The organism is Streptomyces sp. BK208, from assembly GCF_004364245.1.
Taxonomy (GTDB): domain Bacteria; phylum Actinomycetota; class Actinomycetes; order Streptomycetales; family Streptomycetaceae; genus Streptomyces.
In genome coordinates this window covers 658,599-716,040 of sequence record NZ_SOAV01000002.1, presented here as the reverse complement: position 1 = coordinate 716,040, position 57,442 = coordinate 658,599, and the positions used below count along the sequence as shown (strand labels likewise).

48 protein-coding genes (1 of these 48 running past the window's edge) are annotated in these 57,442 nt (G+C 72.8%); 23 read left to right on the top strand and 25 right to left on the bottom strand.

Annotated elements, in window-relative coordinates:
* Positions 1–417 carry the 3' portion of an ATP-binding protein gene (locus EV562_RS07735; protein WP_133885898.1) on the top strand. The gene continues 6 nt to the left of window position 1, outside the view, so only the last 417 of its 423 coding nucleotides appear in the window; its start codon lies beyond the left edge, outside the window; the stop codon is at positions 415–417.
* A gap of 411 nt (positions 418–828) precedes the next feature.
* On the opposite strand, the gene EV562_RS35025 is transcribed toward EV562_RS07735, so the two are convergent.
* Entirely contained in the window at positions 829–1,599 is a 771-nt protein-coding gene (locus EV562_RS35025) for a hypothetical protein (RefSeq protein ID WP_166661585.1), read from the bottom strand.
* A 214-nt stretch (positions 1,600–1,813) separates the two neighbouring features.
* Here EV562_RS35025 and EV562_RS07720 point away from each other — a divergent pair, with 214 nt between their 5' ends.
* From EV562_RS07720 to EV562_RS07685, 8 genes are all read left to right on the top strand, one after another.
* A complete protein-coding gene (locus EV562_RS07720; protein ID WP_133885895.1) occupies positions 1,814–2,980 on the top strand; it encodes a mandelate racemase/muconate lactonizing enzyme family protein in 1,167 nt (388 codons plus the stop codon).
* Entirely contained in the window at positions 2,977–3,993 is a 1,017-nt protein-coding gene (locus tag EV562_RS07715; RefSeq protein WP_133885894.1) for an alcohol dehydrogenase catalytic domain-containing protein, read from the top strand. Before EV562_RS07720 ends, EV562_RS07715 begins: the two co-directional genes overlap by 4 nt.
* A 141-nt stretch (positions 3,994–4,134) precedes the next feature.
* Positions 4,135–5,106 carry a hypothetical protein gene (locus EV562_RS07710; protein ID WP_133885893.1) on the top strand — a complete coding sequence of 324 codons (972 nt, stop codon included), beginning with the start codon at positions 4,135–4,137 and terminating at the stop codon, positions 5,104–5,106.
* Between the two features lie 95 nt (positions 5,107–5,201).
* Positions 5,202–6,311, top strand: coding sequence for a multiple monosaccharide ABC transporter substrate-binding protein (gene chvE, locus EV562_RS07705; RefSeq protein WP_133885892.1), 1,110 nt, complete (start codon positions 5,202–5,204; stop codon positions 6,309–6,311).
* Between the two features lie 32 nt (positions 6,312–6,343).
* On the top strand, positions 6,344–7,903 hold the full coding sequence (mmsA, locus tag EV562_RS07700) for a multiple monosaccharide ABC transporter ATP-binding protein (protein WP_133885891.1): 1,560 nt from the start codon (positions 6,344–6,346) through the stop codon (positions 7,901–7,903).
* Positions 7,900–9,144, top strand: a complete 1,245-nt coding sequence (gene mmsB / locus EV562_RS07695) for a multiple monosaccharide ABC transporter permease (RefSeq protein ID WP_133885890.1) — start codon at positions 7,900–7,902, stop codon at positions 9,142–9,144. Before mmsA ends, mmsB begins: the two co-directional genes overlap by 4 nt.
* Before the next feature lie 65 nt (positions 9,145–9,209).
* On the top strand, positions 9,210–10,358 hold the full coding sequence (locus tag EV562_RS07690) for an aldose epimerase family protein (protein ID WP_166661638.1): 1,149 nt from the start codon (positions 9,210–9,212) through the stop codon (positions 10,356–10,358).
* Positions 10,359–10,471: 113 nt separating this feature from the next.
* Entirely contained in the window at positions 10,472–12,196 is a 1,725-nt protein-coding gene (locus tag EV562_RS07685; protein ID WP_133885889.1) for a histidinol-phosphate transaminase, read from the top strand.
* A 15-nt stretch (positions 12,197–12,211) separates the two neighbouring features.
* Here the strand turns inward: EV562_RS07685 and EV562_RS07680 are convergent, their stop codons facing one another.
* From EV562_RS07680 to EV562_RS07615, 14 genes are all read right to left on the bottom strand, one after another.
* Entirely contained in the window at positions 12,212–13,501 is a 1,290-nt protein-coding gene (locus EV562_RS07680) for a lytic transglycosylase domain-containing protein (protein WP_133885888.1), read from the bottom strand.
* Positions 13,502–13,570: 69 nt separating this feature from the next.
* Complete coding sequence (locus tag EV562_RS07675; RefSeq protein ID WP_133885887.1) at positions 13,571–14,356, bottom strand: hypothetical protein; 786 nt, start codon at positions 14,354–14,356, stop codon at positions 13,571–13,573.
* 47 nt (positions 14,357–14,403) lie between these two features.
* Positions 14,404–14,952 (bottom strand): nuclear transport factor 2 family protein, encoded by a 549-nt coding sequence (locus EV562_RS07670; protein WP_133885886.1) that lies wholly within the window; start codon positions 14,950–14,952, stop codon positions 14,404–14,406.
* Between the two features lie 26 nt (positions 14,953–14,978).
* Positions 14,979–15,836, bottom strand: a complete 858-nt coding sequence (locus tag EV562_RS35455; RefSeq protein ID WP_133885885.1) for a hypothetical protein — start codon at positions 15,834–15,836, stop codon at positions 14,979–14,981.
* Entirely contained in the window at positions 15,833–16,348 is a 516-nt protein-coding gene (locus EV562_RS07660; protein WP_133885884.1) for a hypothetical protein, read from the bottom strand. Before EV562_RS07660 ends, EV562_RS35455 begins: the two co-directional genes overlap by 4 nt.
* Positions 16,345–17,649 (bottom strand): MlaD family protein, encoded by a 1,305-nt coding sequence (locus tag EV562_RS07655; RefSeq protein WP_133885883.1) that lies wholly within the window; start codon positions 17,647–17,649, stop codon positions 16,345–16,347. Before EV562_RS07655 ends, EV562_RS07660 begins: the two co-directional genes overlap by 4 nt.
* Positions 17,646–18,869, bottom strand: a complete 1,224-nt coding sequence (locus EV562_RS07650) for an MCE family protein (RefSeq protein ID WP_133885882.1) — start codon at positions 18,867–18,869, stop codon at positions 17,646–17,648. Before EV562_RS07650 ends, EV562_RS07655 begins: the two co-directional genes overlap by 4 nt.
* Positions 18,866–19,924 (bottom strand): MCE family protein, encoded by a 1,059-nt coding sequence (locus EV562_RS07645; protein WP_243859985.1) that lies wholly within the window; start codon positions 19,922–19,924, stop codon positions 18,866–18,868. The genes EV562_RS07650 and EV562_RS07645 overlap by 4 nt, the downstream gene beginning before the upstream one ends.
* Positions 19,921–20,964, bottom strand: coding sequence for an MCE family protein (locus EV562_RS07640; protein WP_133885881.1), 1,044 nt, complete (start codon positions 20,962–20,964; stop codon positions 19,921–19,923). Before EV562_RS07640 ends, EV562_RS07645 begins: the two co-directional genes overlap by 4 nt.
* Complete coding sequence (locus EV562_RS07635; RefSeq protein WP_133885880.1) at positions 20,961–22,025, bottom strand: MCE family protein; 1,065 nt, start codon at positions 22,023–22,025, stop codon at positions 20,961–20,963. Before EV562_RS07635 ends, EV562_RS07640 begins: the two co-directional genes overlap by 4 nt.
* The gene (locus EV562_RS07630) at positions 22,022–23,305 is read right to left on the bottom strand and encodes an MCE family protein (RefSeq protein WP_133885879.1); all 1,284 of its coding nucleotides are present in this window, start codon (positions 23,303–23,305) and stop codon (positions 22,022–22,024) included. Before EV562_RS07630 ends, EV562_RS07635 begins: the two co-directional genes overlap by 4 nt.
* A gap of 1 nt (position 23,306) precedes the next feature.
* Positions 23,307–24,113 (bottom strand): ABC transporter permease, encoded by an 807-nt coding sequence (locus EV562_RS07625; RefSeq protein ID WP_133885878.1) that lies wholly within the window; start codon positions 24,111–24,113, stop codon positions 23,307–23,309.
* Positions 24,114–24,119: 6 nt separating this feature from the next.
* Positions 24,120–24,884, bottom strand: a complete 765-nt coding sequence (locus EV562_RS07620; RefSeq protein ID WP_059299236.1) for an ABC transporter permease — start codon at positions 24,882–24,884, stop codon at positions 24,120–24,122.
* Entirely contained in the window at positions 24,881–25,888 is a 1,008-nt protein-coding gene (locus EV562_RS07615; protein ID WP_133885877.1) for an ATP-binding cassette domain-containing protein, read from the bottom strand. Before EV562_RS07615 ends, EV562_RS07620 begins: the two co-directional genes overlap by 4 nt.
* Positions 25,889–26,541: 653 nt before the next feature.
* On the opposite strand from EV562_RS07615, the gene EV562_RS07610 reads away from it, so the two are divergent.
* The 4 genes from EV562_RS07610 to EV562_RS07595 all read left to right on the top strand — a co-directional run bounded on the left by EV562_RS07610 (position 26,542) and on the right by EV562_RS07595 (position 31,340).
* Positions 26,542–27,174, top strand: a complete 633-nt coding sequence (locus EV562_RS07610) for a hypothetical protein (RefSeq protein ID WP_133885876.1) — start codon at positions 26,542–26,544, stop codon at positions 27,172–27,174.
* Between the two features lie 117 nt (positions 27,175–27,291).
* Entirely contained in the window at positions 27,292–28,965 is a 1,674-nt protein-coding gene (locus EV562_RS07605; protein ID WP_133885875.1) for a DUF6801 domain-containing protein, read from the top strand.
* A 38-nt stretch (positions 28,966–29,003) separates the two neighbouring features.
* The gene (locus EV562_RS07600; protein WP_133885874.1) at positions 29,004–29,945 is read left to right on the top strand and encodes a hypothetical protein; all 942 of its coding nucleotides are present in this window, start codon (positions 29,004–29,006) and stop codon (positions 29,943–29,945) included.
* Positions 29,946–30,128: 183 nt separating this feature from the next.
* Complete coding sequence (locus EV562_RS07595; RefSeq protein WP_133885873.1) at positions 30,129–31,340, top strand: PucR family transcriptional regulator; 1,212 nt, start codon at positions 30,129–30,131, stop codon at positions 31,338–31,340.
* Between the two features lie 21 nt (positions 31,341–31,361).
* Here the strand turns inward: EV562_RS07595 and EV562_RS07590 are convergent, their stop codons facing one another.
* Complete coding sequence (locus tag EV562_RS07590) at positions 31,362–32,336, bottom strand: arabinan endo-1,5-alpha-L-arabinosidase (RefSeq protein WP_133885872.1); 975 nt, start codon at positions 32,334–32,336, stop codon at positions 31,362–31,364.
* A gap of 213 nt (positions 32,337–32,549) precedes the next feature.
* Positions 32,550–33,008 (bottom strand): Rrf2 family transcriptional regulator, encoded by a 459-nt coding sequence (locus EV562_RS07585; RefSeq protein WP_133885871.1) that lies wholly within the window; start codon positions 33,006–33,008, stop codon positions 32,550–32,552.
* Positions 33,009–33,105: 97 nt separating this feature from the next.
* Between EV562_RS07585 and EV562_RS07580 the strand changes: the two genes are divergently transcribed.
* On the top strand, positions 33,106–35,904 hold the full coding sequence (locus EV562_RS07580; protein WP_133885870.1) for a beta-galactosidase: 2,799 nt from the start codon (positions 33,106–33,108) through the stop codon (positions 35,902–35,904).
* 12 nt (positions 35,905–35,916) lie between these two features.
* Here the strand turns inward: EV562_RS07580 and EV562_RS07575 are convergent, their stop codons facing one another.
* Genes EV562_RS07575 through EV562_RS07560 form a run of 4 tightly spaced genes read right to left on the bottom strand, consistent with a single transcriptional unit; the run spans position 35,917 to position 40,629 of the window.
* A complete protein-coding gene (locus EV562_RS07575) occupies positions 35,917–37,422 on the bottom strand; it encodes an alpha-N-arabinofuranosidase (protein ID WP_133885869.1) in 1,506 nt (501 codons plus the stop codon).
* A gap of 47 nt (positions 37,423–37,469) precedes the next feature.
* Positions 37,470–38,336: a carbohydrate ABC transporter permease gene (locus tag EV562_RS07570; RefSeq protein WP_133885868.1), complete on the bottom strand. Its 867-nt coding sequence runs from the start codon at positions 38,334–38,336 to the stop codon at positions 37,470–37,472.
* Positions 38,333–39,274 (bottom strand): sugar ABC transporter permease, encoded by a 942-nt coding sequence (locus EV562_RS07565; RefSeq protein ID WP_133885867.1) that lies wholly within the window; start codon positions 39,272–39,274, stop codon positions 38,333–38,335. Before EV562_RS07565 ends, EV562_RS07570 begins: the two co-directional genes overlap by 4 nt.
* Positions 39,271–40,629: an extracellular solute-binding protein gene (locus EV562_RS07560; protein WP_133885866.1), complete on the bottom strand. Its 1,359-nt coding sequence runs from the start codon at positions 40,627–40,629 to the stop codon at positions 39,271–39,273. The genes EV562_RS07565 and EV562_RS07560 overlap by 4 nt, the downstream gene beginning before the upstream one ends.
* 283 nt (positions 40,630–40,912) lie before the next feature.
* Between EV562_RS07560 and EV562_RS07555 the strand changes: the two genes are divergently transcribed.
* From EV562_RS07555 to EV562_RS07540, 4 genes are all read left to right on the top strand, one after another.
* Positions 40,913–41,455 (top strand): toxin, encoded by a 543-nt coding sequence (locus EV562_RS07555; protein WP_133885865.1) that lies wholly within the window; start codon positions 40,913–40,915, stop codon positions 41,453–41,455.
* Positions 41,452–42,636: an MAB_1171c family putative transporter gene (locus EV562_RS07550; RefSeq protein WP_133885864.1), complete on the top strand. Its 1,185-nt coding sequence runs from the start codon at positions 41,452–41,454 to the stop codon at positions 42,634–42,636. Before EV562_RS07555 ends, EV562_RS07550 begins: the two co-directional genes overlap by 4 nt.
* Before the next feature lie 112 nt (positions 42,637–42,748).
* The gene (locus EV562_RS07545) at positions 42,749–43,957 is read left to right on the top strand and encodes an MAB_1171c family putative transporter (protein ID WP_133885863.1); all 1,209 of its coding nucleotides are present in this window, start codon (positions 42,749–42,751) and stop codon (positions 43,955–43,957) included.
* Entirely contained in the window at positions 43,947–45,350 is a 1,404-nt protein-coding gene (locus EV562_RS07540) for an FAD-dependent monooxygenase (RefSeq protein ID WP_133885862.1), read from the top strand. The genes EV562_RS07545 and EV562_RS07540 overlap by 11 nt, the downstream gene beginning before the upstream one ends.
* A 72-nt stretch (positions 45,351–45,422) precedes the next feature.
* On the opposite strand, the gene EV562_RS07535 is transcribed toward EV562_RS07540, so the two are convergent.
* Together EV562_RS07535 and EV562_RS07530 are read right to left on the bottom strand one after the other, a co-directional pair.
* Positions 45,423–46,283, bottom strand: a complete 861-nt coding sequence (locus tag EV562_RS07535; protein ID WP_133885861.1) for an SMP-30/gluconolactonase/LRE family protein — start codon at positions 46,281–46,283, stop codon at positions 45,423–45,425.
* Positions 46,280–47,053, bottom strand: coding sequence for an IclR family transcriptional regulator (locus EV562_RS07530; protein ID WP_133885860.1), 774 nt, complete (start codon positions 47,051–47,053; stop codon positions 46,280–46,282). The genes EV562_RS07535 and EV562_RS07530 overlap by 4 nt, the downstream gene beginning before the upstream one ends.
* 266 nt (positions 47,054–47,319) lie before the next feature.
* On the opposite strand from EV562_RS07530, the gene EV562_RS07525 reads away from it, so the two are divergent.
* Entirely contained in the window at positions 47,320–47,910 is a 591-nt protein-coding gene (locus tag EV562_RS07525) for a hypothetical protein (protein ID WP_208298307.1), read from the top strand.
* Positions 47,911–47,943: 33 nt separating this feature from the next.
* Here the strand turns inward: EV562_RS07525 and EV562_RS07520 are convergent, their stop codons facing one another.
* On the bottom strand, positions 47,944–48,651 hold the full coding sequence (locus tag EV562_RS07520) for a FadR/GntR family transcriptional regulator (protein WP_133885858.1): 708 nt from the start codon (positions 48,649–48,651) through the stop codon (positions 47,944–47,946).
* Positions 48,652–48,893: 242 nt separating this feature from the next.
* Here EV562_RS07520 and EV562_RS07515 point away from each other — a divergent pair, with 242 nt between their 5' ends.
* From EV562_RS07515 to EV562_RS35855, 4 genes are all read left to right on the top strand, one after another.
* The gene (locus EV562_RS07515; protein ID WP_133885857.1) at positions 48,894–50,318 is read left to right on the top strand and encodes an SLC13 family permease; all 1,425 of its coding nucleotides are present in this window, start codon (positions 48,894–48,896) and stop codon (positions 50,316–50,318) included.
* Positions 50,319–50,425: 107 nt separating this feature from the next.
* The gene (locus EV562_RS07510; RefSeq protein WP_133885856.1) at positions 50,426–51,883 is read left to right on the top strand and encodes an acyl-CoA synthetase; all 1,458 of its coding nucleotides are present in this window, start codon (positions 50,426–50,428) and stop codon (positions 51,881–51,883) included.
* Entirely contained in the window at positions 51,876–53,270 is a 1,395-nt protein-coding gene (locus EV562_RS07505) for a carboxyl transferase domain-containing protein (protein ID WP_133885855.1), read from the top strand. The genes EV562_RS07510 and EV562_RS07505 overlap by 8 nt, the downstream gene beginning before the upstream one ends.
* 62 nt (positions 53,271–53,332) lie before the next feature.
* On the top strand, positions 53,333–53,461 hold the full coding sequence (locus EV562_RS35855; protein ID WP_279588475.1) for a hypothetical protein: 129 nt from the start codon (positions 53,333–53,335) through the stop codon (positions 53,459–53,461).
* 94 nt (positions 53,462–53,555) lie between these two features.
* On the opposite strand, the gene EV562_RS07500 is transcribed toward EV562_RS35855, so the two are convergent.
* The gene (locus tag EV562_RS07500; RefSeq protein ID WP_133885854.1) at positions 53,556–57,206 is read right to left on the bottom strand and encodes a S8 family serine peptidase; all 3,651 of its coding nucleotides are present in this window, start codon (positions 57,204–57,206) and stop codon (positions 53,556–53,558) included.
* Positions 57,207–57,442: the final 236 nt, after the last annotated feature.

Here is a 57,442-nt window from a genome sequence, read left to right as displayed (position 1 = left end):
TTGTCGCGACACCGCCGTTTCCCACGCTCGCGCGCCTCGGTGCGCGACGCCCGCACCTTCGTTCGTCAGGTCCTGACCGGCTGGGGTCACACCGATCGACTTGACGACATAACGCTCTGTGTCTCGGAGTTGGCCACCAACGCACTCCTCCACGGAGCGCCGCCCGGCAGGGAGTACTGCGTGAGTCTTTCTCTCGACGGCTCGGTGATCCGCCTCGCGGTCCGGGACAGCGGCGACCGACAGCTCGATACCGACGTCCCAGAGGCCGACCGGGAGGCGTGCTCCGGACGCGGTCTACGACTTGCCCGGGAGGTCGCCGACGACATGGGGGTCACCGAGGAAGTCGTCGGCAAGAGCGTCTGGGTGGCTTTCAAGAGCGTTTCGCCGAGCGAGGGGCCTGGGGAAGTCGCCTACTGACGCACGGACCGCCTCGCTCGTATTGGCGTAGTCATGGCGCCGTCGGCCGCAGGCGAGCCAATGCCTCGTCCAAAACGTCGGGACACACCGTCGCCAATTCCTCCAACGCCTCGTCGTGGGTGTTGAGGGACGGCGCCCGGCGTACCCGTGTTCTCGCCTCGGGGAAGGTGACCCAAGGAGGCCGCCAACTACAGCGCAGCATGAGCCAGCAACCCGGCTCGGGCGCCGGGTTCGGTGACGGACCCCACCGTGGCGACCGTGGTCCGGGCGAGACCGGCGGCCTCCTCCGTGCGGCTCGGAACGGTTACCGCTCCGGCACCTCCCGTGGCGTAAGACCGTAGCCGTCCAGGAGTACCGGCAACCACTCCAAGGGGGATACGGGCCGCGCGGCAAACGGGGAACGCGCAGTTCTCACGTGCACCACCAAAGGAAGCGGTCGCAGGTTTCCGTCGGGGTCGGGTCCGGGGACTCCGGCGGGGTGGGGGTCGTCGCCGGGGGTGGGTCGTCGCTGGACTCCGGGGGTGACGGGTGCGGGTCCGCGGGGCCGGTGGGGTCCAGGGACGGAGGGCGGGAGGCCGACGGGGAGTCGGACTCGGTCGCCGGCTGCGACTTCGTGATCTCCGGGGAGGAGGACGGGGAGCCGGACGCCGACGTCGACGCCGACGCGTCGGGGGAGGGTGTGCCCGAGGACGTGGTCCTGCCCGAGGTGTCGTCGACCGGGACCGCCGACGCCTCGCCCACCTCGCGGGTCGCCTCACCGTCCGTCGTCTCGCCGCCCGCCGCGGCCGGCTTCTGAGGGGAGTGCGGGGCGTCCATGCCGAGTTCGGCGAGGCTCAGTCCCCCGGCGGCCAGGACGAAACCCGCGGCGACGAGCAGGGTCCGGCGGCGGCGCCTGCGATGTGCGGCGGCCTTGCGGTCGCGGCGGCTGGAGCGGGCGCCGGGTGGGGTGGCGTCGTCGGCGTCCTCGTCGAGGGTCCCGTCCGGTGCGTCGTCGAGCTTCCGCCCCGGGGCTTGCCGGGGGGTGCCGTCAGCCGACGGCGGCTCGGTCCCGTATTGCGGACCGGCGCTCTCACTTGCCGTCAGAGCTTCGTCCGACGCGCGGAGTTCGTGGGCAGGCGTACCGCACCCCGGGCAGGCGAGGGCGCCGTTGAGGTGCCGTCGGCACGGGTGGCAGAAGTCCATGACGCGAGGAGGTTAAGTTCCGGGGCGGGCGGGTTCCTAGAGGCCACTGTGAAAGTTGTGTGGGGAAGCGAGCGAGGGCGCATCTCCCCCGCCGTCCAAACTGCCGAAACCGTTATGTGTCCGACCCATTGACACTCCGAGTGCCCCGTCCTTACTGTCACGCCAGCATTTCGAACGAGTGACGAAATATCGAACAAAGTGAAGGGCAGCCGCCGTGCGCATCACCGGAATCAGCACTCACGTGGTCGGGACGCCGTGGCGCAACCTGACCTACGTCCAGGTGCACACCGACGAGGGCATCACCGGAGTCGGCGAGACCCGGATGCTGGGCCACACCGACGCCCTGATCGGCTATCTGAAGGAGGCCGAGGCCAACCACATTCTCGGTTCCGACCCGTTCGCTGTCGAGGACCTGTTCCGCCGCATGAAGTACGGCGACTACGGCCGCGCCGGCGAGATCGTGATGTCCGGCATCGCCGTCGTCGAGATGGCCTGTTGGGACATCAAGGGCAAGGCGCTCGGCGTCCCGGTCTGGCAGCTGCTGGGCGGCAGGGTCACCGACAAGGTGAAGGCGTACGCCAACGGGTGGTACACGACCGAGCGGACGCCGGAGGCGTACCACAAGGCCGCGCAGGGGGTCATGGAGCGCGGGTACCGGGCGCTGAAGATCGACCCGTTCGGCACCGGGCACTTCGAGCTGGACCAGCAGCAGACGAACTACGCCGTGTCGCTGATCGAGGCCGTGCGGGACGCCATCGGGCCGGACGCCGAGCTGATGCTGGAGATGCACGGCCGGTTCTCGCCCTCCACCGCCGTCCGGCTCGCCCGCGAACTCGCCCCCTTCAAGCCGGCCTGGCTGGAGGAGCCGGTCCCGCCGGAGAACCTCAAGGCGCTGCGGAAGGTCGCCGAGAAGGTCGACATCCCGGTCGCCACCGGCGAGCGCATCCACGACCGGATCGAGTTCCGCGAGCTGTTCGAGGACCAGTCGGTGGACGTCGTCCAGCCCGACGTCGGTCACATCGGCGGCATCTGGGAGACCAGGAAGCTGGCCGCGACCGCCGAGACGCACTACACGCTGGTCGCCCCGCACAACGTCGGCGGCTCCGTGCTCACCGCGGCCTCCCTCCAGGTCGGGTTCACCTCCCCGAACTTCAAGATTCTGGAGCACTTCAACGACTTCGCGGACGCGGAGATCAAGAAGGTCGTGAAGGGCGCCCCGCAGGTGGACCCGGAGGACGGGTGCTTCCACCTCTCCGACGCGCCCGGTCTCGGTGTCGAGCTGGACACCGACGCGGCGGCCGAGTTCCCGCAGCAGCAGGCCCGTTTCGACCTGTGGGCCGAGGGCTGGGAGAAGCGCGCCCCCAAGGGGACCGGGGCATGAGCGGCGCGGTCGCCGTCGAGGCGCCGGGGGTGCACCGGCTCGTGCCGCACGAGCCGCGTGAGCCGGGGCCCGGCGAGGCGCTGGTGCGGGTGCACGCCGCCGGGATCTGCGGCAGCGACCGCGAGGTCTACCAGGGCAACCGGCCCGAGGGGTACGTGCGTTACCCGGTCACCCCGGGTCACGAGTGGTCCGGGACGGTGGAGCGGGTCGGCACCGGGGTGCCGGACTCGCTCGCGGGCCGGAAGGTCGTGGGCGAGGGCTTCCGCAACTGCCAGGTGTGCGACCGCTGCCACGCGGGCGAGACGACGCTGTGCACCGCCGGGTACGAGGAGACCGGGTTCACCCGGCCGGGCGCCATGGCCCCGACGCTGACCCTGCCCGCCCGGCTGCTGCACGTCCTGCCCGACGACGCCGACCTCACCGCCGCGGCCCTGCTGGAGCCCGCGGCCTGTATCGCCGCCGCCGCGCTGAAGGCGAACGCCCGGCCCGGCGAGCGGGTCGCCGTCGTCGGCACGGGCACGCTCGGCATGTTCGCCGTGCAGTTCCTGCGCGCCGCGTCCCCCGCCGAGTTGCTGGTCGTCGGTACGCGCGGGGACCGGGAGGCGCTGTCGCGGCGGTTCGGCGCGACCGGCTTCCGCACCAAGGACCGGCCGCTGCCGGACGACTTCGACGTCGTGATCGAGACCGCCGGGTCCGCGGACGCGGCGCGTACGGCCGCCGGGCTGCTGCGCCGGGGCGGACGGCTGGTGCTGACCGGCATCCCGGCCCCGGGCGCCGACGGGCTCGACCCCACCGACCTGGTCGTACGGCAGCTGGAGGTGCACACCGTCTTCGGGGCGCCGCCGGACGCCTGGGCGCACACGGTGCGGGTCTTCGCGGCCGGTCTGCTCGACCCGCGGCCGCTGGTGACGCACGAACTGCCGCTCGCGGGGTTCTCCGAGGCCATCGAGCTGGTGGGCTCCGGCGACCCGAAGGTCGGCAAGGTGCTGCTGCGCCCGGACGCCGGCCCCTGAGCCGTACGCCGGCGCGGGGGCGACCTGACGGCCCCCGCACCGGCGTACACCCACCGGACCGGACGCCCCGCCCGCGTCCCGCAGCCGCCCGCACCCACCGCCGCGAACTTCGTCCGACATATCGAACACTAAGGAACGCCCGTGACCGACCCTTCCGCCAAGGCCGCCGCACGCAGGCCCGGCGAGCAGGCCCTCACCGCCCTGGGCCTGGCCGCGCCCGAGCCCGATCCCGCCGACGCCTCGCCGCACTCCTTCCCGGGCGGTGGCCGCTGGCGCACCGAGATCCCTTCCTGCGAGGGGCCGGAGGCACTGGCGGTGGTGCTCAAGGAGGCCTCGCGGCTCGACGTGCCGATCCACCGGATCAGCCAGGGCAGCGGCGTGTGGATGCTGACCGACGCCGAGATCACCGAGATGGTCGAGGCCACCGCCGAACGGGACATCGAGCTCTGCCTGTTCACCGGTCCGCGCGGCACCTGGGACATCGGTGGCTCCACCCGGACCGACTCGGGCGGTGCCGGCCTGCGTGCGCGCGGCCACGCCGCGGTCGCCGGATGTGTCGAAGACGCCGTGCGGGCATGCGAGTTGGGCGTCAAGTGCCTGCTCGTCGCCGACGAGGGCGTGCTGTGGACGCTGCACCGGGCCCGTGCCCGCGGCCTCCTGCCCGCCGACACCACGCTGAAGCTCTCGGCGCTCGTCGGCCCGGTCAACCCGGCCTCGTACGCGGTCTACGAGCGGCTCGGCGCCGACTCCATCAACGTGCCCAGCGACCTGACCACGGATCACCTGACCGAGATCAGGCGCGTTTCGGCCGCTCCGATGGACATGTACATCGAGGCTCCCGACGACCTCGGCGGCTACGTGCGGATGTACGAGGTCGCCGAACTGATCCGGCGCGGTGCTCCGCTGTACCTGAAGTTCGGCCTCTCCAAGGCGCCCGGGATCTATCCGTACGGGCACCACCTGCGGGAACTGACGCTGGCCACCGCCAAGGAGCGGGTGCGCCGCGGCCGGCTCGCCCTCGACCTGCTCGCCCGGCACGGCGCGGACGGGGACATGGCGCCGCTCGGCACCCGACTGCCGGGGGCGCTCAACCGGTTCGAGATCTCGTCATAACGTTCCGGAAACTTGCTTCTCAAAAGACGACACGACCGCGCACAATCCCACACACCTGTCTCGCCGGCCCAGCCCTCACATCAAGGATGATGACCATGCGCAACCGCAGAGCCGCACTCGCCGCGATAGCCTCCGCAGCCTCGCTCGCCCTCACGCTGACCGCCTGCGGCCAGAACAGCGAGGGCGGCAGCGAGGAGGACAAGGGAGGCAGCGACGGCGCCACGGTCGGCATCGCGATGCCGACCAAGTCCTCCGAGCGCTGGATCACCGACGGCGCCAACGTCGAGAAGGAACTGAAGGCCAAGGGCTTCAAGACCAAGCTCGTCTTCGGCGAGGACGACCCGGACCAGCAGGTCTCGCAGATCGAGAACATGATCACGCAGGGTGTGGACGCGCTGATCGTGGCCGCGATCGACAACAAGTCCCTGGGCAACGTCCTCCAGCAGGCCAAGGACGCCGACATCCCGGTGATCTCCTACGACCGGCTGATCCTCGGCACGGAGAACGTCGACTACTACGCCTCGTTCGACAACGAGAAGGTCGGCGAGCTGCAGGGCGGCTACATCGCCGACAAGCTCGGCCTGAAGGCGGGCAAGAAGGGCCCCTTCAACATCGAGCTGTTCGCCGGCTCCAACGACGACAACAACACCCGGTACTTCTTCCAGGGCGCGATGAACGTCCTGAAGCCGTACATGGACAAGGGCCAGCTGGTCGTACGGTCCAAGCAGACCGCCCTCAACCAGGTCACCACCCTGCGCTGGGACGGCGGCACCGCGCAGAAGCGCATGGACGACCTGCTCACCTCCAGCTACCGCAGCGCCCGGGTCGACGCGGTGCTCTCGCCCTACGACGGCATCTCCATCGGCATCCTGTCCGCCCTGAAGTCGGACGGCTACGGCTCCGGCAGCAAGGCCATGCCCGTCGTCACCGGCCAGGACGCCGAGATCGCCTCGGTGAAGTCGATCAAGGCGGGCCAGCAGACCCAGACCGTCTTCAAGGACCTGCGCGAACTCGCCAAGGTCGCCGCGAACATGGTCGACGCGGTCCTGAACGACAAGAAGCCCGAGGTCAACGACACCAAGTCGTACGACAACGGTTCCAAGGTCGTCCCCGCCTACCTGCTGCAGCCGGTCAGCGTCGACAAGGCGAACTACGAGAAGGTCCTCGTCGGCGGCGGCTACTACACCGCCGGCCAGCTCAACTGACCGGGTCCCACCAAGGATTGGAAGGCACGACCATGGCGGGACCCGTCCTGGAAATGCGCTCGATCGTCAAAACCTTTCCCGGTGTCAAGGCGCTGTCGGACGTCACGCTCACCGTTCGCCAGGGCGAGGTCCACGCCATCTGCGGGGAGAACGGCGCCGGCAAGTCGACCCTGATGAAGGTGCTCTCCGGCGTCCATCCCCACGGAAGTTACGAGGGGGACGTCCTCTTCGAGGGCGAGACCTGCCGGTTCAAGGACATCCGGGCGAGCGAACAGCACGGCATCGTGATCATCCACCAGGAGCTGGCGCTGGTGCCGTACCTGTCCATCGCGGAGAACATCTTCCTCGGCAACGAGCACGCCAAGCACGGACTGATCAACTGGAACGACACGCTCAGGCACGCCGCCGAGCTGCTGCGCCGGGTCGGTCTCGACGAGCACCCGGAGACCCGGGTCGCCGACATCGGCGTGGGCAAGCAGCAGCTGGTGGAGATCGCCAAGGCGCTTTCCAAGAAGGTGAAGCTGCTCATCCTCGACGAGCCGACGGCGGCGCTGAACGACGAGGACAGCGGCAAACTCCTCGACCTGATCCTCCAGTTGAAGGAACAGGGCATCACCTCGATCATCATCTCGCACAAGCTGAACGAGATCCGCCGGGTCGCCGACTCGGTCACGATCATCCGCGACGGGCGCTCCATCGAGACGCTCGACGTGAAGGCGGCGGAGACGACCGAGGACCGGATCATCAGCGGGATGGTCGGCCGCGACCTGGAGAACCGCTTCCCGGACCGCACCCCGCACCAGCCCGAGCTGGGCGCGGCCCCGGCCCTGGAGATCCGCAACTGGACCGTGCACCACCCCATCGACCAGCAGCGCAAGGTCGTCGACGACGTCTCCATCGAGGTGCGGCGCGGCGAGATCGTCGGCATCGCCGGACTGATGGGCGCCGGACGCACCGAGCTGGCGATGAGCGTCTTCGGCCGCACCTACGGCCGGCACGCCGGCGGCACCGTCCTCAGGGACGGCAGGGAGATCCGCACCAAGACCGTCCCGGAGGCGGTCGGGCACGGCATCGCGTACGTCACCGAGGACCGCAAGCACTACGGCCTCAACCTCATCGACACCATCAACCGGAACATCTCGCTGACCGCGCTGGACAAGGTCTCCAAGCGGGGCGTGGTCGACGAGCACGGTGAGCGTCAGGTCGCCGAGGACTACCGCAGGTCCATGAACATCAAGGCGCCGACCGTCTTCGAGCCGGTCGGCAAGCTGTCCGGCGGCAACCAGCAGAAGGTCGTCCTCAGCAAGTGGATCTTCGCGGGTCCCGAGGTGCTGATCCTGGACGAGCCCACGCGCGGCATCGACGTGGGCGCCAAGTACGAGATCTACACGGTCATCGACCGCCTGGCGGCCGAGGGCAAGGCGGTCGTCTTCATCTCCTCCGAGCTTCCGGAACTGCTCGGCATGTGCGACCGCATCTACACGATGGCCGCGGGACGGCTGACGGGTGAGTTCTCGCGGGCCGATGCCTCGCAGGAAGCGCTGATGCGGCAGATGACGAAGGACAAGAAGGACAAAGAGGTAAGCCGATGAGCACGGACGTGACCGCCAAGACCCCGGCACCGGCGCCGCCCGGCGATGGGGGTTCGGCCTCCGGCGGCGGCCTGTTGCAGCTGATGCTCGACGGCATGCGCCGCAACATGCGCCAGTACGGCATGCTGATGGCCCTCGGCCTGATCGTGGTGCTGTTCGCGGTGTGGTCGGACGGCGACCTGCTGCTGCCGCGCAACGTCTCCAACCTGGTGCTGCAGAACAGCTACATCCTGATCCTCGCGATCGGCATGATGCTCGTCATCATCGCGGGTCACATCGACCTGTCGGTGGGCTCACTGACCGCGTTCGTCGGCGCGACGGCCGCCGTCCTGATGGTCAACCACGACCTGCCCTGGCCACTGGCGGTGGTCCTGTGCCTGGCCATCGGCGCCGCCGCCGGCGCGGTGCAGGGCTTCTTCATCGCCTATCTCGGCATACCGTCGTTCATCGTGACCCTCGCGGGCATGCTGCTCTTCCGCGGTCTGACGGAGATCTTCCTCAAGGGCCAGACCCTCGGCCCGTTCCCCAAGGATTTGCAGAAGATCGCCAACGGCTTCCTGCCCGAGGTCGGCCCGAACACCAACTACCACAACCTCACCCTGCTGCTGGGCTTCGCCCTGATCGCCTTCGTGGTGTACCAGGAGGTCCGCGACCGCAAGCGGCAGCTCGAGTTCTCCCTCGACGTGCCGCCGGTCAAGCTGTTCGTGCTCAAGCTGGTGGCGCTGGTCGCCGCGGTCCTCGTGGTCACGCTGCTGCTGGCCAGCTACAAGGGCGCCCCGATCGTGCTGCTCATCCTGGGCGTCCTGGTCGTCGGCTTCGGCTATCTGATGCGCAACGCGATCATCGGCCGTCACATCTACGCCATCGGCGGCAACCTGCCCGCGGCCAAGCTGTCGGGCGTGAAGGACAAGAAGGTCACCTTCCTGGTCTTCCTGAACATGGGCATGCTCGCGGCCCTGGCGGGTCTGGTCTTCGCCGCCCGCTTCAACGCGGCCTCGCCCAAGGCGGGTCTCAACTTCGAGCTGGAGGCTATCGCCGCCTCGTTCATCGGCGGCGCGTCGATGAGCGGCGGCGTCGGCACGGTCCTCGGCGCGATCATCGGTGGCCTGGTCCTGGGCGTGCTGAACAACGGCATGAACCTCGTGGGCATCGGCACCGACTGGCAGCAGGTCATCAAGGGCGCGGTGCTGCTGGCGGCGGTCGGGTTCGACGTGTGGAACAAGCGCAGGGTCGGTTCGTAACGGATCTCGGGCCCCGCCACTCACGGCGGGGCCCGCTTCTCTTCACGGAAGTACAGGAGCCGCACATGGAACTGAGCAGACGAACGGTCATCGCGTCGGCGGCCGCGGCCGGTGTGGCCGCCACCGCGATCGGTGGCACGGCGCACGCCTCGGGAGGCGGGAAACCGGTGAAGGAACTCTTCGGCAGACTGGCCGACGGGACGAAGGTGTACCGCTGGTCGCTGGAGAACGGCGGCACGCGGATGAAGGTGCTGTCCTACGGCGGCGTCGTGCAGTCCCTGGAGATCCCGGACCGCCGGGGACGCTACGCGAACGTCTCCCTGGGCTTCGACAACCTCGACGACTACGTGGCTCGCAGCCCGCACTTCGGCGCCCTGATCGGCCGGTACGGCAACCGCATCGCCAAGGGCCGCTTCACCCTGGACGGCAAGGACTACCAGCTCTCCGTCAACGACGGGGAGAACTCCCTGCACGGCGGCGCCCTCGGCTTCGACTACCGCGTGTGGGACGTCGAGCCCTTCACCCGGGGCTCGGACACCGGCCTGGTGCTGCACTACACCAGCGTCGACGGCGAGATGGGCTACCCGGGCACACTGCGGGCCAAGGTGACGTACACCCTGACCCGGCACGGCGACTGGCGCATCGACTACGAGGCCACCACCGACAAGGCCACCGTCGTCAACCTCACCAGCCACGTCTACTGGAACCTGGCCGGCGAGGGCAGCGGCTCGATCGAGGACCACGAACTGTCCATCGCCGCCTCCCGCTTCACGCCCACCGACGCGGGCCTGATCCCGACCGGCGAGCTGGCCCGGGTCTCCGGCACGCCCTTCGACTTCCGCCGGGCCAAGCCGATCGGCCGGGACATCCGCGACGCCCACCCGCAACTGGTCACCGCCAAGGGCTTCGACCACAACTGGGTCCTCGACAAGGGGATCACCGACCGCCCCGAGCACATCGCCACCCTGCGCGAGAACGGCTCGGGCCGCACCCTGCGCATCGCCACCGACCAGCCCGGACTGCAGTTCTACTCGGGCAACTTCCTCGACGGCACCCTGACCGGCACCGGGGGCTCCCTCTACCGGCAGGGCGACGCGCTGTGCCTGGAGACCCAGCACTTCCCGGACGCGCCGAACCACCCCTCGTTCCCGTCGACCGTGCTGCGGCCCGGCGAGACGTACCGGACCTCGACGGTGCACTCGTTCGGCGCGTGACCCGCGGCGACCCACGGGCACATTTTCTTCACATGCGTTGAACGGTGTCCCGTCCGCCTCCGTATGCATGGGCGGCCCGCGCTCCCGCGGGCCGCCCACCTACGGAGGTCCACGTGTCCGGCAACGTCACCTCGTTGTTCCGCAGCACCGCGGCGCACAGCCCCTCGATGGCGGCGCTGACGCGGGAGAGCGGCGAGGCGGGCGCGGGGCCGGTGGACTTCTGCATCCCCTGCAACCCGTACTTCCCCACCCCGGCGATGTTCGAGGAGATGGCCGGCCGGCTGCGCGACATCGTCACGTACTACCCGAGCAGCGCCGACACCATCACCGCCGAGCTGTGCAGTCTGCTCCAGCTTCCGCCGCAGTGCGTGGCGATGGGCAACGGCTCCACCGAGCTGATCACCTGGATCGACCATCTGCTGGTCCGGGAGTCCCTCGCCGTCCCCGTCCCCACCTTCGGCCGCTGGACCGACCAGCCCATGGAGACCGGCAAACGGGTCGACATGTTCCCGCTCCAGGAAGCGAGCGGTTTCGCCCTCGACCTGGCGCGCTACGCCGAGTTCGTCCGCGCCCGGGGCACCCGGGCCGTGGTGGTCTGCAACCCCAACAACCCCGACGGCGGCTACCTCCACAAGCAGGCGCTCGTGCAGTTCATGGACGCGATGGCCGACCGGGACCTGGTGGTGGTCGACGAGTCCTTCCTGGAGTTCGCCGACGCGGAGAGCCAACCCAGCGTGATCCAGGAGGCGATGCTGCGCCCCAACGTCGTCGTCCTGCGCAGCCTCGGCAAGAACTTCGGGCTGCACGGCATCCGCTTCGGCTACCTCGTCGCCAACCCGGCGCTCGCGGGCCGGGTGCGCTCCATGCTGCCCAAGTGGAATCTCAACTCCTTCGCGGAGCACGTGGTGTTCATGCTGCGCGACCACGGCCCCGAGTACGCGCGGAGCCTGCACCAGGTGCGGCGCGACCGTCTGGAGATGGCGGCCCGGCTGTCCGCGCTGCCGGGCCTGACCGTCTATCCCTCCCAGGGCAACTTCCTCTTCGTCCGCCTCCCCGTGGGCGCGGAGGGTACCGCCGTGCGGGACCGCATGCTCACCGAGCACCGGGTGCTGGTCCGCGAGTGCGGCAACAAGATCGGATCGTCCAGCCGCTTCCTGCGTCTCGTGGTGCGCCCCCAGGTCGACGTACGTCGCCTGGTGTCCGGCCTGGAACAGGTGCTCTACGGGGCCGGGAGGGGAGCCGCCGTGCCCGGGCCGGCCACAGGGACCGGCTACAGCTCGGGCACGGCGGCGGTGGACCGCCTGATGTACGAGACCAACGGTTCCGGCATGCGCGCGATCACCGCACAGACCGCCGGTACCGGCGCCCCGGGGATCGCCGCCGCTCCGGCCCCCGCCACGGGCACCGGTACCGGCATGCCGCTGCCCGCCGCGGTGCCCGTCGCTCCGGCGGCGGCCGCCGTGCCCGGGCCGGCGCCGGTCGCCCAGCCGGTGCCGTACCCCGGACCGGTGCCGGTCCCCCACCCGGCACCGGTCCCTCAGCAGCCCATGCCCGCACCGGCCCCGCAGCCCGTGCCCGCACCGGCCCCGCAACCTGTGCCCGCACCGATGCCGCAGCCCTTGCCCGCACCGATGCCGGCGCCCGCCGCGGCCGCTGCCTATCCGCCGCCCGTCGGACCGGCACCGCCCTTCGGGCCGACCCAGACCTTCGGGCCGACCCCGCCCGGCGTTCCGGCCCGCGGTGGTCTCACGGCCGCCCAGGTCAGGGGCACCAACGGGCTGGAGTCGGTCCCGGCGACGGGCTGGCCGAACGCGGCCGGGATGGGCCGGGCGGGCTGAACCCCGCCGGGCTCCCTACCCGGCCGGAGTGCCGGTGGCGGCCGACGTGTCCGAGGGGCTCGGGCAGGGGGTGCCCGTCGGGGAGGCCGTGGGGTCGGGGGACGGGGACGGCGATTCCGTGGCCGCGGAGCAGTCGTCCGTGGCGGTGGGCGAAGGGCTCGGCCCGGTCGGGTCCGGCGAGGGGTCCGGGGACTGCGTGGGCGGCCGGGTGGGCCCCGGGAGGGTCGGCGGCACCGACGGGGAGGTCGGGGCCGTGGACGGTACGGGACGGGACGGAGCGGGGGACGGCGACGGGGACGGCCCCGGGCCGCCCGGCGTGCCGCTCGGGTCCGGACCGATGACGATGCCGTCGTCCCGGCCTCCCCCTCCCCCTTGGCCCGCACCCCCACCGCTGCCGCCGCCCTCCCCGTCGACGGGCTTGCTCGCCTGGGTGTCGCCGCCCGCGCCGGGGCTCTTCGGGACGACGCCCTTGCCGTCGGGGACGGTGTGGACGCCGCGGCTGTAGAACTCCAGCCAGTACCGGACCGTTTCCAGGTAGGTGCGGGAGTTGTTGTAGCTGAGCACCGCCCGGTCCAGGTCGGCCGCCCGGCCCAGGTCCCGGTCGCCCGCGCACAGGTAGTGCCCGGCCGCGAGGGCCGCGTCGAAGACGTTGTTCGGGTCGGCCCGGCCGTCCCGGTTGCCGTCCGCGCCCCAGCGGGCCCAGGTGGACGGCAGGAACTGCATCGGCCCCACCGCCCGGTCGTAGACCGCGTCACCGTCGTGGGCGCCGCCGTCCGTGTCCCGGATCAGGGCGAAGCCCCGGCCGTTCAGGGGCGGTCCGGTGATCCGGCCCAGGGTGGTGCCGCTGCGGTCGACCGCGCCGCCGCGTGCCTGGCCGGACTCCACCTTGCCGATCGCCGCGAGCAGTTCCCAGGGCAGCCGGCAGCCGGGGTCAGTCCGGCCCACGGCCGTCTCGGCGGCGCGGTAGGCGCGCAGCACGGTGGCCGGGATGCCCGACTGGGCACGGATGTCGGCGGCCCGCCCCGGCGCGGGGGCCGCCGGTGAGCCGCCCCGCGTCACCAGGGGCGGGAGTTCGGTGTGGTACGAGCCGTCGCCCGGCGGGACGAGCCCGGCGGACGGGCCGTCCGGCGTCGGCAGGCCCAGGTCGTCGGCCGCCGGTTCGGCGCGGGTGTCCAGCGCGTCGCGGGCCAGGCCGGGGGCCTGGGAGGCGGTGAGGGCCGCCATGGCCGCCACCGCGAGAGCGGTCGTGCGCAGTCCCTTGCGGGTCCGCCCGGGGCACAGGCGTCGGGCACGGCGTACGGACATGGTCGTCACTCCTGTCGGATCCGTGGGGGGGGTGCGGGGCGGGCGCGGGTGCGGTCGGCGGACCGGTGCTCAGCGGCCGAAGGTGTCGAGGGCCGAGATCCGCCAGCGTCCGTCGCGGTGCACGACGTCGACGGCGAGCATGGCCGCCGCGTACACCCCGTCGTCCTGGGCGGCGTCCTTGTCCTTCGCGGCCGCCTTTCCGGCGGTGGCGACGCTGCTCTGGTCGGCGTAGACGAGGACGCGGGCCCGTTCGCCGTCGATCCGTTCGACCGCGCTCTCGGTGACCGTCGTGGTGATCACCGCCTTCTGCTCGTCGGCCCGCGCGCGGACGTCGGCGAGCAGTTCCCGGTGCTGGTCGACGGCCTTGCCGGTCAGCAGGCTCTTCGCCGCCGCGTCGAGGGCGCCGGGGTCGGCGTGGTCGTAGGAGAAGAGCCGGTCGACGGCCTTGGCCACCTGGCCCTTGATCTCGCTGGTGCGGGCGAGGTCGGTCAGCGCGGTGTTGCTCCGCGCGGGCTCGGACCTGAGCCCCTCGGCCTTCGCGTGGGCCCAGCCGGCGAAGCCGCCGAGGAGCACCGTCAGCACGCACAGCAGCGCGAGGGCCGGGGGCCGGCGGCGCGACCGGGCCCGGGGTTCCTCCGGTCCGTTCCCGGTGGTGGACGCGCCGTCGGTGGCGTCCTTCGCGGGTTCCAGTACGGCCGTGGCGCCGCGCGTGCCGGTCCGGGCGGGCTCGCGCTCGGTCGCCCGGGTGCGCTCCGGACGGCCGGCCGAGGCAGCGGGGGCGGCGGACGCGGCGGGCCGGGTCTCGCGGGCCTGGCGGCGTCGCTGCCGGTTGATGTGGTGACGGGTGGTCGACATGGTGCGTGTCCTCCTCGCTGCGGCCGGCTCGCTCGGTACGGGACCGGTCAGCCGGTCGATGTGCCGCCCACCGGGGCCTGGCCCAGGGCGCTCAGTTTCCAGCGGCCGTCGGTCCGGGTGAGTTCGCCGAGCATGCGGCTGTCCTTGTCGCTCCGGGCCCCGTCGGCCGCCTCGACGGTGACGCGCAGGGCGACCAGCACCCGGGCCCGGCCGGCGCGGTCGTCGAGTTCGGTGACGGCGCCCGACAGCACCCGGGCCGTGCTCACCGTCTTGGCCTCCTTCACCTGCGCGGTGAACGCCTCGCGGCCGGAGGCGAGTTGTTCGTGCAGCTCGCCGGTGGTCGAGGACTCCCACAGGTCGAGGCCCCGCTTCAGCTCGCGGTGGTCGAGCGTGTTCAGGTTCTGCACGGCCTGCTCCCCCGCGGAGAGGGCCGCGTCCCGCTGGGCGGCGTACGCGGCCCGGTCGTCGTGGGCCGCCCGGTACCAGTCCTGGCCCGACCACGCGGCGAAGCCGCCAGCGACGAGGGTGATCGCGAGGGCCAGGGCCGGGAGCGGCCGGAGGCGGCCTGCGCCGGGGAGGCGGACCGGGCGTCTCATGGGGTGCTCCCGTCTCCCGCGCATGGTCAGCGGGCCTTGATGTCGACGATGCGCCAGCGGTCGGCTTCCAGCCGTGCCGTGACGGTGAGTTGGGCCGCGGCGGTGGTGGGTTCGGCCTCGCCGTCGCTCGTACGTTCGCCCTTGCCTCCGCTCTCGCCCCGGTGGGAGGTCTGGTCGAGGAAGACCAGCAGGCGGGCCCGGTCGCCGTCGAGTTCGATCACTCCGGTGCGCACGGCCCGGGTGCTGAGGGTGACGCGCTGCTCGGTGAGGTCGTCGCGGACCCGGGCGAAGAGGGTCGCGTACTGACGGGCGGCCCGGCCGTCGAGGACGGTGCTCGCGGAGCGCTCGGCGGCCGCGGTGCCGTCCGGCGTGTAGGAGAAGACCCGGGCGAGGGCGTTGCCGACGTCGCCCGCGACACGGGAGGTGGCCCCGGTGTCGGTGAGCGCCTGGTTGCGGGCGGGAGCGGCCGACCTCAGCTGGTGCGCGGCGTAGAGGAAGCCGCAGCCGCCGAGGACGAGGGCTGCGGCGGTCCCGGCCAGGACGGCTTGCCGCAGGCGCCCGGTGGACCGGCGGGGGGCGGGGCCGTCGCTGGGGGTGTCGGGGGCCCCGGGGGCGTCCGGGGTGCCGGAGGCGTCGGACGCGTCGGGGTCGCCGGGGGTCCCGAAGGCGTCCGTGCCGTCGGGGGTCCCCGAGGCGTCCGTGCCGTCAGGGATCCCGGAGGCGTCCGTGCTGCCGGGGGTCCCGGAGGCTCCTGGGGCCTCGGAGGTGCCGAGGCGGGTCTCGGCGGGTTCGTCCCCGGCGTCGGTCTCCCGGTCCCGGGGCCACTCGTCCTCCGTGCCGGGTTCCGGCTGGCCGGCCCTGCGCGGCCACCACGTCGGTGTCATCGCTCCTCGCCCCTCTGCTCCTGCGCGACCGGCACCGCGCTCAGCGCCCTCACCTTCCACTCCCCCTCGCCCGTGCGGGACAGCACCGCCTCCAGGCGCTTGCGGTCGGTGGCCGGCTTCGCCGTCCCGGCCGGGGTGACCTCGACGCGGACGGTGGCGATGAGCTTGGCCGTGCCGGACCGGGTGTCGAGCGCGGTGACGGCGGCCTCGGTGACCGTGCCGCGCGCCGAGCTGCCCGCCTTGGCCTCGGTGCCGCCGAGTTCCTCGCGCAGCGGCCCGGTGGAGACGGCGCGCCAGTCCCGGATGCTGCGCTCCGCCCGCTGCCGGGTGGCGGCGTCGAGCGTGGTGAGCACGGCGATGCCCTCGCGCCCGTCGGCGAGCGCCTCGTCCCGCTCCCGGCCGTACACCAGCGCGTCGTCGGTGCGTGCCTGCGTGTACGTCCACGCGCCGGTGCCGCAGAAGGCGAGGGCCAGCACGAGCCCCGCCGTGGTGAGAATCCGCGCCCGCCTCATCGCGCGCTCCCGGTGCCGGCCGGCGCGAGGAGACCGCTCAGGCCGCCCGGTGCCTCGCCGCTCTGCCCGGGCAGCGCGAGCGCGCCGGGGAGGGCCGGAGCGCCGCCCCCGGCCGGGGTGCCGTCCTTGGCCGGGGTGGCTCCGCGGCTGCCCGAGGGCAGGGAACCGGGTCGGGCCGGGTCGGGCACCGCGCCGCCCTTCGGGGCGTTGGCGGAGCCGCGCACGTTCTTCCCGCCGGCGGCCGGGGCGGTGCAGGACGCGCCGGTGTTGAGGGCGGGGGCGGTGCCGAGGTCGAGGCCGTTGCGGTAACGCGTCCCGCCGTAGCCGTCGGTGCAGGGCAGGGGGCTGAAGAAGGTGACGGCCAGGCCGAGGTCCAGCTTGCCCCCGTCGACCGCGGTGGCGCCGGCGGCGACGGCGGCCGGGTACTTCACCAGGAGTTCCTCGATGCCGCGCTGCCGGGTGACGGCGACCTCGGAGGTGGTGAGGAGGTTCGCCAGGACGACGCCGAGGCTGGGGTCGAGGTCCCGCAGCAGGCCGCTGACCTGGGTGGCGGCCTCGGGGGTGACCGCGAGGAGGCGGCGCAGGTCCGCGTCGGAACCCTTGAGCGCGGCGGCCAGGTCCTTGGCGCCGACGGCGAAGTCGCGGATGGCCCGCGCCTCCTGGGCCTGGGTGCGCAGGACGGTCTCGCCGTCGTCGATCAGCAGGGTGGTGGACGGCAGGGCGCGGTCCGCGGCCTCGACGAAGTCGCTGCCGCTGTCGAGCAGCACCTGGAGGTCGTCGCCGTGTCCCTCGAAGGCCTTGCCGAACTCGTCGACGACCGTGCGCAGATCCTCCAGCGGGACGGAGTTCGCGAGGTCGTCGACGCTGGCGAGGACGTCGGTGACGGGCGCGGGCACCTCGGTGTCGGCCTGTTCGATGCGGGTGCCGTCGGCGAGGTAGGGGGAGCCGTCGCTCTCGGGCCGCAGGTCGATGTACTGCTCGCCGACGGCGGAGAGCCCGGCGACCACGGCCTTGGTGTCGGCGGGGATGCGCGGGGCTGACTTCTTGATGCGCAGTTCGGCGACGACCCCCTCGGCGGTGAGGTCGATCGGGCCGACCCGTCCCACCGAGACGCCCCGGTAGGTGACGTCCGAGTGGGTGAAGAGGCCGCCGGTGCGCGGGAGTTGCACGTCGACGGTGTAGTAGTCGGCGACCCCCACGTACCGGCCGAGGTCGGCGTAGCGGATGCCGAGGAAGGCCAGGGCGAGGACGGCGATGAGGAGGAAGGCGAGGTTCTTCAGCCGTACGGCCAGGGTGATCACCCGCGTTCACCTCCGGTCGCCGAACGGGACGCGGAACCCGGTCCGGGGCCGGTCCCGGAGCCGGTCACGGAGGGCAGCGGCAGCGGGGAGGCGGGCTGCTTCCTCGCGGCCGGGTCCGCCCCGCCGCCGGGCGTCGCGGACGCCGACGGGGAGGGCGTGCCCCCGGGCACCAGCGGAGGGATCACCTCGGTCCCCGGGACGGCGACCACGCTCAGGTACGTGTTCAGGTAGTCGCCCTTCACCCCGCGCAGCACCTCGTCGGTGAACGGGTAGGTCAGCATCACCTGGAGCGAGTCGGGCAGGTCGGTGCCCGCGTCGGCGAGCGCCTTCAGCGTCGGTGCGACGGCCTTGAGGTCGGCGATCATGTCGTCCTTGCTCGCGTCGATGGTGGAGACGGCGACGCCGGAGAGCGTGTCGAGGGAGCGCAGCATGGTCAGCAGCGAGCCGCGCTGCTTCTCCAGCGTCTTCAGTCCGGGCGAGAGGTCGGTGAGGACGGTGTCGACGTCGTCCTTGCGGGTGGCGAGGGTCGAGGAGAGCCGGTTGACGGCGTCGAGGGCGTCGGTGATGTCGTCCCGGTGGTCGTCGAGGTCGCCCACCAGGGTGTCGACCCGCTTCAGCATCGAGCGGACCTCGGGTTCGCGGCCGCCGAGTGCCGCGTTGAGTTCCCGGGTGATGGTCTTGAGCTGGCTCACTCCGCCGCCGTTGAGGAGCAGGGAGAGCGCCCCGAACACCTCCTCGACCTCGGTGTTGCGGCTGGTGCGGGCCAGCGGGATGACGCTTCCGTCGGTCAGCCGGCCGGCTCCGGTCTCCTTGGCGGGGGCGACGAGCTGGACGTACTTCTCACCGAGCAGGCTGGACTGTTCGAGCCGCGCGGTGGCGTCGGCGGGCAGCCGCACCTCGCCGTTGATCTCCATGGTGACGCGTGCCGACCAGTCGTCCTCGCCGAGTTCGATGCCGGTGATCCGGCCGACGGCCACGTCGTTGACCCGTACGGCGGCGTGCGGGACGAGGCTGAGCACGTCCTGGAGTTCCGCGGTGACGGTGTAGGGGTGGTCGCCGAGGTCGGCGCCGCCGGGCAGCGGCAGGTCCTCCAGGCCGTCGAAGCCCGGCACCCCGACCCGGACCCCGCCGAGGGTGAGGGCGAAGGCGAGGCCGAGGGCGACCAGTCCGCCCGCGGTGAGTGAGGCCGCCCGGCCGCTGGGGAGGGCTGCGCGTCTCATCGGCCGTCCCCCTTGCTCCCGTCGTCGTGTCCGCCGCCGCTCCGGGTGCCGGCCCCGTCGGACACCCCGGCCACGGGCAGCGGCAGCAGCGGGCCGCCGATACTGATCTCGTTGAGGTTGGCGCGGCCGTCGAGGGTGCGGGTGTCGGGGTTGTACGCGTTCACGACGTTGCCCGCGGCCAGCGGTGCCACGTCCAGCGCCTCGGCCAGCGAGGCGCGTTGCTCGACCAGCGTCTGCGTGATCGGGACGAGCCGGTCGACGTTCTTCTTCAGCTCGCCCCGGTTGTCCTCGATGAAGGTCTTGACCTGGCCGAGGGCCTTGCCGAGTTCCTCCAGCGCGCCGGTGAGGTCGTCCTTGTTGTCGGCGAAGAAGCTGACGACGTCGTCCAGTCCTTCCTGGGCGGTGCGCACATCGGTGTCCTTGTTCTTCAGCATGGTGGTGAAGGTCTGGAGACTGGAGAGCGTCGTGAACAGGTCGTCGCTGCTGCCGTCGAGGGTCCTGGCCGCCTTGCCGAACTCCTCGACGCTGTCGCCGATGGCCTCGCCGTTGCCGTCGAGGTTGTCGGCGCCGGTCCTCAGCAGGTCGGACAGGGCGCCGTCGGCGTTGGCGCCGTCCGGGCCGAGGGCGTCACCGAGTTCGGTGATCGAGTCGTAGATCTGGTCGATCTCGACGGGGACGTGGTTGCGGGCGGCGGGCAGGACGGCGCCGTCGGCCAGGGTGGGGCCCTTGCTGTAGGCGGGGGTGAGCTGCACGTAGCGGTCGGCGACGATGCTCTGCGCGACGACGACGGCCCGCGCGTCCCGGGGGACCTCGACCCCCTCGTCCAGCCGCAGGCCGACGCGGACCCGGGTGCCCTCGGGCCGCACCGACTCCACCTCGCCGACCCGCACCCCGAGGACGCGCAGGTCGGACCCGGCGTAGACGCCGACGGCGCGGTCGAAGTAGGCGGTGACACGGGTGCCGTCGGCTTCGAGGACCCGGACGGCGACGAGGCCGCCGGCGGCGAGCACCACGAGGGCGAGCACCCCGGTGAGGATCTTTCGGCGTCGGGTCATCGCTCACCGCTCCCCTGGGCCGCGGCCGGCTGTTTCGGCGGCAGGCATCCGGTCTCGGGCTGGGAGGTCTCGGGCAGGTAGGAGCGGGGCACGACACCGCACAGGTAGCTGTCGAACCAGCGGCCGTTGCCCAGGGTGTTGCCGACCAGGCGGTAGTACGGGCCGACCAGCGCGAGGGTCTCGCCGAGCCGGGTGTCGTTCTCCTCCAGGACGCTGGTGACGCGGCCGAGCGCCTTCAGGGTGGGGCCGAGCTGCTTCTCGTTGTCCTTGACGAGTCCGCCGAGTTCGGTGCCGAGGTCCTGGCTGCCCTTGAGCAGGGCGCTGATGGCGGCGCGGCGGTCGCGGAGTTCGCCGAGCAGCGGGCCGCCGTCCTCGATGAGGGTCTCGAAGCCGGACGTGTTGTCCTCCAGCGTCTTGGTGAAGTCGGAGCTGCCCTTGAGGAGTTCGGAGAGCTTCGCGTCCCGCTTGGAGAGGGACTTCGACAGGTCGGACAGGCCGGTGGCGGCCTTGCGCACGTGCGGCGGAGAGTCCTTGAAGGTGTCGGAGATGGTCCGGAAGCTCTCCGCGAGCTGCCCGGTGTCGATGTCGTCGACGGTGCCGCTGAGGTCCTGGAAGGCCTGGGTCACGTCGTAGGGGGAGGTGGTGCGGGTCAGCGGGATGCGGGCGTCCGGGTCCTGGCGGCCGGAGCCGAGCGGGTCGAGGGCCAGGTACTTGTCGCCGAGGACGGTCTTGATGGCGATGGCGGCGGTGGTGCGGTCGCCGAGCCAGGCGTCCTCGACCTCGAAGGTGACCTTGACCTTGGGGCCGTCGAGCGCGACGCCGGTCACCCGGCCGACCTTGACCCCGGCGATGCGCACCTCGTCGCCCTCGCCCAGGCCGGCGGCCTCGGAGAAGTCGGCGCTGTAGGTGGTGCCGCCGCCGAAGGGCAGCCGGTCGACGCGGTAGGCGAGGAGGGCGAGCAGGGCGAGGACGAGCAGTCCGACGACGCCGACGGCGACCGGGTTGCGTTCCTTGACGGGCCTGAGGTGCGGGCGCCTCATCCGCGGCACCTCGATTCGGTGATCGCGATGCCGGTGGGCGGCTTCGAGCCGTCGGAGGTGGTCACTCCGCTCACGCGCGCCTCGCAGAGGTAGAGGTTGAACCACGATCCGTAGGAGGACAGGCGGGCCAGGGCGGTCATCTTGGCGGGGGACTTCTCCAGGAAGTCCTCGATCTGCGGGGTGTGCTCGCCGAGACCTGCCGACAGCCGGCCCAGTTCGCGGATGTCCTCCTTGAGGGGTGCGCGTCCGTCCTCGATCAGGCCGGCGGTGACCGTGGTCAGGTCGCCCATGGCGGCGACGGCCTCGCCCAGCGGCTTGCGGTCCTGGTTGAAGCCGGTGACGAGCTTCCGCAGGGTGACGACGAGGTCGTCGAAGCCGTCCTCGCGGTCGTTGAGGGTGTCCAGGACGGTGCTGAGGTTCTCGACGACCTCGCCGATCACCTTGTCCTTGGCGGCGACGGTCGTGCCCAGTGAGCCGATGTGGCGGATCAGGCTGTCGACGGTGGCGCCCTCGCCCTGGAGCACCTGCACGATCGATCCGGCGAGTTCGTTGACGTCCTCCGGGGAGAGCCCCTCGAACAGCGGCTTGAAGCCGTTGAAGAGCAGCGTGAGGTCCAGCGCGGGCGTGGTGCGGTCCAGCGGGACGGTGCCGCCCTCCGGGAGGGTGCCGGCGAGGTCGCCGCTGCCGCGGTCGAGGGAGACGTAGCGCTGGCCGACCATGTTGAGGTACTTCACGGCGGCCGTGGTCGACCGGGGCAGCCTGCGGTCGTCGCGGACGGTGAAGGTGACCTGGGCGGTGCGCCGGTGGACGACGCGTACGTCGGTCACCTTGCCGACCGTCACCCCGGAGATCCGCACGCTGTCGCCGTCGACGAGCCCGGTGACGTCGGTGAACAGGGCCTTGTAGCTGGTGGTCCCGCTGTCGGAGTCGGCACCGGTGCCGGCGACGCTCAGGCCGAGGACGGTGGTGGCGAGGACGGTGACCACCACGAAGACGAGGGACTTGACCAGCGGTCCGGTCAGCGGGCGGCGCCGGGTGTGCGCGGTGTCCGGCCTGGTCATCGGAGCGTCACCTCCGTACCGCGGTAGACGGGCCCGGCGAGCAGGCTGCTCCAGTCGGGCAGGTCGCCGGGGCTCTTCCCGGCGGCGGGGGCGATCAGTTCGTTGACGAGGTCGTTCTCCTGCGGGGAGTTGGCGGGCCCGAGGTCCTGGGCGGCCGCGGGGGTGGCGGCGCGCGCGGTGGGCCGGGGCAGGGTGCCGAGGTAGGGCACGGCGGGGCAGCGGGGGCCGCCGCCGGAGTCGTACGCCGGGGTGTCGCGGCCGGGGCGGTAGGCGCCGCGGGAGGCGACGGTGGTGACGTCGACGTGGATGCCCGGCCGGTCGGTGCCCTTGCCGAGCGCCTTGTCCATGGCCGGCACGAAGTCGGCGAGGGTGCGCAGGGTGCAGGGGAAGGCGGCGGAGTACTCGGCGAGGAGGGTCAGGGTGGGCCGGCTGGTGGCACCGAGCCGGATGATGTTGTCCTTGTTCTGACGCAGGAAGGCGGTGACGTCCTCGGCGGTCCGGGTCGTGGCGCCGAGGGTGGCGGCGAGTTCCGCCTCCTGCTCGGCGAGGGTGCCGCTGGTGGTGGTGAAGTCGGTGAGCGCCGTGAGGATGTCGGGCGCGGCGTCCGCGTAGACGTGGCTGACCTTCACGAGTTCCTTGAGGTCGCGGTTGAGGGCGGGCAGGTGGGGGTTGAAGTCCTTCAGGTGCTCGTCCAGCAGGGTGAGCGTGTCGCCGAGCCGTTCCCCGCGGCCTTCGAGTGCCTGCGAGACGGCGGACAGGGTCGCGGAGAGCTTCTGCGGCTGGACGGCGGTGAGCATCGGCAGGACGTCGTCGAGCACCTGCTGGAGCTCGATGGCGTTGGCGGACCGGTCCTGGGGGACGACGGCCCCGGCGGCCAGGGTCTCGGGCGAGGGGTTCGCGGGCGGTACGAGGGCCACGTACCGCTCGCCGAACAGGGTGGTGGGCAACATCTGCGCGCGCACGTCGGACGGGACGTGGTCCAGCGCGCCGGGTTTCATGGCGAGGGTGAGCCGGGCGCCGTCGCCGGTGGCGTCGATGGCGCGGACCTCGCCGACGACGACGCCGCGCAGTTTCACCTCGGCGCCGGGGTGCATCTGGTTGCCGGCGCTGCCGGTCTCGACGACGACCGGGTCGGAGTCGGTGAACTTCTTGTCGTAGACGGCGACGGCCAGCCAGACCAGCAGGACGGGCACCAGCACGAACACCACTCCGGCCAGCCGGTTGCGCAGCCTCTGTCCCCGCGCCCCGCGTGCTCCTCGCGCCTTGCCGGGTCCGCTCATCTCACCCCGCCACCTTCACGGTCGTGGTCGCGCCCCACAGGGCCAGCGACAGGAAGAAGTCGGTGACGCTGATCAGCACGATGGCGTTGCGCACGGACCGGCCGACGGCGACGCCGACGCCGGCGGGGCCGCCGGAGGCGCGGTAGCCGTAGTAGCAGTGGGCGACGATCACCATCACGCTGAAGATCAGCACCTTCAGCACGGACAGCAGGACGTCCGTCGGGGAGAGGAAGAGGTTGAAGTAGTGGTCGTAGGTCCCGCGGGACTGGCCGTTGAACAGGACGGTCACGTAGCGGGAGGCGAGGAAGGAGGAGAGCAGGCCGATCGCGTAGAGCGGGACGATGGCGACCACGCCGGCGATGATGCGGGTGGTGACCAGGTAGGGCATGGAGCGGATGCCCATGCCCTCCAGCGCGTCGACCTCCTCGTTGATGCGCATGGCGCCGATCTGGGCGGTGAAGCCGGCCCCGACGGTGGCGGAGAGGGCGAGTCCGGCCACGAGCGGGGCGATCTCGCGGGTGTTGAAGTAGGCGGAGACGAACCCGGTGAACGCGGCGGTGCCGATCTGGTCGAGGGCCGCGTATCCCTGGAGGCCGACGACGGTCCCGGTGAAGAGCGTCATCGCGATCATCACGCCGATGGTGCCGCCGATGACCCCGAGGCCGCCGGAGCCGAAGGCCACCTCGGCCAGCAGGCGCTGCACCTCCTTGAGGTAGCGGCGCAGGGTCCGGGGGATCCACAGCAGCGCCCGGACGTAGAAGAGCAGTTGGTCGCCGGAGCGGTCGAGCCAGACGAGCGGGGAGGCCATCGGACCTCAGCCTCCCTTCGGCGGGACGATCTGGAGGTACACGGCCGTCATCACCATGTTGACGAAGAAGAGCAGCAGGAACGTGATGACGACGGACTGGTTGACGGCGTCGCCGACGCCCTTGGGCCCGCCGCGCGGGTTGAGCCCCCGGTAGGCGGCGACGATGCCCGCGATGAACCCGAAGACCAGCGCCTTGAGTTCGCTGACGTAGAGGTCGGGCAGCTGGGCGAGGGCGGAGAAGCTGGAGAGGTAGGCGCCGGGCGTGCCGCCCTGCATGATCACGTTGAAGAAGTAACCGCCGAGGATGCCGACGACGGAGACCAGGCCGTTGAGCAGGACCGCGACGCCCATGGCGGCCAGCACCCGGGGCACCACCAGGCGCTGCACGGGTGAGACGCCCATGACCTCCATGGCGTCGAGTTCCTCGCGGATCTTGCGGGACCCGAGGTCGGCGCAGATGGCCGAGCCCCCGGCGCCGGCGATGAGCAGGGCGACGATGAGCGGGCTGGCCTGCTGGACGACGGCGAGGACACTGGCGCCGCCGGTGAACGACTGGGCGCCCAACTGCTCGGTCAGGGAGCCGACCTGGAGGGCGATGACGGCGCCGAAGGGGATCGAGACCAGGGCGGCGGGCAGGATGGTCACGCTCGCCACGAACCAGAACTGCTCGACGAACTCGCGGAACTGGAAGGGTCTTCGGAAGACGGCGCGGACCACTTCGGCGGCGAGCGCGAAGAGCCGTCCGGTCTGCCGCAGCGCGCCCGTGATCACGCGCCGCTCCCCGCGGCGGGCATCGGCAGGGTGGCCGCCTCGGCACTCCTCGCGTAGGTGTCCCGGATGGCGGACCGCGCGGCGGGCGGCAGGGTGTCGATCATGCCCAGGACGCGTTCGCGCCGGCGGGCGACGGCCCGGCGCGGCGGCATGCCGGGCGACGGCTCCAGCTGCGGGACGATCACGCGGGGCCCGGCCGGGGCCGAGGGGGCGACCGCCTCGGCGGCGAGGGTGGCCGCGTCCTTCTCCTCGGACATCCCGATGGGCCCCTCGCGCCGGCCGCCGAGGAACTGGGCCACGACCGGCTCGTCGCTGGTCAGCAGCACCTCGCGCGGGCCGAAGGTGACCAGCTCGCGCAGGAAGAGCATCCCCATGTTGTCGGGCACGGTGGCGGCGATGTCCAGGTTGTGGGTGACGATCAGCATCGTCGCGTCGAGCTGGGCGTTGAGGTCGATCAGCAGCTGGGAGATGTAGGCGGTGCGGACCGGGTCGAGCCCGGAGTCCGGTTCGTCGCACAGGATGATCTGCGGGTCGAGGACGAGCGCGCGGGCCAGTCCCGCCCGCTTGCGCATGCCGCCGCTGATCTCCCCGGGGAGTTTCCCCTCCGCCCCCAGCAGTCCGACGACCTCGATCCGCTCCATGACGATGCGGCGGATCTCGGACTCCTTCTTGCGGGTGTGTTCGCGCAGCGGGAAGGCGATATTGTCGAAAAGAGACATGGACCCGAAGAGAGCACCGTCCTGGAACATCAGGCCGAAGAGTTTCCGGGTCTCGTAGATGTCTCTTTCCGGACTGTTCACCATGTCCACGCCGTTGATGAGGACACGGCCCTTCTCGGGTTTGAGCAACCCTATGAGCGATTTCAGGAAAACGGTCTTACCGGTTCCGGACGGGCCCAGCATCACGCTGACCTCTCCGGCCGGAAGAGTGAGTGACACGTCCCGCCAGATGCTCTGCTTACCGAAGGACTTGGTCAGGCCCTCGACCACCACTTCGATTCCCATATCACCTCCAGCGGACGCCGATCGGAAACGCGCTGCGGGCCCGCACGTTAAGGCGGCCCGGAGCGCACTGACAACGGGTGCGGCGCGGATCTTCGGCGCCCCCGCGGAACTTGTCACCGCGCAGACAAACCGCCCGCCGCACACTTGTCTCCGGGGAGACAGGGCAGGGTCTCGCGGCTCCGGGGGGTGTGGAGCCCGCGGGACCCCGCCGGCGGACGCCCCGGCCGCACGGGATGTGGGCACGGCGCGTCCGCCATGGCTCCGGCCGACGGGGGCCACCGACCTGGAACCGAGCACCGCACCGGCACGTTACGGCCGAGTAACCTCGGCGGGCAACACCGGGATCGGAGTTTTCCGGGATACCGATCCGCACCCTCCGCAACCTGTCAGGGAAAGCACAGAAACCCGTCGGTAACTTGTCATCAGGTGAGTATTACGACGCCGTACCGGGTGAGCTTCACGGAGATGAGGCATCATCGGCCGGACGTCCCGTCCTTGGCAGCAGGTGACTAAGGGGAATCGCGATTCACTCACTCCGGAAACAGCTTGTTCCAGTTTTCAAAGAATCATGGACGGCCGCATTGTTCGGCTATGTTTCCCGCGAGTAACGTCACGGCTCAATGCAGGTCGACCCTCAAGGAGACTCCCCAGCCATGAAGAAGAGCATGAGAAGGTCAGCCCTCGTGGTGTGTGCGGCCGCGTCGGCGCTGGGTCTTGCCGCCGTCCCGTCCTCGGCGGTGCCCTCCACGGTGTGGACGGTCAACCCCTCACCGGCCAGCTTCCAGGCGACGAACGTCGGCAACATCGTGCTGACCGCCACCATCCCCATGACGTGTACGGTCTCGACCGCGGCCGGGACGATGGCGAGCGCCACCGGCAACCCCGGTGACGTCGCCGACATCACCACCATGAACTTCGGTACGTCCGGCTCGCCGTGCACCAGCGTCCTCGGCAACGTCACCACCACGTCGGTCACCCCGTGGGACGTCATCGCGCAGGACTACACCGCGTCCACCGGCGTGACCAAGGGCTACGTGGGCAACGTCAAGGCCAACGTGACCGCCGGCGCCTGCAAGTTCACCGTGTCGGGCAAGGCCTCGGGCACGTACACCAACTCCACCGGTGTCCTGGCGATCAACAGCACGGCCGGTGAACTGGTGGTCACCAACCCCGTCAACTGCGGCGCGGTCGTCACGACCGCCACGAAGCCCACCTTCAAGGGCAACTACGCCGTCAAGAAGGCGGGCACCACCGTCATCCCGACCATCGTCGGCTCCAACCCGTAGGCCGCCGACCAGCCGCGAACGCCCGGCCGGCACCCCGGCCGGGCGTTCGCGGACCGTGTGCCGTGTGCCGTGTGCGAGGAGACCGGCCCCCGTCCGAGCCAGCCGAGCGGAGTCGCAGTGACAGCCAAGCCAGCCGCCGCCCCGCGGCCGCCCCGGGTCCGCGCCCGGACCACCTCGATCGCCGCGTTCGTCGTGCTCGCCGCCCTGATCCCGACCACGGCGTCCGCCACGGGAACCCAGGAGGTCGAGGCCGAACTCCCCTACGTCTGCACCCTGCCCTCGGGTCCGCTGCCCGCGACGGTGCGGATCTCGGCGGACTTTCCGGAGCGGGCCGGGGCGGGCGAGGCCTTCACGCCGTCCGACGTCACCACCACGGTGGAACTCCCCGCGGAGGCGGTCGCGGACCTCACCGGGACGGGCGCGACCGAGGTACGGGCGGCCACCCGGCTGGACGTCGGCGTCGTCCAGAACGCGGCCTCGGCGACGGCGACCTGGCGGGGAAGCGCCGAGCCGCTGGCGCTTCCCGCGTCGGGACCGCTGACCCTGGTCACGGGGGGCGACGTGCCCTCGGTGGCCGGCCAGGGCGACGGCGACCTGACATTCTCCGCGGGAGCCCTCGCGATCGACCTGGCGCTCGACGCCGCGGACGCCACCGCGGACCGGAGCGCCACCGGGGCCGCCGGAGCCACCGGGACCCCCGGAGCCACCGGGACCACCGGCGACCCGGCCACCGAGGGACCCGGTGCGCTGACCGTCGACTGCTCCCTCGCCGAGGACGCGCCGGGCCAGGGCCTGCTGGCCACCGTGCCGGTCGGCGCGGGCGGACCGGGAGCGAGCGGTTCGCCCTCCTCGCCCGGGGCGGACGACACCTCGGGGGCGCCGCAGGACGGGCAGCCGGAGGCGCCGGAGGACCGGCAGGGGGAGCGGCAGTCCGAGCGGTCGCCGAAGGTGCTGGAGAACAGCCCCGGCGCCGCCGCGGACCGCGGGAAGGTCCTCCCGTGCCGCTACGACGAGCAGCACCCGCCCACGGACGTGTCGCTCAACGCCTACGTCACCGGCTACGCCAACGTGAAGAAGATGAAGGGCGCCGCGTACCTGCCGCCGTCCTGCGTGCTGATCGAGCAGGGCCTCCCCGTGCCGGGTCCCGCCGACCCGGACTACCTGATCTTCGACACCGTGTCGTACGGCGACTTCCACTACCGGGAGCGCAAGCAGACCCCGCCCTTCGAAGCGACCTTCCTGTCCTTCGACTTCACCCCGGTGAAGGCGACCATGGTGCTGGAGCAGACGGGCCCCTTGCGGATCGACTCGCGCATGAAGATCCGCCTGTCCGACTTCACCACGATCACGGACACCTACGTGCGGGCGCCGCTGGTCCTGCGCGTACGAAAGCTGGAGGTCAACGGAACGCCCCTGGACGTCGGTTCCGGGTGCCGGACCGAGACGTCCCTCACCTCCGAGGACCCGGACCCGGCGAACTTCCCGGGTGACCACCTGGTGCTCTACGGCCGGGGCGAGCAGGTCATCGGCCTGCCGGCCACCGGTTACCTGCTGCTGAGCGGCGGCGTGCTGTCCGGCGAGACCGCCGTCCCCGCCTTCACCGGCTGCGGCACCGACGGCGAGGACCTCGACCGGCTGCTCACCGCCTCCGTCTCCGGCCCCGGCAACTACATCAAGCAGGTTCAGGGACAGACGTGCGCGATCGCCGCCCCGGTGTTCCCGAGCCCGGACAACGAAGGCCAGTGCACCCAGGACCTCCAGCCCTACGAGGTCCCCGTCGCGGAGCGCTGACCGTCCCCCGTCTCCCACCTCCACGGAAGGCCACCACCATGCCCCCGATCTCCACCCGTACCCGGCTCGCCACCGTGTCCGCGCTGACCGCGCTCGGCGCCTTCGCCTCGCTGGGCACGGCGACCGCCGCCGGCCCCGCGCTGAACGGCGAATGGGCCCCCTTCACCCGCTGCCCCGTGGACGCCCCGGCGATGCTGGCCGCCGACGGCTTCGACCGGACCCCGCAGTGCGTGGTGTCCACGTCGGCGAGCGGCTCCATCAAGCTGGGCTCCACCACCGTGACGACCGGCAGGACCAATCTCCAGATCGGCGTCGTCCAGAACGCGGACGGCACCAGCAGTGTGGTCGCCCCCGCCTCCGGGGCACTGGTCGCCGAGCCCGCCTCCGTGCCCGGCGGGCTGCTCGGCCTGATGTGTCCGAGCGACATCTTCGTCATCACGGGGATCTGCAAGTCGCTGGAGAACTCCAGCCTCAACAAGATCACCGCGACCATGGAGTCGGTCGGCGCGCCCTACGCCTTCGACCAGGCCGCGGGCGTCCTCACCGACCTGCCGATCGTGGCCCTGCCGGTCCGCATCCACCTGGAGAACCCGCTCCTCGGCGACAAGTGCTACATCGGGACGGCCGCCGACCCGATCGTGCTGCACCCGGCGAACCGCAACTACCCCGAGTTCGGGATGACCTTCTTCCGGGGCGACGGCACCGCGGACGAGGCCGGCGAGATGAGCCGGATCAACCTGGTCGGCGCCACGCAGAACGACAGCAGCTTCGCGGTGCCCGGCGCGACCGGCTGCGGCCTGAACGTCGGCCTGATCAACGCCGCGGTCAACGCGAAGACCGGGCTGCCCTCCCCTGCCGGGAACAACAGCCTCACCCTCAACGACACCCGGACCCACCTCACCGGCCTCAACGCGCCCGGGACCGTCGTCCCCGACGCGGGCAAGGTGCTCTCGAAGAACTGGCACTCGGCCGTCCGGTAACAGCCGCGGGCACACACAACCGCGACACGATTCCTCCCCAAGAGATGTACAACACAACAAAGTTGATTTACCGTCAGCTTGCCAGACCGGTGAACTCCCAGTGGGCCGGTCCAGGCTCCGCCCGCCGAGGGCGGGGCCCGGCCGGTCCGCCCCACCGGACATGTCGACGGCAAGGGATCGCTCATGCCCTCAAGCGCGCCTCCCCCGGTGCTCGGTGAACCGCTCGACCCCCTGCCCAAGAAGTTCGCGGCGTTCATGCGACCGCTGCTTCCCGGGCTGCTGAACGAGATACGCACCGAGGTCACCCGCAGCTATCCGGTGTACGGCAGGCTGCTCAACGGTCCGGACGGGGACGCGATCCGCCAGGGCGTGGAGCAGGCGCTGACCGCCTTCGTGGACCGGGTGGCCGACCCTTCCAGCAGCTCGGAGCTGCGGGACGAACTGCTGCGCAGGTTCGGCCGGGTGGAGGCCTACGAGGGCCGCGACCTGGAGGTCCTGCAAGGGGCGTACCGGCTGGGCGCGCGCATCGCGCTGCGCCGGGCCAAGACGCTGGGGCGGCAGTACAGCCTCTCCCCCTCGCTGATCCTGGCCTTCGCCGACGCCCTCTTCGCCTACGTCGAGGAACTGGAGGCGATCACCCGCGAGGGGTACGCGGAGGTGCGGGAGCGGGCCGCCTCCGAGGAGTCCGCGTTACGAAGACAGTTACTGCACTTCCTGCTGGCCTCCGCGCCGCTGCCCCGGACGGCGGTCTCCGAACTGTGCAAGGCCGCCGCCTGGGAGCTGCCCCGGTCGTGCTTCCTCGTCGCCCTGCAGTCCCCGGCGCCTGAGCACATCCAGGCCGGACTCGACCGGGACGTCCTCGCCGACCTCGACATCCCGCAGCCGCACCTGCTGGTGCCCGGGGACCTCACCCCCGCCCGCCTCGACATGATCGGCACCGCCCTGGCCGGCACCCGCGCCGCGGTGGGCCTGACCGTGCCGATCACGCAGGCCGCCGACTCCGTCCGCTGGGCCCGCCGGGTTCTGCAGCTCGTTGACGAGGATGTCATTCCCGACGCGCCGCTGATCCGCTGCGAGGACCACCTGACCACCCTGTGGCTGCTGTCCGACGCCGCCCTGGTGGACCGGATCGCGGCCCGTGAGCTGGCCCCGCTGGACGCGCTTCCGGCCAGGCGCCGCGACCGGCTCGTGGAGACCCTGCGCGTGCACGTGTCCACCCGGGCGCCCGCGGAGCAGGTCGGCGAGCTGCTGGGCGTGCACGCACAGACCGTCCGCTACCGCCTGCGGACGCTCGACGCCCACCTGGGCGACCGGCTCGCCGACCCCGACCACCGCTTCGCCATCGAGGTGGCCCTGCGCTCGCTCCACCTGCGCGGCCACGACGACACGCGGTGACGTCCGCGGCCCTGGCGGGGGTCAGTGGGCCACGGGCCAGCCGCTGCTCCAGTCCAGGAGGTTGATGCCGAGCTTGGGCGTGCCGTTGTCGTCGCCGTCGTAGTAGTGGTAGACGATCAGGTCGCCGTCCACGTCGTTCATGATCGACTGCCCGCCGGGGCCGATGACGCTGCCGTGCGACTCCAGCACGGGTGTCCCGCCGTTGTCCGTCATGGCGACGCCGTCGCGGTCCCGGTAGGGCCCGGTGACGCTCGTCGCCCGGCCGACCTTCACCTTGTAGGTGGAGCCGGTCCCGGCGCAGCAGGTGTCGTAGGAGGCGAAGAGGTAGTAGTACCCGTTCCGCTTGACGACGTACGGGGCCTCGACGGCCTTGGTGCCGGTCGGGCGGGAGGCGAGGGAGCGGCGGGCGGTGTCGGAGGCGAGCTGCTTGCCGGTGGCCGGGTCGAGGCGGATCATCTTGATGCCGGTCCACCAGCTGCCGAACGACAGCCACCACCTGCCGTCGTCGTCGACGAAGAGGTTCGGGTCGATCGCGTTGTAGTCGCTGGCGGAGTTCGACGTGTAGACGATGCCGTGGTCGATCCAGCTGCCCGGCGCCCCGGTGGTGGAGCCCGCGAGTCCGATGGCGGAGGTGTTGGAGCCGAAGGACGAGACGGAGTAGTACATCAGGTACGTGCCGCCGTGGTACGAGATGTCCGGCGCCCAGGCCTCCGGGACGGTCGAGTACCGCGACCACCAGCCGGGCCGGGTGCCGAAGGCGTCGGCGCCCGCGGAGAACGCGGTGCGGTCGGCGGACGTCTTGCTGCTGATGCCGCCGCCGGTGGCGTAGAGCCGGTACTGCCCGGACGGGGTGCGGATCATCGTCGGGTCGTGGGTGACGACGGAGCCGGTGACCCGGCCGGGGTTCGGGTAGGCCGACGCCGTGCCGGGGACGAGGGCGAGCAGGGCGGCGGCGGGGAGAGCGAGGAGTGCGGTGCGCTTGCGCGTGCGGCTCATGGGGCGCTCCAGTTCCGGTCCGTGTGGTCCATCGACTTGTTCGACAGAACGAACGACGGTCGTCTGTTCGGACGGGAACGTAGAATCGAAGCGCTTGCGCGTCAATGGTTCGCGCGCCCGTGGTGGGTGCGGGGTCGCATCGCGGGGAGCACCGCCGGGGAGCGGACAGACGCCCTCCCGGCCGTTCGCACCGGCCGGTTCCCGCCGCCCGGCCTACGGGTTCTCCCACGCCGCCGGCTCCGCGGCCAGCCGTCGCACCGGGTCCGGCAGGGCGTCCGCCGCGAGGTCCGCGATCGTCACGCCCTCCAGGATCCGGCGCACGTTGGCTCGCAGCGCCACCCACAGCGGCAGCAGGGGTCCGGCCGTGCCGGTGTACACAAGGCCCGTCGGCCGCTCGCCGCGCACCGAGACGATCGGGCCGTCCACGGTCCGGATCACGTCCGCCACCGTGATGGCCGACGCCTCGCGCGCCAGCCGGTACCCGCCGCCCCCGCCGCGCCGGCTCTCGACGACGCCGCCGCGCCTGAGGTCGCCGAGGATCCCCTCCAGAAATTTGTGCGGAATGTCCTGCGCGGCGGCCACGTCCTCCGCCCTGACCGGGGCATCGCCCTGCCGGACGGCCAGTTCCAGTACCGCCCGTACCGCGTAGTCCGCACGCGCCGAGATCCTCATGCCGACCATTGTGGCGTCCGCTGGGACAATGACCCGGCACAGGCGGTCCCGGGCAGCCGACGGGACCGGAGGTACGCGCGCAACAGGAGAGGCTCCCTTGGAGCTCAGCAGGCCCAGCAGGCTCGGCAGACGAGCGTTCACCGCCCTCGCGGGCACCACCGTCCTCGGACTCGCGCTCGGCGGCAGCGTGAGCAGTGCGGCGCTCCCCTTCTCCGGCGCTCCCGGCCCCGTGCCCACGGGCCCGCCGCCCGGCCCGCCCGGTGCCGACGGCCGGCGCCACCGGGTCGCCATGGACCGGTACTCCCTGCTGGTGGACGGCAGGCGGCTGGCGCTGTGGTCGGGCGAGCTGCACCCCTTCCGGCTGCCGAGCCCGTCCCTGTGGCGGGACGTGCTGCAGAAGATGCGGGCGTACGGCCACAACGCGGTCAGCGTCCGCCTCGCCTGGAACCAGCACTCCGCCGCCCCCGGCGCGTACGACTTCACCGGGGTCCGCGACCTCGACCTGTTCCTGCGCACCGCCGCCGAGTGCGCCCTGTACGTCGTCCTGCAGCCCGGCCCGTGCATCGGCGCGGACGTGGACGCCGGGGGCCTGCCCGGCTGGCTGACCGCGGCCGGCGTCCGGGCCGAGGCCGCCGACCCCGCCTACCTGCGCCACGCCGACGAGTGGCTGAGCCGGGTCAACGCCGTCGCCGCCCGGCACCAGTTCACCCGGGGCACCGGCACCGTGCTGCTCTACCGGACCGACAGCCCCGAGCGTGCCGGCCTCGACCGCCTGCGCGCGCGGCTGCGCGCCGACGGCATCGAGGTGCCGCTGCTGCACTCCGGCTCCCCGCTCGTCTGGGAGGAGCCGGAGCGGACCCGGGACGCCGCCGAGGCGCGACGGCTGCACCTGGACCGGCTGGCGCAGGGGAGCACGCTGCACAACGTCCGGACGGCGTTCGGCGGGACCTCCTGGGGGTGGCTGTCCGCGCCGTCGGCGCCCTCACCGACGTACGACCCGACCGCGGCGATCGACGAGGCGCGGCGGCCCACGGACAAGCTCGCGCCGCTCCACCAGCTCGGCCACCTGCTGCGGCACGTCCCGGACTTCACCCGGATGACCCCGGCGTCGGCCGTCCGGGCCGCGGACGACCGCATCCGGGTGCGGCACCTCGCCAATCCGGACACCGGCGCGCACGCGTACGTCCTGCGCAACGACTCCGCCGCCGAGGTCACCTCGACGCTGCCGATGGGCGGGAGCGACGTGGAGGTCACCGTCCCGGCCCGGGACGCCAAGCTGCTCGCCACCGGGCTCCGCCTGGGTGCCGGGCGCAGGCTCGCCCACGCCACCGTGCAGCCCATGCTGTCACTGAGCGTCGGGCGGCTGGACATCGCCGCGTTCGTGGGGCGGGCGGGCGAGATGGCGCACCTGGTCCTCGACTGCCCGAGCGAGCCGTGGCCGACCCGGCTGGACGAGGAGGCCGCCTGGGCCTTCGACCGCGGGCAGTTGCACATCACGGTGCCGCTCGCGGAGGACCGGCTGACCCGGGTGCGGGTGCGCAGCGGCGAGTCCGACCGCACCCTGCTGCTGCTCCTCGCCGACGACGCCGCCTCGCTGCGGCTGTGGCCCTTCGAGACCCCGTCGGGCCGGATCCTGGTGCGCGGTCCCGAGCTGCTGCGCGACGCCGCGCTGGACGGTTCCGTGGTCCGGCTGACCGGTGACACGGTCGGTGAGCGCGAGCTGGAGGTGTGGGCGCCGCCCGGCATCACCGACGTCACCTGGAACGGCGCGAGGGTGCAGTCGGGCCTGGGCCGCGCCCAGAGCCTGATGACCGTGTGGCCGCTGCCGGGCGTGCCCGGGCTGGTCCTGCCCGCGCTCGACGGCTGGCGGCGGCGCACGGAGAACTTCGAGTCCGAGCCCGGCTACGGCGACGAGGGCTGGACGGTCGCCGGCCGGCGCACCTCGCACAGCACCACACCGGTCCCCGACGGGCAGCCCGTGCTCTTCGCCGACGACTACGGCTTCCACTACGGCGACGTCTGGTACCGCGGCCGCCTCACCGGCGCCTCCGGTGCGGAATCGGTGTCCCTCTCCTACCGCACGGACGCGCACGGCCTGCTGATGGCCTGGCTGGACGGCGAACCGCTCGGCACGCACCGCCCGGAGCCCGCCCACGAGGACGGCGGGGACGGCGGGGACGGCGGGGACGAGCCGGGCACGTGGACGGCCACGGCGGAGTTCCGGCTGCCCGGGACCGCGCGCGAGGCCCTGCGCGAGCGGCCCGGCACGGACCCGGCGCCCGTCCTGGCCGTCCTGGTCCGGAGCACGCCGCACGGCCAGGACGCGTACCGGACGGCACGCGGGCTGGTCTCGGCCCGGTTCGAGGGCGCCTCGCCCGACGTGCGCTGGCGGATCATGGGCGCGGCCGCACCCGACCCCGTGCGCGGACCGCTCAACAACGGCGGGCTGTACGGGGAACGCCACGGCTGGCACCTGCCCGGGTACGACGACGGCGCCTGGGAGGCCGGGTCCCCGGCGGACGCGCCGGACGAGGACCGGCGTCAGGGCGTGACCTGGTACCGGACCACGTTCCGCCTGGACGTGCCGCCGGAGATCGACGCCTCCGTCGGCCTGGTCCTCGACGGCGCCCCGGAGCGGGACGTGCGCGTCCAGGTCTTCCTGAACGGCTGGAACATGGGCGCGTACGCGGGCGGCGCCGCGGGTGCCCCGCACACCTTCGTCCTGCCGAACGGCATCCTGCGCACCCGCGCCGCCGCCAACACCCTGGCCCTCGCGGTCCTGTCCGGCGGCGGCACCGTGCCGGGTCCCGGCCCGGTGCGCCTGGAACTGCTGGGCAGCGCGGCCGGCGGAGTGCCGGTGAAGCCCGTGCCCTCCCCCGGCCGGCGCCGCGGCTGACCCGGGTCCGGCTCAGCGCAGCCGGATCACGTTCCAGGACAGCGGCTCCAGGGTCGAGGTGAGCCTGCCCCCGTCCAGGGCGGTGCCGTCCACCGGGTGCGGGACGACGCGGTCGGGCTCGGCGAGGGTGTTGCGGGCGTCGGGGTCGGCGTCCGCGAGGGCGCTGTGCTCGACGACCTCCGTCAGGTCCAGGGCGCCGAGGGCGACCTCCAGCGGGAGGGCCTCGGTGCGGGAGCGGTTGACGGCGAAGACGGTGACGGTGCCGTCCTCGGCGCGCACGGCGGTGGCGTGCAGCAGGTCGGCCTCGCCGTACTTGGCCGTCTCGTACACCGGCGAGTCCACGCGGACGTCGAGCACCTCGCCGCGGCCGTACCGGGAGGCCTGGGAGAAGGGGAAGAAGGTGGTCTGGCGCCAGGCCGGGCCGCCCGGCTCGGTCATGATCGGGGCGATGACGTTGACGAGCTGGGCGAGGCAGGCCACGGTGACGCGGTCGGCGTGCCGGAGCAGGGCGATCAGGAGCGAGCCGAAGACGACGGCGTCCGTGACGCTGTAGTTGTCCTCCAGCAGACGCGGCGCCTCGGGCCAGTCCAGGACGCTCACCTGGGCCTCGGTCCTGCTCATGTACCAGACGTTCCACTCGTCGAAGGAGAGGTTGATCCTCTTCTTCGACTTGAGGCGGGCACCGACGTGGTCGCAGGTGGCGACGACGTTCTCGATGAACGACTCCATGTCCACGGCGGAGGCGAGGAAGGAGTCGACGTCCCCGTCGTGCGGTTCGTAGTAGGCGTGCAGCGAGACGTGGTCGACCAGTTCGTAGGTCTCCGTCAGGACGGTCGCCTCCCAGGCGGCGAAGGTCTCCATCGCCTGGCTCGACGACCCGCAGGCGACCAGTTCGACGTCCGGGTCGATCTGGCGCATGGCGCGGGCGGTCTCGGCGGCGAGGCGGCCGTACTCCTCGGCGGTCTTGTGGCCGGTCTGCCAGGGGCCGTCCATCTCGTTGCCGAGGCACCACAGGCGGATGCCGAAGGGGTCCTTGTCGCCGTGCTCGGCCCGCAGGTCGGACAGGGCGGTGCCGGCGGGGTGGTTGGCGTACTCCTGGAGTTCGAGCGCCTCGGCGACGCCCCGGGTGCCGAGGTTGACGGCCATCATGGGCTCGGCCTGCGGGCCGATCTTCCTGAGGAAGGCGATGTACTCGGAGAGGCCGAAGCGGTTGGTCTCGGTGGAGCGCCAGGCGAGGTCGAGGCGGCGCGGGCGGTCCTCCACCGGGCCGACGGAGTCCTCCCACTTGTAGCCGGAGACGAAGTTGCCGCCGGGGTAGCGCACGGCGGTGACGCCGAGTTCCCGGACGAGGTCCAGCACGTCCTCGCGCAGGCCCGCGGCGTCCGCGGCGGGGTGGCCGGGTTCGAAGACACCGGTGTACACGCAGCGTCCGAGGTGCTCGACGAAGGAGCCGAAGAGCCGGGGGTTGACGGCGCCGACGGTGAAGGCGGGGTCGAGGGTGAAGCGGGCGGGGCGCATCTTTTCCTTTCGGGGGATGGGATGGCGGGTCCTCGGTGCGGGGCCCTCTACTGGCCTGCCAGGCCCGTGTGGGCGACGCCCGCCACGATCTGGCGCTGGAAGAAGACGAAGACGACGATCAGGGGCAGGCCCGCCATGAGACCGCCGGCCATCAGCTGGGCCCACTGGATGCCGTAGGAGTTCATGACGGTCGCGATGCCGTTCGGCATGGTCATCAGGTCGGGGTTGTTGGTGACCATGTAGGGCCACAGGAAGTTGTTCCAGGAGCTGATGAAGGTGAAGATGCCGACCGCCGCCAGCGAGGGGCGGGAGAGCGGCACGATGATCGTGAAGAAGACCCGCCAGCGGCCCGCGCCGTCGATGAAGGCGGCCTCCTCCAGCTCGCGCGGGACGCCCTGGAAGAACTTGTAGAGGATGTAGACCATCGCGGCGGGCGCGCACTGCGGCAGGATCATGCCCCAGTAGGTGTCGACCATCCCCATCTGCTGGACGCTGGTGAACAGCGGCACGCCGAGCACGGCGGGCGAGACCATGAGGCCGGCCATCACCAGGCCCATCAGGACCCCCTTGCCGCGGAACTCGGTGCGGGCGAAGCCGTATCCGGCGAGCGCGGCGACCAGCAGCACGATCGCCGTCACGCACACCGACACCACGAGCGAGTTGACGAACCAGTCGGTGATGTTGCCGGTCTCGAACAGGGCCTTCCACGCCTGTCCCGTCCAGTCGTGCGGCAGCCAGTGCGTGGGGACCTCGACCGCCTCGGTCTCCGACTTGAGCGAGGTGAACAGGCCCCAGGCGAGCGGGGCGAGGAAGACGGCGGAGACGGCGGTGCCGAGCAGGGTGAGCACGATCTGGCCGGGTGTCCAGGCCCGGTGCGCCCCGGCCCGGGGCGGCTGCCGCGTGGCGGTGGTCATCGGGCGCCCTCCTCACGGTTGCGCAGCAGCCACATCCGGGCGAGGGCGACGGCCGCGATGAGCACGAAGAAGATGATGGAGATCGCGGAGGCGTAGCCCACGCGGTAGCTGGTGAAGCCCTGTTCGAGCGTGTACTGCACGAAGGTGCGGGTCGAGTCCTCGGGACCGGGGCCGAAGTCCTGCATGACGACGGCCTGGTCGAAGACCTGGAGCGAGGCGAGGATCTGCAGGGCGACGACGAGGCCGGTGATGTTGCGCAGCATCGGCAGGGTGATGTGGACCGTGCGCTGCCGGGCGTTCGCCCCGTCCAGCCTGGCGGCCTCGTAGAGGTGGGCGGGGATGCCCTGGAGCGCGGCGAGGTAGAGCAGGAAGCTGAAGCCGACGGTCCACCACAGGGTGGTGATGACGACGGCGAGCATGGCGTACGACTTGTCGGTCAGCCACGGGGTGTCGAGGCCGAAGACGTGGTTGACCATGCCGGTGCCGGGGTTGAACAGCCACTGCCACAGATTGGCGGCGACGGTGGACGGCAGCAGGAAGGGCAGGAAGAAGCAGAGCCGCCACAGCCACTTGCCGCGCTCGATGTGGTGGGCCAGCATCGCGAGGAGGAAGGCGAGGACGGTGATGCAGGGCACGACGAGCAGCGTGAAGTACGCGCTGTGGCCGAACGCGTCCCACATCAGGGGGTCCTTCAGGGCCTCGCGGTAGTTGTCGAGGCCGATGAAGCGCGCGTCGTCGCCGGAGATGTTGGCGTCGGTGAAGCTGAGGTAGAGGCCGCGCAGCAGCGGCCAGACCACGAAGAGCGCGAAGAGGACGAGGAACGGGGCGACGAACCAGCCGCCGTGCTGGAAGCCCTGTCCGCGGCGGACGCCGGCCCGGTCGGCGGCGGTCTCGGCGCGCGTCGGACGGATGACCGTCCCGGCGCTGGTGGCGGTCATGCGCCGGCACCTCCCTGCGCCGCGGTGCGGCCGTCCATGGGGTTCTTCATGGCGAGCAGTTCGGCGAGGGTGCTCTTCATCCGGCGGGCGGCGGACTCGGGCTTCGCGGAGCCCGTCGTCGAGGAGACGACGACCGGGCCGACCCGCTGGGCGAGGATGCCGGTCGATCCGGCGAACCACACCTTGGGCTCGGTGGCCTGGTGGTCCATGGCGGAGACGTACTCGTTCTGCGGCCGCAGCTTCCGGTAGGCGGCGGTGGACAGGGTCGGCGTGTGGGCGGGGATGTGCCCGCCGGCCGCCCACTGCCGGGCGTGCCGGACGACGTAGGCGGCGAGCCGGTGCGCGCCCTCGTCGGTGGCGCCGCCGCGGCCGGCCTGGTGCGGGAGGACGAAGGAGTGGGACTCGGCGTGGGTGGCCGGCCTGCCGAAGACCGGCGGCAGCGGGGTGGCGCCGTAGTCGAGCTTCGCGGCGTCGAAGACGGGCACCGACCAGTTCCCCTCCCAGCAGAAGGGCGAGCCGTTGACGAACTGTTCGGCACCGGCGCCGCCGCCGAAGGCGGGGTCGGCGTACCCGTCGGCGACGTGCTTGCGCAGGAACTCCAGGACCCTGGCGGCCTTGTCGGTGTCGAAGGTGACCTCGGTGCGGGCGTCGTCGAACCAGGTGCCGCCGAGCTGGGTGTAGAAGGCGACGAAGAACCACCACTGGAAGTTCTGGTCGTTGTGCCACAGTCCGATGGTCTGCAACCCCTTCGCGGTGGCCTTCCTGGCCTCCTTCAGCAGGTCGAACCACTCCTCGGTGGAGGTGACCGGCACGATCCGGCCGTCGTCGCCGAGCAGGCCCGCCTTCTTCAGCACGTCCTTGCGGTAGAAGCAGAGCTGGACGTGGATGTCGAGCGGGAGGGCGTAGAGCTTGCCGTCGATGACCGCGCGCTTCCACAGCTCGGGGTTGAAGTCCTCCTCCCGCACGCCGTACTCGGCGAGCAGCGCGGGGTCCCAGGGGTCGAGGAGGCGGCCGGGCGAGAAGCCGGTGACCCGGCCGAGGTGCATGACGCCGAGGTCGGGCGCGCGGTTGCCGGCGGCGGCCATGGCGAGCTTGGTGTAGAAGGGGCTGCCCCACTGGAGGGTGGAGTCCTTCACCTCGATGCCCGGGTTGTCCCTGCGGAAGGAGTCCAGCATCGCGATCATGTTGTAGCCGTCGCCGCCGCTGAAGAGGTTCCAGTAGCGCACCCGGGTGTCCGCGCCCGAGGCGAGCGCGTCGGCGCCGGTGCCCAGCGCGGCGAAACCGAAGCTGCCCGCGACCGTCAGGCCGCCGGCCGCGGCCAGAAAGTGCCTGCGATCCAGGCCAGGTCGTCCCATGCCCTGCCCCATCTGTCGTTGTCCGCTGCGTTGTCCACGCAGCGATGTTCGATATCTCGGATGGCGCCCGTAACTTCGAACGGGAAACGTAGGTGGGAAGCGCTTGCACGTCAATGGTTCGGGCAAGATCTCGGCAGCACTGCGCACCGGGCGCGGGGGCGGGACGAGGGTTCCGTCTCGGCCACCGGGCGATCCGCGGGCCCCTGGAACTGGCCCGGACGGCACGCGTCTTGGCATATTGCAGGGGTGACCGGAGGACGGCCGGGGGAACGAGGAGACAGCGGTGCGTACCAGGAAGGAGATGCGGCGTCTCGCGGACGCCCTCATCGACCCCATCCGGGTGGCCGTGCCGGCCGATCCCGAGGTGTTGTTCGACGCACTCGTCGCCTCCGTCAGCGCGTGGCGGGGCCGCGAGGTGGTCGTGCACCGGGCCGCGTTCCCGCCGCACACGGCGAGCGGACTGTGGCTGGAGCGCGACGGCCACGACGACGTGGTGGTGGACGAACGCGCGGCCGTCTGGCACCAGATCGTGATCCTCTGTCACGAGGTCTGGCACATGAGCCGCCGCCGGGCCGAGGCGGACGGTGGAGCGGCAAACTCCCCGGCGGGCGAGCGGACCCGGCCGGTGGCCGCGCGCACCGACTTCTCCCTGGCCGAGGAGCAGGAGGCGGACCGCTTCGGCATGCTGATGGGCACGCGGCTGCGCGCCTGGCTGGACGCCTCCACCGACTCGGTGTTCGCGGCGGAGGGCAGTGATCCGGCCAGTCCCGGAAGTCTCGCGGGCCGCATCGGTGCCGCGCTCAACTACCGCGGGACGACCGGATGAACAGCCTGATCAACTACCTGAGTTGCGCAGCGCTCTGGCTCGGCCTGGCGGTCAAGGCCCCCGACCTGCTCCGGCACCGGCACGACCCGTATCTGCGGGCCATCTGCGCGGTGCTGGGGCTGGCCGGGCTCTGCTTCCTGCTCGGTGCGCCGCCGACGGTCGGAACCGTGAACCGGCTGAGCGGCGTGCCCAACCTGGCGGCACCGCTCACCTACGCGGCCATCACCGGCTACTGCGCCGCCTCCCAGGTCCTCGTCGTGCACTGGCGCGGCGGGCCCCGGGTGCGGCACACCGTCCGCCGGTGGACGCTCGCCTACACCGCCGTGGTCCTCGGCATCGGGGTGGCCTTCGCCCTCGGCGACGCGCCCGTGGAACGCCGCACCGACCTGGACACCTACTACGCGAGGACCCCGTTCATCGCCCAGATGATCGTGCTGTACCTGGTCGCGCACCTGACCGCGGTGAGCGTCACGACGGTGTCCGCGCTGCGCTGGGCCCGGCAGGTGCGCGGCGGGCTGCGGGCCGGCCTGGTGCTGCTCGGGACCGGCTCCCTGTGCGGCGCCGGTTACAGCGTGGCCAAGCTCGTCGCGGTGAGCGCCCGTTGGTCCGGCCACGACTGGTCGGCGCTCGGCACCACCGTCTCCCCCGCGGCGGCCGGTCTGGGCGCCCTGCTGGTGGTGGTCGGGGTGCTCGTGCCGCTGGTGACGCCGTGGGCGGCCGAGTGGCGGCGGGCCGCCCGTGCGTACGCCCGGCTCGAGCCGTTGGAGCGGGCGCTGGACGACCTGCTGGTGCGCCGGTCGCTGCGGCTGCCGCGCCCGCGGTTCGCCGGGCCCGCCACCCTCCTGATGTGGCGCCGGACGAGCATCCACAACGCACTCGGGCACCTGGACGCGTACGGCGACCGGGACCTGTACGACCGGACCCGGGCCGACGCGATGGCGGCGACCGGGGACCCCGAGCTGGCCGGGGCGTGCGCCTGGGCCGCGGTGATCACCGACGCGCTGCGGCACGAGGCCGGTCCCGGGCGGGCGGCGCCGCCGGACTCCCGCGCCGGCCGGTCCCCCGCACCGTCGCCGGATCCGGCGACCCTCGCGCGGATCGCCGACGTGCTCGCCGGCGCCGTACGGGTACCGGCCGCGTCCGCCGTGCCGAGCGGCCGGACCACGGCGGGCACCGCGTGAGGGGCCGCGGCGGGTTCCCGGACGGCCGTCGTACGGACGCCCGCGCGGTCCCTCGCACGGGCGGCGGGCACGGCCGGGACACGGAAGTCCCGCACGAGAGGAGTGGTCGGGCGTGAGTCTCGTCGTCTACCTGGCGGCACTGGTGTTCGGCATGACCTCGGTGCTGCTGTTCCGCCGCCCGCGCACCGCCGTCCGCAATCCGCTGACCCTGTCCACCTGCGTGGCGATCGTCCTCGGCGCGCTGGTCTTCGTGTGCGCCGCCCCGGCCACCCTCGGCACCGTCAACGAACTCACCGGCGTCACCAACTTCGGCGCCCCGCTGACCTACGGCATGCTCTCCGCGTACAGCTGCGCGGTGCTGGTGCTGCTGATCAACTGGCGGGGCGGCCCCCGCGCGGTGGTGCGGCGCGCGGTGGTGCGCAGCATGGCCGCCTACGGCCTGCTGGTGGCCGCCATCGTGGTGCTGTTCCTGCTCGCCGACGCGGACACCGAGCGGCTGACCGACCTCGACACGTACTACGCCGCCACCCCGTTCATGCGGGAGATGATCCTGCTGTACCTGCTCGGGCACAGCGCGGCGATGCTGGTGATGTGCGTGGTCTGCGTCAAGTGGAGCCGTGAGGTGGGCGGCCTGCTGCGGGTCGGGCTGCGGCTCATCCTGCTGGGCGGGCTGCTGGACCTGGTGGGGTTCCAGCTCGCCAAGTACACCGCGGTGGCGGCCCGGTGGGCCGGGCACGATCTCGACTTCCTGTCCACCACGGTGGCCCCGCCGATGGCGTCGCTGGCGGCGCTGGTGTGTTCCGTGGGGTTCGGCCTGCCCAGGCTGCTGCCGTCGGTGCTCGCGCACTGGCGGGGGCTGGACGACTACCGGCGGCTGGGGCCGCTGTGGTCGCTGGTGGGGTCGGTGTCCACGGCCCCCAAGCCGCCGGCCGCCTGGTGGCAGCTCCCCCGGGCCCGGCTGCAGTGGCGTGAGGTCTCCATCCACGACGCCCTGCTCGCGCTGGCGCCGTACTTCGACCACCGGGTCAGGGAGCGGGCGCGGGACGCCGCCCTGCGCGCGGGCCGCTCCCCGCACGAGGCCCGGCTGACGGCGGAGGCGGTGATGCTCGCCGACGCGGCGCGCCGGGCCGCAGCCCACGAGGAACCGTCCGGCTCCACCGGCTCCTACCGGCTGCACGCCACCGAAGTACCCGGCCCGAGCGGGCTGGTGGAGCTGTCCCAGGCGCTGCACCACCCGCCCGGCCGCCCCGGCGCGCCCGGCACGAGCCCGTCCGGCCTGACCGGAACCCTGACCGAACCCGAGGAGCCCCATGTCGCGTAGAGCTGTCGTCGTCGGTGCCGGACTGGCCGGGATGCTGGCCGCCGCCGTACTGGCCGACGCGGGCGTGGAGGACGTGGTCGTGCTGGACCGCGACGACCTGCCCGACGGCCCCCGTCAGCGCCGTGGGCTGCCCCAGGGGCGGCACGCGCACCTGCTGATGGCCGGCGGGCTGGCCGCGATGGAGGAGATCGTGCCCGGCGTGGGCCTGCGCAAGCGGCTGCTCGCCGCCGGGGCCCACGAGATATCCCTCAGCTCGGGCATGCTGGCCCGCACCCCCGAGGGCTGGCTGCGCCGCTGGCGGCGTGAGGGTCCCGTCATGCTCACCTGCACCCGGGCGCTGGTGGACTGGACGATACGGTCCACGGTGCTCGAACACACGGCGGTCGAGGTCCGCCGGGCGGCCGTGGCCGGGCTGACCGGTTCCGCGGGGCGGGTGCGGGGCGTGCGGGTGTCGGGGCCCGGCGGTGAGGAGGACCTCGACGCCGACCTGGTCGTCGACGCGAGCGGACGCGGCACGCGGATCGTGCCCTGGCTGGAGCGGCTCGGGCTGTCCGGTGTCCGGACCAGGACCGTGGACTCGGGGCTGGTCAACGCCTCGCGCCTGTACCGGGTGCCGGCCGGGGCGGAGCGGTTCCCGTTGACGATCGTGCAGGCCGACCCGTACGTCTCCCGGCCGGGCCGGAGCGCCATGGTCATGCCGGTCGAGGGGGACCGCTGGCTGGTCAGCTGCGGCGGCACGCGCGGCGGTGAGCCGCCGGCCGACCCGGAGGGCTTCCTGCGGTACACGCTCGGTCTGCCGGACCCGATCGTCGGGCGGCTGGTCTCCGGCGCCGAACCCCTCACCGACGTGCATCTGAGCCGGTCCACCAGCAACGTGCGGCACTACCTGGACAAGGTGCCCCGCTGGCCGGAGGGCCTGGTGGTCCTCGGGGACGCGCTCGGCACCTTCAACCCGGCCTACGGGCAGGGCATGTCGGTGGCCGCGTTCGGTGCCCGGGTGCTCGGCCGGGAGCTGGGCCGGGCGGACCGGCTGGACGCGCCCGGCCTCGCCCGGCGGGTGCTGCGGGGTGCGGCGCGCCCGGTGGACGCGGCGTGGGCGATGGCCGTCGGGCAGGACGTGCTCTACCCCGCCACGCGCGGCGGGCGGCCGGGGCTCGCCGACCGGGCGGCGACGGCGTACACGCGGCGCATGACGCGGGCGGCCACCGGTTCCTTCGCGGCGGCCTCGGCGATCTGGGACGTCACCAGCATGCGTACGTCGCCGGCCCGCATGTTCCACCCGTCGGCGGTCCTGGCCGCCCTGGCCGGGCCGTCGCTGCCCCCGCTGTCCGGGCCGCCGCTCACCCCCGGCGAGCGCGAGGTGCTCGCCGGACTCGACCGCGCGGGGGTGTGAGCGGGCGGCCGCTCCCGGTGGTCCCGGGCACGGCCGCCACCGCTCGTGACGCCGTCCGGCGGCGTCCCTCGCTCACCCCGCGAACGCGGGCTGCGGCATCCCCCGGCCCGCCCCCGGCACCACCAGCAGCGAGCCGGCCAGCGGGTGCGGGGACGACAGGCCCACCCGGGCCGTGGTGACGTACAGGTCGGTGAGGTCCGGGCCGCCGAAGGCGCAGGCCGTGACGCGCGGGACGGGAAGGGTGATCACCCGGTCCAGGGCGCCGGACGGGGTGTAGCGGCGCACCGCCGAGCCGTCCCACAGGGCGACCCACACACAGCCGTCGGCGTCGACGCACAGGCCGTCGGGGAAGCCCGCGCCGTCCTCGATCGTGGCCAGGGGGCGGCGGCCCGCGACCCGGCCGTCCCCGGCGACGTCGAAGACGTCGATGCGGCGGGTGGGGGTGTCGTTGTAGTACATCAGCCGGCCGTCGGGGCTCCAGCCGGTGCCGTTGCTCACCGTCACGTCGTCCAGGACGGTCTCGGCGGTGCCGTCGCCGGTGAACCGGGACAGCGTGCCCCCGCCGCGCGCCTCGTCGTAGCGCATGGTGCCCGCCCACAGGCTCCCGTCGGGGGCGACGGCGGCGTCGTTGCCGCGGCGGCCGGGGACCGGCTCGCGGTGCAGCCAGCGGAAGGTGTCGTCGGGGTCGACCAGGCCGATTCCGTCCCGGAGGTTGAGGACGAGCCCGCCGCCGGTGCGGGGCTTGACGGCGCCCACGTGCTGGTCGGTGCGGCGCAGCGTGCGCCGGCCGGTGGCCGGGTCGTAGGTGTGGACGCGGGAGTTCAGGATGTCGAGCCACAGCAGGCGGTCCGTCGCCGGGTCCCAGGTGGGCCCCTCGCCGAGGGCCGCCTCCGCGTGGACGGCCACCTCGAAGGCCGTGCCGTTCGTCGTCATGCCGCGCTCCTGTGGCCGAGCCGCTCGGAGAGGTCGGCGGCGCCCTTGACGGCCAGCTGCTCCAGGTCGGCGCGGCGTTCCTCGCTCCAGCGGATCATAGGCACCGAGATCGACAGCGCGGCGACGACGCGGCCGGTGCGGTCGCGGACCGGGGCGGCCACGCAGGAGACGTCCGGGTTGGACTCGCGGCTCTCCACGGCGGTGCCCCGCTCGCGGATCACGGTCAGGGCCTCGCGCAGGGCGGCCGGGTCGGTGATGCTGTTGGGGGTCATCGCGGCCAGCTCGGCGCCGTCGGGGAAGCGCGCGGCGACCTCCGGCTCGGGCAGGGAGGCCAGCAGCATCTTGCCGACGGACGTGCAGTGCGCGGGCAGCCGGCGGCCGGCCGCGGAGACCATGCGCACCGCGTGCGTGGAGTCGACCTTGGCGATGTAGATGACGTCGGTGTCCTCCAGGATCGCCACGTGCACCGTCTCGTCGCAGGTCTCGGCGACGCTCCGGGCCACCTGCTGGCCCTCTGCGGCGAGGTCGAGGTGCTCGGCGTAGCGGGCGCCGAGCTGGTACGGACGCACGCCGAGCCGGTAGCGTCCGGACTGCCCGGGGACCGGGACGATGTACTTGCGGGCGGCGAGCGTGGTGACCAGCTCGTGCACGGTGGTGCGCGGCAGCTGGAGCCTGCGCACGATGTCGGGGGCGGAGAGCGTGCCGTCCCCGTCGAGGAAGAGCTCCAGTATGTCGAGAGCCCGGGTCACGGCCGGCACGAGGCGTCCCATGTCCAGCCCCCTCCCTAGATTGTTCGAGATTTCAACAGGCGGTCGGAATCGCGAACACAGGCTACTCATATCGCGTTTGCCTGGGCAATGGGCGGGTTCCGGCCCACGGTTGGCCGCCCGGGTCCGCCGCGTCCGCGGGGACGTGGTCCGCGGGGACGGTCGCCGCGCCGGCCGTCCCCCTCCGCGAAGGCGGTCACCGTGCCCACCGGCCTCGTCCGCGAAGGCGGTCACCGTGCCCACCGGCCTCGTCCGCGAAGATGGTCGGTATGCCGACCGGAAAGCAGCCCGCAGGACCGTTCACCCCGCGCGACTTCCAGCTCGTCCTGCTGCGCCGCATGGCCGACCACAATCCCGGCCCCGTGGAGGACGCCCGCCGCGCGCTGGGTGCCTCGGTCGCGGACATGCGCGAGGCCAACAGACGCTGGCAGGCGATGCTCCGCTCCCCCCGGTCCCGTTCGGCCGCCGCGCGGTACCGCTCGGTCCTCGGTGAGCCGGACTCGGTGGCACCCCGCCGGATCGGCGACCTGGAGTGCGAGGCCCGGCAGTGGGCGCTGCCCCTCTGGCCCGACCTGCGTTTCGAGGTGCTGGTCGCCGACCGGGGCGTGGTGTGGAACGAGTGGCTGGTCCGCGCCCCCGGCGCTCCGGGGCCCGCACTGCGCACCCTGGACGACCTCACGCCCTGGTCCTGCACGGTCGACGAGGCGGCCCGCGCCTTCGCCCCCGCCCGGCCGCTCCAGGGCTCGGCCCCGACCCGGTGGGGGCTGGCCTTCACCGCCCCGGACCGGGACGGCGTACGGCACGAGGTGGTCGCCGAGTTCACCTGGGGCCTGCTCCAGCGCACCGCCCCCGGCGCGTGACGCGGGGCCCGCGAGCCCCGCGGCGGCGGACGGTCAGCGCTCGTCCTCCGGGTCCCAGTCCAGCAGGCGGACCTTGGCCACCGTACGGACGTGGCGACGCATCGCGGCGGCGGCCTGCCGTGGCTGCCGGGCGGCGACGGCGTCCAGGATCGCCCGGTGCTGGGCCAGGGAGCGGCCGGGGCGGCCGGGCTGGCGCAGGGACTCGGTGCGGCTCTCGGCGATCTGCTGGGCGATCGAGCGCATGAACTCGGCGAGCAGACCGCTGTGCGCCGCCGCCGTCACCGCCGCGTGGAACAGCCGGTCGCCCTCGACGCCGTGCCCGTCCCGGTCGATCTCCTCGGCCATCACCTCCAGCGCGGACCGCATCGCCGAGAGGTCCTCCTCGGTGCGGCGCTCCGCGGCCAGTTCGGCGAGTTTCGTCTCCAGCGCCTCGCGGGCCTCCAGGACGTCGGGGAGGCGCCGGCGGCGTTCGACCATCTTCTCGACCGGTTCGACGTCGAGGCTGTCGCGGACCAGGTAGGTCCCGCCGCCGTGCCGGGCCTCCACCAGGCCCTGGACCTCCAGGACCACGATCGCCTGTTTCACCGAGGCCCGGCTGACACCGAGGCGCTGGGCGAGGTCCCGTTCGGGCGGCAGCCGGTCGCCGGCCCGCAGGCCGCCGTCGGTGACGTACTGGCGCAGCCGCTCCAGCACCTGTTCGTACAGGCGCTGCCTGGTCATGGGCCGCAGGGCGTCGGTCATGAGATCCCCCTCCCGGCCGGAGCGTAGCACCGGGCCGAGGGGCGGTCCGGTGGTGAAGTGGCTGAGCCAATTGTTGCCCGACCCCTTGACGCCGGCCGGGACCGGGCCCACGCTGACCAGCCAACCGCACCCTCCAAGTGGCTCATCCACTCGGCCACTTGGATGGGCCCTCGTTCTCGTCCTCGCCGTCGTCCTCACCCCCCATCAAGACAATCGTCAGGTCAGCACTCGGGAGCCCCCGCATGTCCCCCGAACTCGTCTCGATCCTCGTCCTCGTCGTGGTGTTCGTCATCGCCACCACCCGCTCGGTCAACATGGGCGCGCTCGCCTTCGCCGCCGCGTTCGGGGTGGGCACGCTCGTCGCCGACCTCGACGCGGACGGCATCTTCGCCGGCTTCCCCGGTGACCTGTTCGTCGTCCTCGTCGGGGTCACCTATCTCTTCGCCATCGCCCGGGCCAACGGCACCACCGACTGGCTGGTGCACGCGGCCGTCCGGCTGGTGCGGGGCCGGGTCGCGCTGATCCCGTGGGTGATGTTCGCGCTCACCGGCGCGCTCACGGCGATCGGCGCGGTCAGCCCGGCCGCGGTCGCGATCGTCGCGCCGGTCGCCCTGAGCTTCGCCACCCGGTACTCGATCAGCCCGCTGCTGATGGGCACGATGGTGGTGCACGGCGCGCAGGCCGGCGGATTCTCACCGATCAGCATCTACGGCTCGATCGTCAACGGCATCGTGGAACGGGAGAAGCTCCCCGGCAGCGAGATCGGCCTGTTCCTCGCCTCACTGGCCGCCAACCTCCTCATCGCCGCCGTGCTGTTCGCGGTGCTCGGCGGGCGGAAGCTGTGGGCGCGCGGGGCGGTGACGCCCGAGGACGACGGCGCCCCGGGCCGCGGCGCGGAACCCACCGGCAGGGGCCCCGCCGCCGGGACCGGTACGGACGCGAGTACGGACGCGGGCACGGGCACGGACGCCGGCACGGTGACGGACGGCCGCACCGGAGGCACCGCTGCGGCCGCCGTGGCCCTCCGCCCCGACCGGGAGACCGGCGGTGGCGAAGGCACCGGCCTCGGCCTCACCCCGTCCCGGATCGCCACCCTGGTCGCGCTGGTCGCCCTGGTCGTGGCCGTCCTCGGCTTCGACCTGGACGCCGGTCTGACCGCGGTCTCCCTCGCCGTCGTACTGAGCACCGTCTGGCCGGACGACAGCCGCCGCGCCGTCGGCGAGATCGCCTGGTCCACGGTGCTGCTGATCTGCGGTGTCCTCACCTACGTCGGGGTGCTGGAGGAGATGGGCACCATCACCTGGGCCGGTGAGGGCGTCGGCGGCATCGGCGTCCCGCTGCTGGCCGCCGTGCTGCTCTGCTACATCGGCGCGATCGTGTCGGCCTTCGCCTCCTCCGTGGGCATCATGGGCGCGCTGATCCCGCTGGCGGTGCCCTTCCTCGCGCAGGGCGAGATCGGGGCGGTCGGCATGGTGGCGGCGCTGGCGGTGTCGGCGACGGTGGTGGACGTCAGCCCGTTCTCGACGAACGGCGCGCTGGTGCTGGCCGCGGCCCCGGACGTGGACCGCGACCGTTTCTTCCGCCAGTTGATGGTCTACGGGGGGATCGTGGTGGCGGCCGTGCCGGCGCTGGCCTGGCTGGTGCTGGTCGTGCCCGGATTCGGGTAGGCCCCTGGCGGATCCGGCGCGATCCGGCGCGATCCGGCGCGATCCGGCAGCCTTGAACGACAGCTCCCGGGCAACAGCTCGCAGGCACCAGCTAAGGAGTACTCCGCGTGTCCTCTCTCTTCCCGGCCCTCACCCCGGCCCCGACCGGCGCTCCGGGCGAACGGCCCGCGCTGCGGTTCGGCGAGCGCTCCCTGACCTACGCGGAACTCGCCGCCGCGGCGGGCGCCACGGCCGGGCGGATCGGCGGTGCCCGCCGGGTCGCGGTCTGGGCGGCCCCGGTGGTGGAGACCGCCGTCGCCGTGGTGGCGACCCTGCTGGCCGGGGCCGCCGCCGTCCCCCTCAACCCGAAGTCCGGCGACGGCGAACTCGCGCACATCCTCACCGACAGCACCCCCTCCCTCGTCCTGGCGCCCCCGGACGCCGGGCTCCCGCCCGCCCTCGCCGCCCTGGAGCGCGTCGACGTGGACGTGCGGGCGCGCGGGACCGTCCCCGAGGACCGCGCCGGCGAGGGCGATCCCGCGCTCGTCGTCTACACCTCCGGCACCACCGGACCGCCCAAGGGCGCCGTCATCCCCCGGCGGGCGCTGTCGACGACCCTGGACGCGCTCGCCGACGCGTGGGAGTGGACCGGCGACGACGTACTGGTGCAGGGGCTGCCGCTGTTCCACGTGCACGGCCTGGTCCTCGGCGTCCTCGGCCCGCTGCGCCGGGGCGGGTCCGTACGGCACCTGGGCAGGTTCTCCACCGAGGGCGCGGCGCGGGAGCTGAACGACGGCGCGACCATGCTGTTCGGCGTACCGACGATGTACCACCGGATCGCCGAGACGCTCCCCGGCGACCCGGAGCTGGTGAAGGGCCTCGCCGGGGCGCGGCTGCTGGTGTCGGGGTCGGCCGCGCTGCCCGTGCACGACCACGAGCGCATCGCCGCCGCGACCGGACGGCGGGTGATCGAGCGGTACGGCATGACGGAGACGCTGATGAACACCAGCGTGCGCGCCGACGGCGAGCCGCGCGCGGGGACGGTGGGCGTGCCGCTGCCCGGTGTGGAGCTGCGGCTCGTGGAGGAGGACGGCACGCCGATCGCGGCGCTGGACGGGGAGAGCGTCGGCGAGATCCAGGTACGCGGCCCGAACCTGTTCACCGAGTACCTGAACCGCCCCGACGCCACCGCCGCCGCCTTCACCGAGGACGGCTTCTTCCGCACCGGCGACATGGCGGTGCGCGAGCCCGACGGCTATGTCCGCATCGTCGGCCGCAAGGCCACCGACCTGATCAAGAGCGGCGGCTACAAGATCGGCGCCGGGGAGATCGAGAACGCCCTCCTCGAACACCCGGCGGTGCGGGAGGCCGCCGTCACCGGGGAGCCCGACCCCGACCTCGGGGAGCGGATCGTGGCCTGGATCGTCCCGGCCGACCCCGCCGCGCCGCCCGCCCTGGACACGCTGGCCGGCCATGTCGCGGCCCGGCTCGCCCCGCACAAGCGGCCCCGCGTCGTCCGGTACCTGGAGGCGCTGCCCCGCAACGACATGGGGAAGATCATGAAGCGGGCGCTCGACCGTGGCTGAGGGCCCGGCCGCGGCCGGACGCGCGAGCGCGCGGGAGTTCCTCGCCCTCGTCACCGACGCCCCGCCCTTCACCGAACTCCCCCACCCGGACGGCGCGTGGCCGCCCGACGGCCCCCTCGGCTGGCCCGGCTACGACGCCGCGCGGGCCCGCGCCGCCGGGCGGACCGGCGAGGAGGAGTCCGTCGTGTGCGGCACCGGCCGCGTCGGGGGCACCCCGGCCGTGCTGATCTCCTTCGAGTTCGGCTTCCTGGGCGGCTCACTGGGCAGCCGTACCGGCGACCGGCTGGAGGCGGCGTACACGTACGCACGCGAACACCGCCTGCCGGTCGTGCCGTTGGTCGCCACCGGCGGCAGCCGGATGCAGGAGGGGATGCTCGCGCTGACCCAGCTCCAGCGGGTGGCCCGGCAGTCGGCGCTCACCCGGGCGGCCGGGCTCGCGCAGGTCGCGGTGGTGCGGGACCCGGCGACCGGGGGCGGCTGGGCGACGCTGGGCGCGGGCGCCGACGTGGTCCTCGCGCTGCCCGGCGCCCAGGTCGGCTTCGCCGGTTCGCGGGTCCGGCCGCCGGACGCCGACCCGGCGGCGTACACGGCCGAGGCGCAGCTGGCGGCGGGCAGCGTGGACGCCGTCGTACCGGCCGGGGAGCTGCGCGCGACGCTGGGGCGGTGGCTGCGCCTGCTGACGGCGCCCTCCGGCGACCCGGCGCCGGTGCCGGAACCGCTGGGCGCGCGGGACCTGCCGTCCGGCGGCTGGGACGCGGTACTGCGGGCCCGCGCTCCCGGACGCCCGCGCGCCCGGGCGTACCTGGACGCCTACTTCACCGACCGCGTCGCCCTGTCCGGGGACCGCTGCGGGGGCCGGGACCCGGAGGGCATGCTCTGCGGCTTCGGCGAGCACGCGGGGCGGACGGTCGCCTACGCCGCCCAGACGGGCACGGCGACCCGGCCCGCCGGGTACCGCACCGCGACCCGGCTGATCCACCTCGCGGACCGGCTCGGCATCCCGGTGCTGACCCTGGTGGACACGCCGGGCGCGGCCAACGACGCGGAGGCGGAGCGGCAGGGGGCGGGACCGGCGATCGCGGACCTGTTCGGAGCCGTGGCCTCGGTACGCACGCCGGTCACCACGCTGGTGATCGGCGAAGGCGGCTCCGGCGGGGCGCTGGCCCTGGCCGCGCCCGGTGCCGCCTGGGCCACCCCGGACAGCTACTTCTCCGTCATCGCCCCGGAGCACGCCGCCGCGATCCTCAAGCGCCCGCCGGAGGAAGCGGAGACGACGGCCGAACAACTGCGCATCACACCCCAGGAGTTGGCCGAACTTGGCGTGATCCGAACAAGCGAGCAGTTGTTCCCTGGAACAGGTGATCGTCGCTCTGGAGAGCGCATGTGACTGCAGGGACCAACGATACTTACGGTGTGCGAACGACGGGCTGCAGACCGTAGTCGGCGCACATGTCCCGAGTACGTCCCGGCGGGGCCCCGCGGGTCCCGCACATGAACAGCGCAAGGAGCTGCACGATCATGAACCTTCTCACCGACATCCTCGCCGGCCTCGTCCACTTCGTCGGCTGGCTGGTCTGACGGTCCGAGAACCCGACGGCGCCGCCTCCCCGTCCCAGGGAGGCGGCGCCGTCCGCGTGTCCGCGCCCGGGCACGGGCGCCGAACGGCCGCGGCCTACCGCACCGCCACCGCCCGCACGATCTCCTGCGTGACCGAGCCGCCCCGGTCGTCGTGCGCCGTGGCCCGCAGCGAGACGTGCTCGGCGTGGCGCGGCACGCTCAGCGTCCCGTTCCAGGAGGCGTCACCGCCGTGCAGCCGGACCTGCTGCCAGCTCTTCCCGTCGTCGTACGACACCTCGAGGCCGCCGCCGCCGATCGTCCCGGTGTCCGGGGCGCCCACCACGTACGAGGCGCCGAGGCCGACCGGCAGCTTCTTCCCGCCGCGCACCGTCCCCGCGAGGTCGGTGTCCACGTCGAAGGAGAGGTTGATCAGCGGCAGGTAGGTCCACCGGTCCTGCGGGGTGGCGGCGGAACGGAAGGTCCACTCGGCGTGACCCTTGCTCGCGAGCGGCCACCGCGCCGCGTCGAGCGCGGTGTCGGTGACGAGCTTGTACGTGTGCTCGTCGGCGGGCGCGTCGGAGACGTACGCGGCGGAACTCGGGCCTTGGTCGACCAGTTCGCCGTCCAGGTAGACCGAGGTGGTCTGCGACACGCCGCTCCCCTCGCTCCACACGTCGCCGAAGCCGGTGTGGTCGGGGCCGGAGTCGCCCCAGCCGGGCGCGTTGAACTGGAGCTGGTTGCCGACGCGCTGCTGTCCCCAGCCGAGCCCGGTGCCGAGGTAGGGGTGCCACACCGGCTTGAACCAGTCCAGCTCCTCGTTGGACCCTCCCCGGTACGCGACGACTCCGCCGCGCTCCTCCAGCGCCTCACCGGCGCTCGTCACGGTCTCGTGCCACCGCTGGCCGGGTCCGGTGGACACGTACTCGGTGCGCTGGACGGGGTAGTCGATCCGCTCCCGGAAGCCGAGGCCGATCGGGAAGGTGTCGGTGAGCGAGTACCGGAACTCGCCGCCGCTGGACGGTTCGGCGCCGTGGTACGCGGTGTGCAGCTCGGCGAGGTCGCGGTGGCCGGGCCGGTAGGTGAGGTCGCGGTCGGGCACGGCGCCCCGGTGCCCCTCGGACAGGTCGTACACGTAGGGCGTGTTGCGGGTGCCTGTCATGTCGACCCGTCCGGCCTCGCGCAGCCGGCGGGCGTCGGCCGCGGAGACCGTGGCGATCTGCAGCGGCCGGTCGGCGTTGTCCTCCGTGCCCCAGTACGACATCAGGCGTCCGGCGGTGTCGTCGGTGACGAACAGCGCCTTGACGCCGGCGTCCTGCGCGGCCGCGGCGAGCGCCGCCGGTTCGGTCCCGTCGGTGAGCCGGGCGAGGACCGCCTTGCCGCGCACGCCGTCCGGGAAGGGCCCGTCGCCGATGTCCCCGACGTCGGCCAGGGGCAGCCGGGTGCGGCCCTCGATCAGGGTTCCGCCGGACTGGACGGTGGCCTCGCCGATCCCCTTGACCTCCAGCAGCGGCTTGCCGAGCCGCCACACGGTCCGGTACTCGAAGCCGCCCTCGGTGACCTTCTTCGTGGGCGCGGCGAAGATGCTGTCGTAGGTGAGCGGCACCTGGACGGCGCCGAACAGGTCGGAGCCGTTCGCCTCGCGGTCGTACTCCATGAGGAGCTGCCGGGTCTCGGTGCGCCGGTCGACGTCCGCGGCGATCTCGCGCAGCTCGCGGCCGTCCAGGGTGATCTCGCGGTCCCGGTCGACGACGACCTCCGGCGCGGCGAGGAAGCCGAGGCCGAGGGAGTCGGCACCGTGGCTGCCGCGCACGTCGAGGAAGGACGACAGGCTGTACGTGCCGGGCTTGAGCCGCAGCTCCAGGGTGCCGGACTCACCGACGTGCGCGGGGACCGGGTCGACGCCCTTGGCGAGCTGCTGGACGGTCAGGTCGGCCGGTGTCGCGGCACCGGAGCGGTCCTTGACGTGCACGGTGACCGTGTACCGCTCCTCCTCCTTGACCAGGCCGAACGCGGTGTGCGCGAGGGTGGTCCCGGTCGCGTCGGCCGCCACGATCTGCCCGCCGGTGTTGCCGACCGGCGCCTTGGAGGCGTCGCCGGTGACGGTGGTGGAGGCGGTGCCGTGCGCGGGGACCGTCAGGGAGGTGTCGGCGAGGGTGGCGACGCCCTCGGGGGCGCCCCGCACGGACAGCTTCAGCTCGACGTCGGCGGCGGAGGAGTTGGCGTAGGTGACGGTCCTGGTGACCGGTTCGGCGTCGTCGTACGGCCAGGCGTGGAAGCCGAGGTCGGCGCTGCCGGTCGCGGTGACGTCGGCACCGACGGCGTCCGGCACACTGACCCGGCCCGCGCCCAGCTGGTGGACGGGGGCGTCCAGCTCCTTCGACGTGGACATCAGCGCGTCCTTGAGCCGCGCGCCGTCCCAGTCGGGGTGCTCCTCGGCGAGCAGGGCGGCCACCCCGGCGATGTGCGGCGTCGCCATCGACGTGCCGTCCATGCTGGTGTAGTCGCCGGTGCCCTCCGCCAGCCGGGAGCGGGCGGCGAGGATGCCGACGCCCGGGGCCGACAGGTCGGGCTTGAGCGCGTTGTCGCCGTAGCGGGGCCCGGCGCTGGTGAACCAGGCGGCCTGGTCGGCGGAGTCGACGGCGCCCACGGTCAGTGCGGCGTCCGCCGCGCCGGGCGAGCCTATGGAGGACGGGGCGCCGGTGTTCCCGGCCGCAATGACGAACAGGGCTCCGGTCTCGCGGGAGAGGGTGTTGACGGCCTCGGCCATCGGGTCGGTGCCGTCGCTTGCCTCCGTGGAGCCGAGGCTCATGGACACGATGTCGGCGTCCACGTCCCGGGCGGCCCACTCCATGCCGGCGATGATCTCGGACTCGCTGCCGGAGCCCCCGTCGTCGAGGACCTTGCCGACCGCGAGGGTGGCGCCGGGCGCGACGCCCTTCTCCTTGCCGTCGGAGGCGGCGCCGCTGCCGCCCACGGTGGAGGTGACGTGGGTGCCGTGACCGTGCCGGTCGGCGACCTCCTGACCGGGGATGAAGCTCTTGCTCTGCGCGATCCGCCCCGTGAGGTCGGGGTGCCCGGCGTCCACGCCGCTGTCCAGTACGGCCACGGTGACGCCCTTGCCGGTGAGTCCGGCCTCCCATGCCTCGGGGGTGCCGATCTGGGCGTTTGACTCCGCCATGTCGGCGGTGACCCGCCCGTCGAGCCACACGCCGTCGATCCCGGCGCCGCGGCGGGTGAACTCCCGCCAGAAGGTCCGCCCCTTGTCGGCGTCGACGGCGGCCCCGCGCACGCTGGGCAGCGCCCGGGTGCGCTCGGTGCCCCGCGGGGTGGCGGCCCGCGTGCCCTTGCCGTAGGTCACGATCAGCGGCAGCTCGCCGGTCTCGGTGTCGGCGAGCCCCTGCTCCAGCAGCGCCCCGACGTCGAAGAGCCGTTCGTCGAGGCTGCCGTCGCGCAGGTACGGCAGTGCCTCGTCCGGTACGACGGTGGTCCGGCCGCCCGAAGTGCTGGTGCGCACGGCCCCGGTGGCGCCCTCGGGCCGCTCGACCGTGACGGTCTTCCGGCCGCCGCCGAGGTCGGTGACGGTCACCCGGTCACCGGTGACGAGGGTGACGGTGCGGGCCGCGGTCGCCGTGCGGGCGGCCGCCGTCGGGGGGCGCGCCGGGTCCGGGGGCGGATCCTGTGCCGCCGCCGTCCCGGCCGGCAGCAGCGCGATCACGAGCCCCGCCGACAGGAGGGTCGCCCCGCGTCTGACTGGTCCTGTGCTCATCCACGTCTCTCTTCGTGTCGTCGTCGAGTGCTGTGACGAGTGCTGTGAGCAGTCTCAGGGGGCCCGCGAGACACGGGAGTTGCCTGGATGCGGCGGGTAGGCGCCCTGGCGGGTTCCCGCCAACCGGGCGCGCCGACCTGCATCGAGCGCACCGACGGACTCGACCGTCGCTGCGGCTGCGGCTGTGACTGCGGGGTCGCGGGCGGGCTGCGGCTGCGACGGCGGGTTCGGCTGCG

Coding starts and splice junctions, on each gene's coding strand:
- EV562_RS35025 (WP_166661585.1), bottom strand. CDS start 1,599: ATGGACTTCTGCCACCCGTGCCGACGGCACCTCAACGGCGCCCTCGCC.
- EV562_RS07715 (WP_133885894.1), top strand. CDS start 2,977: ATGAGCGGCGCGGTCGCCGTCGAGGCGCCGGGGGTGCACCGGCTCGTG.
- chvE (WP_133885892.1), top strand. CDS start 5,202: ATGCGCAACCGCAGAGCCGCACTCGCCGCGATAGCCTCCGCAGCCTCG.
- mmsA (WP_133885891.1), top strand. CDS start 6,344: ATGGCGGGACCCGTCCTGGAAATGCGCTCGATCGTCAAAACCTTTCCC.
- mmsB (WP_133885890.1), top strand. CDS start 7,900: ATGAGCACGGACGTGACCGCCAAGACCCCGGCACCGGCGCCGCCCGGC.
- EV562_RS07690 (WP_166661638.1), top strand. CDS start 9,210: ATGGAACTGAGCAGACGAACGGTCATCGCGTCGGCGGCCGCGGCCGGT.
- EV562_RS07680 (WP_133885888.1), bottom strand. CDS start 13,501: ATGTCCGTACGCCGTGCCCGACGCCTGTGCCCCGGGCGGACCCGCAAG.
- EV562_RS07675 (WP_133885887.1), bottom strand. CDS start 14,356: ATGTCGACCACCCGTCACCACATCAACCGGCAGCGACGCCGCCAGGCC.
- EV562_RS07670 (WP_133885886.1), bottom strand. CDS start 14,952: ATGAGACGCCCGGTCCGCCTCCCCGGCGCAGGCCGCCTCCGGCCGCTC.
- EV562_RS35455 (WP_133885885.1), bottom strand. CDS start 15,836: ATGACACCGACGTGGTGGCCGCGCAGGGCCGGCCAGCCGGAACCCGGC.
- EV562_RS07660 (WP_133885884.1), bottom strand. CDS start 16,348: ATGAGGCGGGCGCGGATTCTCACCACGGCGGGGCTCGTGCTGGCCCTC.
- EV562_RS07650 (WP_133885882.1), bottom strand. CDS start 18,869: ATGAGACGCGCAGCCCTCCCCAGCGGCCGGGCGGCCTCACTCACCGCG.
- EV562_RS07645 (WP_243859985.1), bottom strand. CDS start 19,924: ATGACCCGACGCCGAAAGATCCTCACCGGGGTGCTCGCCCTCGTGGTG.
- EV562_RS07640 (WP_133885881.1), bottom strand. CDS start 20,964: ATGAGGCGCCCGCACCTCAGGCCCGTCAAGGAACGCAACCCGGTCGCC.
- EV562_RS07635 (WP_133885880.1), bottom strand. CDS start 22,025: ATGACCAGGCCGGACACCGCGCACACCCGGCGCCGCCCGCTGACCGGA.
- EV562_RS07630 (WP_133885879.1), bottom strand. CDS start 23,305: ATGAGCGGACCCGGCAAGGCGCGAGGAGCACGCGGGGCGCGGGGACAG.
- EV562_RS07625 (WP_133885878.1), bottom strand. CDS start 24,113: ATGGCCTCCCCGCTCGTCTGGCTCGACCGCTCCGGCGACCAACTGCTC.
- EV562_RS07615 (WP_133885877.1), bottom strand. CDS start 25,888: ATGGGAATCGAAGTGGTGGTCGAGGGCCTGACCAAGTCCTTCGGTAAG.
- EV562_RS07610 (WP_133885876.1), top strand. CDS start 26,542: ATGAAGAAGAGCATGAGAAGGTCAGCCCTCGTGGTGTGTGCGGCCGCG.
- EV562_RS07600 (WP_133885874.1), top strand. CDS start 29,004: ATGCCCCCGATCTCCACCCGTACCCGGCTCGCCACCGTGTCCGCGCTG.
- EV562_RS07595 (WP_133885873.1), top strand. CDS start 30,129: ATGCCCTCAAGCGCGCCTCCCCCGGTGCTCGGTGAACCGCTCGACCCC.
- EV562_RS07590 (WP_133885872.1), bottom strand. CDS start 32,336: ATGAGCCGCACGCGCAAGCGCACCGCACTCCTCGCTCTCCCCGCCGCC.
- EV562_RS07585 (WP_133885871.1), bottom strand. CDS start 33,008: ATGAGGATCTCGGCGCGTGCGGACTACGCGGTACGGGCGGTACTGGAA.
- EV562_RS07575 (WP_133885869.1), bottom strand. CDS start 37,422: ATGCGCCCCGCCCGCTTCACCCTCGACCCCGCCTTCACCGTCGGCGCC.
- EV562_RS07570 (WP_133885868.1), bottom strand. CDS start 38,336: ATGACCACCGCCACGCGGCAGCCGCCCCGGGCCGGGGCGCACCGGGCC.
- EV562_RS07565 (WP_133885867.1), bottom strand. CDS start 39,274: ATGACCGCCACCAGCGCCGGGACGGTCATCCGTCCGACGCGCGCCGAG.
- EV562_RS07560 (WP_133885866.1), bottom strand. CDS start 40,629: ATGGGACGACCTGGCCTGGATCGCAGGCACTTTCTGGCCGCGGCCGGC.
- EV562_RS07550 (WP_133885864.1), top strand. CDS start 41,452: ATGAACAGCCTGATCAACTACCTGAGTTGCGCAGCGCTCTGGCTCGGC.
- EV562_RS07540 (WP_133885862.1), top strand. CDS start 43,947: ATGTCGCGTAGAGCTGTCGTCGTCGGTGCCGGACTGGCCGGGATGCTG.
- EV562_RS07535 (WP_133885861.1), bottom strand. CDS start 46,283: ATGACGACGAACGGCACGGCCTTCGAGGTGGCCGTCCACGCGGAGGCG.
- EV562_RS07530 (WP_133885860.1), bottom strand. CDS start 47,053: ATGGGACGCCTCGTGCCGGCCGTGACCCGGGCTCTCGACATACTGGAG.
- EV562_RS07525 (WP_208298307.1), top strand. CDS start 47,320: ATGCCGACCGGAAAGCAGCCCGCAGGACCGTTCACCCCGCGCGACTTC.
- EV562_RS07520 (WP_133885858.1), bottom strand. CDS start 48,651: ATGACCGACGCCCTGCGGCCCATGACCAGGCAGCGCCTGTACGAACAG.
- EV562_RS07515 (WP_133885857.1), top strand. CDS start 48,894: ATGTCCCCCGAACTCGTCTCGATCCTCGTCCTCGTCGTGGTGTTCGTC.
- EV562_RS35855 (WP_279588475.1), top strand. CDS start 53,333: ATGTCCCGAGTACGTCCCGGCGGGGCCCCGCGGGTCCCGCACATGAAC.
- EV562_RS07500 (WP_133885854.1), bottom strand. CDS start 57,206: ATGAGCACAGGACCAGTCAGACGCGGGGCGACCCTCCTGTCGGCGGGG.